Source organism: Kluyvera genomosp. 1 (assembly GCF_001266615.1).
In the GTDB taxonomy this organism is placed as follows: Bacteria; Pseudomonadota; Gammaproteobacteria; order Enterobacterales; family Enterobacteriaceae; genus Kluyvera; species Kluyvera cryocrescens_A.
In genome coordinates this window covers 1-44,049 of the sequence record NZ_LGHZ01000020.1, presented here as the reverse complement: position 1 = coordinate 44,049, position 44,049 = coordinate 1, and the positions used below count along the sequence as shown (strand labels likewise).

At 52.7% G+C, this 44,049-nt stretch carries 40 protein-coding genes; 21 read left to right on the top strand and 19 right to left on the bottom strand.

Going from position 1 to position 44,049, the window contains the following annotated elements; translation table 11 throughout:
- Positions 1-60 precede the first annotated feature (60 nt).
- From rpsI to zapE, 3 genes are all read right to left on the bottom strand, one after another.
- Positions 61-453 (bottom strand): 30S ribosomal protein S9, encoded by a 393-nt coding sequence (rpsI, locus tag KP80_RS12710; protein ID WP_000829815.1) that lies wholly within the window; start codon positions 451-453, stop codon positions 61-63.
- A gap of 15 nt (positions 454-468) precedes the next feature.
- A complete protein-coding gene (rplM, locus tag KP80_RS12705) occupies positions 469-897 on the bottom strand; it encodes a 50S ribosomal protein L13 (protein ID WP_052284015.1) in 429 nt (142 codons plus the stop codon).
- Between the two features lie 235 nt (positions 898-1,132).
- Positions 1,133-2,257, bottom strand: a complete 1,125-nt coding sequence (zapE, locus tag KP80_RS12700; protein ID WP_052284014.1) for a cell division protein ZapE — start codon at positions 2,255-2,257, stop codon at positions 1,133-1,135.
- 198 nt (positions 2,258-2,455) lie between these two features.
- On the opposite strand from zapE, the gene zapG reads away from it, so the two are divergent.
- The 3 genes from zapG to degS all read left to right on the top strand — a co-directional run bounded on the left by zapG (position 2,456) and on the right by degS (position 5,524).
- Entirely contained in the window at positions 2,456-2,854 is a 399-nt protein-coding gene (gene zapG, locus KP80_RS12695; protein ID WP_052284013.1) for a Z-ring associated protein ZapG, read from the top strand.
- 138 nt (positions 2,855-2,992) lie between these two features.
- Positions 2,993-4,369, top strand: a complete 1,377-nt coding sequence (gene degQ, locus KP80_RS12690; RefSeq protein ID WP_052284012.1) for a serine endoprotease DegQ — start codon at positions 2,993-2,995, stop codon at positions 4,367-4,369.
- 90 nt (positions 4,370-4,459) lie between these two features.
- Positions 4,460-5,524 (top strand): outer membrane-stress sensor serine endopeptidase DegS, encoded by a 1,065-nt coding sequence (gene degS, locus KP80_RS12685; RefSeq protein WP_052284011.1) that lies wholly within the window; start codon positions 4,460-4,462, stop codon positions 5,522-5,524.
- Positions 5,525-5,580: 56 nt separating this feature from the next.
- Here the strand turns inward: degS and mdh are convergent, their stop codons facing one another.
- Entirely contained in the window at positions 5,581-6,519 is a 939-nt protein-coding gene (gene mdh, locus KP80_RS12680; protein WP_052284010.1) for a malate dehydrogenase, read from the bottom strand.
- A gap of 454 nt (positions 6,520-6,973) precedes the next feature.
- On the opposite strand from mdh, the gene argR reads away from it, so the two are divergent.
- The 3 genes from argR to yhcN-B all read left to right on the top strand — a co-directional run bounded on the left by argR (position 6,974) and on the right by yhcN-B (position 8,459).
- A complete protein-coding gene (gene argR / locus KP80_RS12675) occupies positions 6,974-7,444 on the top strand; it encodes a transcriptional regulator ArgR (protein WP_052284009.1) in 471 nt (156 codons plus the stop codon).
- 377 nt (positions 7,445-7,821) lie between these two features.
- The gene (yhcN, locus tag KP80_RS12670) at positions 7,822-8,085 is read left to right on the top strand and encodes a peroxide/acid stress response protein YhcN (RefSeq protein ID WP_052284008.1); all 264 of its coding nucleotides are present in this window, start codon (positions 7,822-7,824) and stop codon (positions 8,083-8,085) included.
- A gap of 107 nt (positions 8,086-8,192) precedes the next feature.
- Positions 8,193-8,459 carry a DUF1471 family stress response protein YhcN-B gene (gene yhcN-B / locus KP80_RS12665; protein WP_052284007.1) on the top strand — a complete coding sequence of 89 codons (267 nt, stop codon included), beginning with the start codon at positions 8,193-8,195 and terminating at the stop codon, positions 8,457-8,459.
- Positions 8,460-8,513: 54 nt separating this feature from the next.
- Here the strand turns inward: yhcN-B and KP80_RS12660 are convergent, their stop codons facing one another.
- The 5 genes from KP80_RS12660 to aaeX all read right to left on the bottom strand — a co-directional run bounded on the left by KP80_RS12660 (position 8,514) and on the right by aaeX (position 13,492).
- Positions 8,514-8,789, bottom strand: coding sequence for a barstar family protein (locus KP80_RS12660; RefSeq protein WP_052284006.1), 276 nt, complete (start codon positions 8,787-8,789; stop codon positions 8,514-8,516).
- Between the two features lie 27 nt (positions 8,790-8,816).
- The gene (locus KP80_RS12655) at positions 8,817-10,271 is read right to left on the bottom strand and encodes an NAD-dependent succinate-semialdehyde dehydrogenase (RefSeq protein WP_052284005.1); all 1,455 of its coding nucleotides are present in this window, start codon (positions 10,269-10,271) and stop codon (positions 8,817-8,819) included.
- 104 nt (positions 10,272-10,375) lie between these two features.
- Positions 10,376-12,343, bottom strand: a complete 1,968-nt coding sequence (aaeB, locus tag KP80_RS12650; RefSeq protein WP_052284004.1) for a p-hydroxybenzoic acid efflux pump subunit AaeB — start codon at positions 12,341-12,343, stop codon at positions 10,376-10,378.
- 5 nt (positions 12,344-12,348) lie between these two features.
- Positions 12,349-13,281: a p-hydroxybenzoic acid efflux pump subunit AaeA gene (gene aaeA / locus KP80_RS12645; RefSeq protein WP_052284003.1), complete on the bottom strand. Its 933-nt coding sequence runs from the start codon at positions 13,279-13,281 to the stop codon at positions 12,349-12,351.
- A 7-nt stretch (positions 13,282-13,288) separates the two neighbouring features.
- On the bottom strand, positions 13,289-13,492 hold the full coding sequence (aaeX, locus tag KP80_RS12640) for a p-hydroxybenzoic acid efflux pump operon protein AaeX (protein WP_035891204.1): 204 nt from the start codon (positions 13,490-13,492) through the stop codon (positions 13,289-13,291).
- A 253-nt stretch (positions 13,493-13,745) separates the two neighbouring features.
- Between aaeX and aaeR the strand changes: the two genes are divergently transcribed.
- Positions 13,746-14,687 (top strand): HTH-type transcriptional activator AaeR, encoded by a 942-nt coding sequence (gene aaeR, locus KP80_RS12635; protein ID WP_052284002.1) that lies wholly within the window; start codon positions 13,746-13,748, stop codon positions 14,685-14,687.
- A 35-nt stretch (positions 14,688-14,722) separates the two neighbouring features.
- Here aaeR and tldD read toward each other — a convergent pair whose 3' ends face one another.
- The 8 genes from tldD to csrD form a co-directional block, all read right to left on the bottom strand.
- A complete protein-coding gene (tldD, locus tag KP80_RS12630) occupies positions 14,723-16,168 on the bottom strand; it encodes a metalloprotease TldD (RefSeq protein ID WP_052284001.1) in 1,446 nt (481 codons plus the stop codon).
- A gap of 100 nt (positions 16,169-16,268) precedes the next feature.
- Positions 16,269-20,072, bottom strand: a complete 3,804-nt coding sequence (yhdP, locus tag KP80_RS12625) for an AsmA2 domain-containing protein YhdP (protein WP_052284000.1) — start codon at positions 20,070-20,072, stop codon at positions 16,269-16,271.
- Positions 20,073-20,105: 33 nt separating this feature from the next.
- Positions 20,106-21,575 carry a ribonuclease G gene (rng, locus tag KP80_RS12620; RefSeq protein WP_052283999.1) on the bottom strand — a complete coding sequence of 490 codons (1,470 nt, stop codon included), beginning with the start codon at positions 21,573-21,575 and terminating at the stop codon, positions 20,106-20,108.
- Entirely contained in the window at positions 21,565-22,158 is a 594-nt protein-coding gene (locus KP80_RS12615; protein WP_052283998.1) for a Maf family protein, read from the bottom strand. The genes rng and KP80_RS12615 overlap by 11 nt, the downstream gene beginning before the upstream one ends.
- Before the next feature lie 7 nt (positions 22,159-22,165).
- A complete protein-coding gene (mreD, locus tag KP80_RS12610) occupies positions 22,166-22,654 on the bottom strand; it encodes a rod shape-determining protein MreD (RefSeq protein WP_052283997.1) in 489 nt (162 codons plus the stop codon).
- Complete coding sequence (gene mreC, locus KP80_RS12605; protein ID WP_052283996.1) at positions 22,654-23,661, bottom strand: rod shape-determining protein MreC; 1,008 nt, start codon at positions 23,659-23,661, stop codon at positions 22,654-22,656. The genes mreD and mreC overlap by 1 nt, the downstream gene beginning before the upstream one ends.
- Before the next feature lie 68 nt (positions 23,662-23,729).
- Entirely contained in the window at positions 23,730-24,773 is a 1,044-nt protein-coding gene (gene mreB, locus KP80_RS12600; protein ID WP_000913396.1) for a rod shape-determining protein MreB, read from the bottom strand.
- A gap of 305 nt (positions 24,774-25,078) precedes the next feature.
- On the bottom strand, positions 25,079-27,019 hold the full coding sequence (csrD, locus tag KP80_RS12595; protein ID WP_052283995.1) for an RNase E specificity factor CsrD: 1,941 nt from the start codon (positions 27,017-27,019) through the stop codon (positions 25,079-25,081).
- A gap of 218 nt (positions 27,020-27,237) precedes the next feature.
- On the opposite strand from csrD, the gene KP80_RS12590 reads away from it, so the two are divergent.
- The 11 genes from KP80_RS12590 (at position 27,238) to fis (ending at position 36,756) form a co-directional block, all read left to right on the top strand.
- Positions 27,238-28,212: an MDR family oxidoreductase gene (locus KP80_RS12590; protein ID WP_052283994.1), complete on the top strand. Its 975-nt coding sequence runs from the start codon at positions 27,238-27,240 to the stop codon at positions 28,210-28,212.
- A gap of 77 nt (positions 28,213-28,289) precedes the next feature.
- Positions 28,290-29,288 carry a protein-methionine-sulfoxide reductase catalytic subunit MsrP gene (gene msrP, locus KP80_RS12585; RefSeq protein ID WP_052283993.1) on the top strand — a complete coding sequence of 333 codons (999 nt, stop codon included), beginning with the start codon at positions 28,290-28,292 and terminating at the stop codon, positions 29,286-29,288.
- A complete protein-coding gene (gene msrQ / locus KP80_RS12580) occupies positions 29,288-29,887 on the top strand; it encodes a protein-methionine-sulfoxide reductase heme-binding subunit MsrQ (protein ID WP_052283992.1) in 600 nt (199 codons plus the stop codon). Before msrP ends, msrQ begins: the two co-directional genes overlap by 1 nt.
- A gap of 234 nt (positions 29,888-30,121) precedes the next feature.
- Entirely contained in the window at positions 30,122-30,574 is a 453-nt protein-coding gene (aroQ, locus tag KP80_RS12575) for a type II 3-dehydroquinate dehydratase (protein WP_052283991.1), read from the top strand.
- 22 nt (positions 30,575-30,596) lie between these two features.
- A complete protein-coding gene (gene accB / locus KP80_RS12570; protein WP_052283990.1) occupies positions 30,597-31,061 on the top strand; it encodes an acetyl-CoA carboxylase biotin carboxyl carrier protein in 465 nt (154 codons plus the stop codon).
- Positions 31,062-31,071: 10 nt separating this feature from the next.
- Positions 31,072-32,421, top strand: a complete 1,350-nt coding sequence (gene accC, locus KP80_RS12565; RefSeq protein WP_052283989.1) for an acetyl-CoA carboxylase biotin carboxylase subunit — start codon at positions 31,072-31,074, stop codon at positions 32,419-32,421.
- 110 nt (positions 32,422-32,531) lie between these two features.
- A complete protein-coding gene (locus KP80_RS12560; RefSeq protein WP_052283988.1) occupies positions 32,532-32,774 on the top strand; it encodes a YhdT family protein in 243 nt (80 codons plus the stop codon).
- On the top strand, positions 32,764-34,215 hold the full coding sequence (gene panF, locus KP80_RS12555; RefSeq protein ID WP_052283987.1) for a sodium/pantothenate symporter: 1,452 nt from the start codon (positions 32,764-32,766) through the stop codon (positions 34,213-34,215). Before KP80_RS12560 ends, panF begins: the two co-directional genes overlap by 11 nt.
- Before the next feature lie 11 nt (positions 34,216-34,226).
- On the top strand, positions 34,227-35,108 hold the full coding sequence (gene prmA / locus KP80_RS12550) for a 50S ribosomal protein L11 methyltransferase (protein WP_052283986.1): 882 nt from the start codon (positions 34,227-34,229) through the stop codon (positions 35,106-35,108).
- 360 nt (positions 35,109-35,468) lie between these two features.
- The gene (dusB, locus tag KP80_RS12545; protein WP_052283985.1) at positions 35,469-36,434 is read left to right on the top strand and encodes a tRNA dihydrouridine synthase DusB; all 966 of its coding nucleotides are present in this window, start codon (positions 35,469-35,471) and stop codon (positions 36,432-36,434) included.
- 25 nt (positions 36,435-36,459) lie between these two features.
- Entirely contained in the window at positions 36,460-36,756 is a 297-nt protein-coding gene (fis, locus tag KP80_RS12540) for a DNA-binding transcriptional regulator Fis (RefSeq protein ID WP_000462905.1), read from the top strand.
- A 71-nt stretch (positions 36,757-36,827) separates the two neighbouring features.
- On the opposite strand, the gene KP80_RS12535 is transcribed toward fis, so the two are convergent.
- Complete coding sequence (locus KP80_RS12535) at positions 36,828-37,661, bottom strand: MBL fold metallo-hydrolase (RefSeq protein ID WP_052283984.1); 834 nt, start codon at positions 37,659-37,661, stop codon at positions 36,828-36,830.
- A 120-nt stretch (positions 37,662-37,781) separates the two neighbouring features.
- On the bottom strand, positions 37,782-38,411 hold the full coding sequence (gene envR, locus KP80_RS12530) for an acrEF/envCD operon transcriptional regulator (protein WP_052283983.1): 630 nt from the start codon (positions 38,409-38,411) through the stop codon (positions 37,782-37,784).
- A 357-nt stretch (positions 38,412-38,768) separates the two neighbouring features.
- Here envR and KP80_RS12525 point away from each other — a divergent pair, with 357 nt between their 5' ends.
- From KP80_RS12525 to KP80_RS12515, 3 genes are all read left to right on the top strand, one after another.
- Positions 38,769-39,908 carry an efflux RND transporter periplasmic adaptor subunit gene (locus KP80_RS12525; protein ID WP_052283982.1) on the top strand — a complete coding sequence of 380 codons (1,140 nt, stop codon included), beginning with the start codon at positions 38,769-38,771 and terminating at the stop codon, positions 39,906-39,908.
- Positions 39,909-39,920: 12 nt separating this feature from the next.
- Positions 39,921-43,031, top strand: a complete 3,111-nt coding sequence (locus KP80_RS12520) for an efflux RND transporter permease subunit (protein WP_052283981.1) — start codon at positions 39,921-39,923, stop codon at positions 43,029-43,031.
- Positions 43,032-43,351: 320 nt separating this feature from the next.
- Positions 43,352-43,573: a lipoprotein gene (locus tag KP80_RS12515; RefSeq protein ID WP_035891258.1), complete on the top strand. Its 222-nt coding sequence runs from the start codon at positions 43,352-43,354 to the stop codon at positions 43,571-43,573.
- The last annotated feature ends 476 nt before the right edge of the window (positions 43,574-44,049 follow it).

Here is a 44,049-nt window from a genome sequence, read left to right as displayed (position 1 = left end):
TAAAAAAACCCGCCGAGGCGGGTTTTTTCGCAAATTGCCGTCTGCCGAAGCAGAAACCAATTAACGTTTGGAGAACTGAGGACGACGACGTGCTTTACGCAGGCCGACTTTCTTACGTTCAACCTGACGAGCATCACGGGTAACGAAGCCAGCTTTACGCAGTTCGCCACGCAGGGACTCATCGTACTCCATCAGAGCGCGGGTGATACCGTGACGGATCGCACCAGCCTGACCAGAGATACCACCACCTTTAACGGTGATGTACAGATCCAGTTTCTCAACCATGTCGACCAGTTCCAGCGGCTGACGAACTACCATGCGGGCAGTTTCACGACCGAAGTACTGTTCCAGAGAACGTTGGTTGATAACGATTTTGCCGTTGCCCGGTTTGATGAAAACGCGAGCTGCGGAACTTTTGCGGCGACCAGTGCCGTAGTATTGATTTTCAGCCATTGCCTATAATCCCGATTAGATGTCAAGAACTTGCGGTTGCTGTGCCGCGTGGTTGTGCTCGTTACCTGCGTAAACTTTCAGTTTACGGTACATTGCACGACCCAGCGGGCCTTTTGGCAGCATGCCTTTAACCGCGATTTCAATCACACGCTCAGGATGGCGAGCAATCATCTCTTCAAAGGTCGCTTCTTTAAGACCACCGACGTAGCCAGTGTGACGATAGTATACTTTGTCAGTACGCTTGTTGCCGGTTACAGCAACTTTGTCAGCGTTCAGAACGATGATGTAATCGCCAGTATCTACGTGCGGAGTGTATTCCGCTTTATGCTTACCGCGCAGGCGCAGAGCCAGTTCGGAAGCCAGACGGCCCAGAGTTTTACCGGTCGCGTCAACAACATACCAGTCGCGTTTTACGGTTTCTGGTTTAGCTGTAAAAGTTTTCATTAAAAGCTTACCCAAATAAATTAGTTACACGTTGGTGAACACCCAAACGTTTAGTCAGATGAGGTTCACACGACATTGTCCAGCAAACCTACCCCTTCGAATAGCCTATGCCGGCGCATAGAAAGTTTTGGGAAAAAAACTCTCTCGTAACGTGGGGTCGCAAGAGTATAGAGAAGTCGGGGTCAAAGATCGACCCCTTTATGTGATTTACGCAGGGTTTTATGCCGGTTGGGTCTCACGGCATATGCGGACGCTTTAAATACTCCTCGCTCTGCATCTCCTGCAGACGCGACAGACAGCGCTGGAACTCAAATTTCAGCCGCTCCCCTTGATAGATGTTGTAGAGCTCGACCTCTGCGCTCACCACCAGTTTCACGTGGCGTTCATAAAATTCATCAACCAATGCAATGAAGCGCCGCGCCTCGCTCTCCAGAAGCGGGGTCATCACCGGGACATCAAACAGCATCACCGTATGGAACAATCGCGAGAGCGCAATGTAGTCGTGCTGACTGCGCGCATCGACGCACAGGGTGGTAAAGGAAACCGCCAGCGTTTGGTTTTCAACGCCAAGTGTCGGTAATGGGCGATGATTGATTTCCAGCGTTGTTTTATTCTGCTGCGAGGTGCCCGCCAACGCGAGCCACAGTTTATCCATCTGCTGGCGCGTATCGTTATTGAGCGGAGACAGCCACAGATGCGCCTGAGTAAGCGTACGCAGGCGATAGTCGATGCCAGCATCAACATTCATGATATCGCAGTGTTCTTTGATGGCCTCAATCGCTGGCACAAAACGTGCCCGCTGCAGGCCATTCCGGTACAGCTCATCCGGTGGAATATTTGACGTTGCCACCAGCGTAATGCCGCGGGCAAACAGCGCTTTCATCAGCCCGCCAAGCAACATCGCATCCGTGATATCAGAGACAAAAAACTCATCGAAACAGAGCACGTCGGTTTCCGCTTTAAACCGCTCGGCGACGATTTCGAGCGGATCGCTATGGCCCTGCAATGCCGCCAGCTCTTCGTGCACGCGCAGCATAAACCGGTGAAAGTGCAGGCGCTGCTTACGTGTACCGGGCAGGCTTTGGTAGAACATATCCATTAGCCAGGTTTTACCTCGCCCCACGCCGCCCCACATATAAAGGCCGCGAACCGCCGTTGGCGTGTCGGTCTCTTTTTTACCCAACAGCTTGCCGAAGCGCGCCTTCAGTCCGCCGCCTGAAGCGGGGGCTGCGGGTTTGTTTTGGAGTTCCTGATAAATAGTGTCGAGACGGCTTACCGCCTCACGCTGAACATCATCGGGTTGATGACTACCCTGCTCGAGGGCCTGAAGATAGCGCGATGTGGGGGACAGGCTTTGCATGATCTAATTGTTATTCCTTTGAAAACCGGTATGTCTTACTTCACGATTGACCAAAAAAAGTCCGTTCTACACTACGCGATGATGCGTCAGGATTCCACTTCTACGGGATTAGCGGTTATAGTGGCACTATCGGGCGTAGGCATGGAGTTGCCGAAGCCGCCAAGACCCTACGGAACAACAAAACAACGGGAGATGTTCATGACCTGGGAATACGCGCTAATTGGGTTAGTTGTCGGTATCATTATTGGTGCCGTGGCCATGCGTTTTGGTAATAGCAAGCTACGCCAGCAGCAAGCGTTGCAGTACGAACTGGAGAAAAACAAAGCCGAGCTGGAAGAGTACCGCGAAGAGCTGGTCAGCCATTTCGCCCGCAGCGCCGAGCTGCTTGATAACATGGCGGACGATTATCGCCAGATTTACCAGCATATGGCGAAAAGCTCCAGCAACCTGCTGCCGGGTATGTCGCCGGAAGCCAACCCGTTCCGCAACCGTCTGGCAGAATCCGAAGCCGGCAACGACCAGGCTCCGGTTCAGATGCCACGCGACTATTCTGACGGCGCTTCTGGCCTGCTGCGTAGCGGCGCTAAACGCGATTAATCTGCATTTCAGTTATTTTTTACGGGCGCATGACATGCGCCCGTCCTCTTCTGCGCACGCCGACTATATTTACTTCAATAACATCAGTTTTTTCGGGAAGCATTGTCCTTATATCCAGGGTCATGAGGGCCAGCATCAATGAGCAAATCGACTTTACTGTTAAGTGCGTTAGCGTTAAGCATTGGATTATCTCTTGCCGTACCGGCACCGGTACTGGCCTCACTGCCAACACAGGTTCCCGGCCAGGGTGCTGTGCCAAGCCTGGCCCCCATGCTGGAGAAAGTTCTGCCGGCAGTCGTTAGCGTGCAGGTTGAAGGCACCGCACCGGTTAACCAGCAGGTACCCGACGAATTAAAGAAATTTTTTGGTGACGATGGCAGCAATGGACCCAATGAACCGACACAGCAGTTTGAAGGGCTGGGTTCTGGCGTCATCATCGATGCGATTAAAGGCTACGTGCTCACCAACAATCACGTGATCAGCGATGCACAAAAGATCAGCGTGCAATTAAATGACGGCCGCGAGTTCGACGCCAAACTTATCGGTAGCGATGACCAAAGTGATATCGCCCTGCTGCAAATTCAGAAAGCCAGCCACCTGACGCAGATCGCTATCGCCGACTCCGACAAACTGCGCGTCGGCGACTTTGCCGTGGCCGTGGGTAATCCGTTCGGCCTCGGTCAGACCGTCACCTCAGGTATCGTTTCTGCGCTAGGACGCAGCGGCCTGAATCTCGAAGGATTGGAAAACTTTATTCAGACCGATGCCGCCATTAACCGCGGCAACTCCGGTGGCGCACTGCTTAACCTCAACGGTGAACTGATTGGTATCAACACCGCCATTCTGGCACCCGGCGGTGGCAGCGTAGGGATAGGCTTCGCCATCCCGAGCAATATGGCGCAAACCCTGGCACAACAGCTGATTCAATTTGGTGAAATCAAGCGTGGTCTGCTTGGCATTCGCGGGATGGAAATGACTGCGGATATCGCGAAAGCCTTTAACCTCAACGTACAGCGCGGTGCCTTCGTCAGCGAAGTCCTGCCAGGCTCAGGTTCGGCAAAAGCCGGTATCAAGTCAGGTGATGTGATTACCAGCCTGAACGGTAAACCGCTCAATAGCTTTGCGGAGCTGCGTTCACGCATTGCCACCACCGAACCGGGCTCCAAGGTTAAACTGGGCCTGCTGCGTGACGGTAAACCGATGGATGTCGAAGTTACGCTGGATAAGAGCACTTCGTCGACCGCCAGCGCACAGCTGATTATCCCGGCCCTGGAAGGCGCATCGCTGAGCGATGGCCAGGCGAAAAACGGGACGAAAGGCGTTGTCATCTCGAACGTTGAGAAAGGCAGTCCGGCCGCCCAGGTCGGTCTACATAAAGACGATGTCATCATTGGCGTGAACCGCCAGCCTACACAGTCGATAGCAGAGCTGCGCAAAGTACTGGAAGCCAAACCGGCAGTTATTGCGGTGAATGTGCTGCGTGGCGAAGAGAGTATCTATCTGCTGATGCGTTAATCCACGAAAAAACCGGACGTAGCATGGAATGTATGTCCGGTTAACTCGTGGTATGCTTCGTCCAGTTTCCTTATCAATGATGCCGGTATCATGCTTGTAAAGCTCTTACGTTCGGTCGCACTCGGTTTACTGGTCGGTGGCATACTGATTGCTACCGTTCCCTCTTTACGCCAGTGGAATCCATTATCTTCCCAGCGCTTTAGCAGCATGGATGAATCCCCGGCGAGCTACAACTCGGCGGTGCGTCGCGCAGCGCCAGCGGTAGTCAACGTCTACAATCGCAGCTTAAACAGCAGCACCCATAGCCAGCTTGAGATTAAAACGCTCGGCTCCGGGGTGATCATGGATGAGCGCGGCTACATTATTACCAACAAACACGTCATCAACGACGCCGACCAAATCATCGTCGCGCTCCAGGATGGCCGCGTGTTTGAAGCGCTGCTGGTAGGCTCCGATAGCCTGACCGATCTGGCAGTGCTTAAGATTAACGCAACTGCCGGTCTACCGGTTATCCCGATTAATCCAGCCCGCGTGCCACACATCGGCGACGTCGTTCTGGCGATTGGCAACCCTTACAACCTCGGGCAGACCATCACCCAGGGGATAATCAGCGCCACCGGTCGTATTGGCCTCAACCCAAGCGGACGCCAGAACTTCCTGCAAACCGATGCCTCTATCAACCACGGGAACTCCGGCGGTGCGCTGGTGAACTCGCTTGGCGAACTGATGGGGATCAACACCCTCTCGTTCGATAAGAGCAACGATGGCGAAACGCCAGAAGGGCTGAGCTTTGCTATCCCCTTCCAGCTGGCGACCAAAATTATGGACAAGCTGATTCGCGATGGTCGCGTGATCCGTGGCTTTATCGGCATTAGCGGTCGCGAGATTGCCCCGGTTCATGCACAGGGCGGCATCGATCCACTCCAGGGCATTGTGGTTAACGATATTTCTCCAGACGGCCCAGCCGCGCAGGCGGGGATCCAGAACAACGACGTGATCATCTCGGTGAATGGCAAGCAGGCCGTTTCCGCGCTGGAAACTATGGACCAGGTGGCAGAAATTCGCCCTGGTTCGGTGATTCCGATTGTGGTGATGCGTGACGATAAGAAAATGACGATGCAGGTGACGGTTCAGGAATATCCGGCGTCAAACTAACGCAAAAAAAGCAAAGGGGCCATTGGCCCCTTTGTGATCTTCTCAACGCATTGCGCTTATTTATTGACGAATTCTTCGCCCAACTGAATATCTTTGCGCAGCGTCTCCAGCATACCGTCCAGCGCCTGCTGTTCGTAGGCACTCAGTTTGCCAATTGACTGACGCTCTTCAATACCGTTTTTACCCAGCAGCAGCGGCTGTGAGAAGAAACGGGCATATTCGCCGTCGCCTTCAACATACGCACATTCCACAACCCCTTTCTCGCCCTGCAGTGCACGAACTAAAGAGAGGCCGAAACGCGCCGCAGCCTGGCCCATTGACAGGGTTGCAGACCCGCCACCCGCCTTCGCTTCCACCACTTCAGTGCCCGCGTTCTGGATGCGTTTAGTGAGATCATTCACTTCTTGATCGGAGAAGCTGATGCCAGGGATTTGGGATAATAAAGGCAGAATCGTGACGCCAGAGTGGCCGCCAATCACCGGGACTTCAACGTCACCGCAGTTTTTGCCTTTCAGTTCCGCCACAAAAGTATTGGAACGGATGATGTCCAGCGTGGTCACGCCGAACAGCTTGTTCTTATCGTACACGCCCGCCTTTTTCAGCACTTCAGCGGCAATAGCTACCGTGGTGTTGACCGGGTTGGTAATAATACCAATGCAGGCTTTAGGCGCAGTTTTGGCAATTTGCTGGACCAGGTTTTTCACAATCCCAGCGTTAACATTAAACAGATCGGAGCGATCCATGCCGGGTTTACGTGCGACACCCGCCGAGATCAGGACAACATCAGCCCCAACCAGCGCAGGCGTTGCATCTTCACCCGAGAAACCTTTGATTTTAACATCAGTCGGAATATGGCTCAGATCAACTGCCACTCCGGGCGTGACGGGGGCAATATCATACAGAGAGAGTTCTGAACCTGAAGGAAGTTGGGTCTTTAGTAGTAGGGCAAGCGCCTGGCCAATACCGCCGGCGGCACCAAGGACTGCGACTTTCATCCTAAACTCCTTATTATGGTTAATGACATTCAGGTAGCAACCTGTCGTGGACCGCATAACCAACGCAGGAGAGACCTGTAGTTACTCCGTTGCGGCGACCTTAATTCACAAGGTAAATAATTACAATATAATTGCTTACAGAATGCGGCGTTTCCAACAGCATTGCTGGATCCACTGCATCACTCCCAGAAAAAGGCCTATCTACGAAACCAAATTTTCATCAACTATCGATTACAATATACGCAGCATGTTGTGTAAAACAACAGCAATTTAATAACAATTCATTTACTTTTATCTTATTTGGATCCCGTGATATAGGCATGTTTCTTAGGTCTAATTTTTGCTAAAATCCCGCCTTTCTCTATTCGAATTAGCCTCTTCAGGCAAATTGTTTGCATAAAAATTCACCTATATGCATAATAATGTTAATTTCACCACCATACTCGGGTGACTTATGCGAAGTTCAACCAAACAAGAAGAATTAGTAAAAGCCTTTAAAGCCTTACTGAAGGAAGAAAAATTTAGCTCTCAGGGCGAAATTGTTCAGGCCTTACAAGAAGAAGGCTTCGATAATATCAACCAATCCAAAGTCTCTCGTATGCTGACAAAGTTTGGTGCCGTGCGTACGCGCAACGCCAAAATGGAGATGGTTTATTGCCTGCCAGCCGAGCTGGGCGTGCCGACCACCACCAGCCCGCTTAAGAATCTGGTATTGGATATCGATTACAACGATTCCGTTGTCGTCATTCATACCAGCCCGGGAGCTGCGCAGCTCATTGCACGTCTGCTGGACTCGCTGGGCAAAGCGGAAGGCATCCTCGGCAGCATCGCTGGTGATGACACCATCTTTACCACGCCGGCCAGAGGCTTTACCGTGAAAGACCTCTTCGAAGCGATTCAGGTTCTGTTCGAGCAGGAACTGTAATTCCCTTCCCTACTCCTCTGGATCTTCCAGAGGAGACATCTTCCCCCTCGCTATCCCCACATCTTCATCTGCCGTTTCGTTAGCATTTAGTGCGATTCATTGGCTGAATATATAGATGCAGTGAATATATCCTGACTTAATCGCACAAAATATCAAATTCTTCTATCTTTTTGATTTTCCGCATTATTACAGCCTAACTTTGCCAAAATATGCGTTTTTTTATACGTATATGTTCTAAAAATGACGTTTATTGACATGTAATTACACGCGAAACCATTAGGAGGGTATTAATATTTTGTGTGATTAGTGTATACTTAATTTCGTGATGAGGGTCACAAAACAAAGGCCCTCCAAAAAAATTCGACGAGGTGAGTATCATGAAAATCAAAACTACCGTTGCTGCTCTGAGCATCCTTTCCGTTATCTCGTTTGGTGCTTTCGCCGCTGATTCCATCAACAGCGATCAGGCCCAAAATCGTCAGCCAATCGGCACCGTTTCTATCGGTTCCGTCGGTTCATCTCCGATGGATATGCATGAAATGCTGAACAAAAAAGCGGAAGAACAAGGTGCTTCATCCTATCGCATCATTGAAGCGCGTACCGGTGACCACTGGCACGCAACGGCTGAACTGTACAAATAAGTCAGTGTGAAGCAATACGTCGGCAATCAGTAAATTAAAATATCCCAGCGGTCCAGGACACAAAGCATATCCTCTCACCGCTGAAGAATAAGGTGAGGAGTAACACTATGAAAAGCGCAATGATTATCGCATCCCTTGGTCTGGCATCTGTTCTGTCTTTCGGCGCAAGCGCCGCAGTACACCAGGTGAACGCAGAACAAGCTCAGAACCTGCAGCCAATGGGCACCATCTCCGTATCACAGGTTGGTAGTGCACCAATGGACATGCGTAGTGAGTTAGCCGCAAAAGCTGAAAAAGAAGGCGCTAGCAGCTACCGCGTAATTGAAGCCCGTACCGGCGACCATTGGCACGCTACGGCTGAGCTGTACAAATAAACCCTCGTCGTCTTGTCCGACGACTTGCCCTCGCCCTTATGCGAGGGCTTTTTTTTATCCACGCTGAACGTTAAAACGCAGCATCCCTTCCAGTTCCTCTTCCGCCTCATCAAACAGCAGAATCAGCGCACCGTAGCGCCGACGCTGCTTATCATCCAGGTGGATGAATTCAATCTCCAGTGGCGTCGGCATTTGCGGGCTAATGACCGCATCCCATAACGCATCAAGATTGCGAATCTGGTCGCTGTCGAGGGCAAAGAGTCGAGCGAATTCCCGATAAAAATCGCCCTGGTTTTCTATTTCATCAAAATCAAAAGTATAGATTTCCATCTTACGCCCTCTCCCCATCCATCAGGACTAGAGTCCCCCGATGTGTAACGTTTTTACCTCAAGGTACTCTTCCAATCCCAGCACCGAGCCTTCACGCCCGAGCCCAGACTCTTTCACGCCGCCAAAAGGCCCCAGCTCAGTCGACACCGCACATTCGTTAATGCCGATCATACCGCTTTCCAGCGCCTGTGAGACGCGGAACACACGAGAGAGATTCTGAGTATAGAAATACGCCGCCAGGCCGTAGGGGGTATTATTCGCGCGATGAATGACATCGTCTTCGTCGCTAAAGCGGAAGCAGGCAGCAAGCGGACCAAACGTCTCTTCCTGCGCCAACAGCATCTGCTCATGGCACTCTCCCAGCACCGTCGGCTGCCAGAAGTTGCCACCCAGCGCATGAGCCTCACCGCCGGCGAGCACTTCGGCTCCTTTTGCTAGCGCATCTTCGACATGCTCACGCACTTTTTTAACCGCAGAAGCTTCAATCAGCGGCCCAACAACCACACCATCTTCCAGCCCATCACCCACTTTTAGTGCCTTAACCGCCGTTGCTAACTGGCTGACAAAACGCGCGTAGACGCCGTCATGAATATAAAAACGGTTCACGCTGACGCACACCTGCCCGGCGTTGCGGAATTTGTTGGCGATAGCCCCCTGTACGGCGACATCAATATCGGCATCCTCAAACACGATATAAGGCGCATTGCCACCGAGCTCCATGGAGACTTTCTTCATGGTTTCAGCTGCATTGCGAACCAGCGTTTTCCCAACCGACGTTGAGCCGGTGAAGGAGATTTTACGCACTTCATGGCTGGCCATAATCGCGTCGCTGATCTCCTGCGTATTGCCTGCTACCGCGTTCAATACGCCATCCGGTATCCCGGCTTTCTTCGCCAGCGCCAGCAGTGCAAAGGCGCAAAGCGGTGTGTTATTGGCGGGCTTAATCACCCCGGTGCAGCCTGCCGCCAGCGCGGGGCCGAGCTTGCGGGTGAGCATCGCCATGGGGAAGTTCCACGGTGTAATCGCAGCAACCACGCCTATCGGTTCTCGCGTTGCCAGGATGCGCGAGCCGGGTTTTGCTGGCGGAATAATTTCGCCGTTCGCCCGTTTACCTTGCTCGGCAAACCATTGGATAAAGCTCGCTGCGTAATCCACTTCGCCTTCGGCTTCTTTCAGTGGCTTGCCCTGTTCTATGGTCATTAGCCGCGCCAGCCAGCTTTTATTGTCGATAATCAACTGATACCAGCGATAAAGCAGCTCTGAACGCGCTTTCGCCGTTTTCGCACGCCATAGCGGAAACGCCTTCGCAGCGGCGGCTATCGCCTGTTCGGTCTCTTTTTTACCGGCTTTGGCTACCTTCGCCACGACGTCACCCGTTGCCGGGTTGAGTACGTCAAAGGTGGAATTGAGTTGCTGCCATTCGCCGTTGACCAGATATCCGGTCTGGAAAAGGTCATTATCCTGCAGTGCTTGCGTGGTCATTACACCCTCCTGAGAAATGGTTCTCTCTAAGTATAGGGCGGGATAGGGAATGTGGGGTTTGGGAAGGAGGCCTGGCGTGGCGGTACACGCCAGGGGAAAGCAACTTAACTACTGGTCAGCGCGCCCTGATATTTATGCAGCATTAGTACCAGACGCTCAACGGGCTCCGTGACCTGTGCCGGGGCTTCCCAGGTGCGCAGCTTCTGCTGATATACCTCGAGCTCACCCAGCAATCGCGTGAAGTAATAGCGACGTTTATCATCGCTGCTGGCTGAAATCACCCGGTCAGCGGTACGGCGCAGCTGGCGGTGAAATTCAGACAGATCGTCATTCACCGGAATCGGCGCATCTCGCAGGCGCTGGTGAGCGATGATCAGCGTCAACGCCAGACGGAACTTGGCAATATCACCGGGGAATTTGTTCAGCAATAAAAAGAGCTGCTGATAGAGCCCCGGCAGATGGTTCTCTTTACGTCGCGCCATGTTAGTGGTCATTGCCGATACGGCAGCAAATACAAACTGGTTTAACAACACACGCCCCGTGCGCAGACGGGAATTATCGCGGATAAGCAGGATAACGATGAATGCCATAAAGCAGCCGACGATTTGCCCTAATGCACTGTCGAGGAACTGGCTGAAATGGAAGGTCATCGGGTTATCCAGCACCAGAATGTTGATGGTACTGGCCAACGCGCCGAGCGAACCCAGTCGCCTTTTCTGTACTTCAATCCCGATAAAGAAGCACATCACTGCAAGACTTAGGCACAGCAGCAGCATGCTTTGCTGGGTAGCTGGAATGATAATCAGGAAGTAGAACGCCCCAATGGGGAGGGCCGCAATGGTGCCGTAAAGGAAATCGATCGCTACCATGCGCGGGTTCGGTAAACGCATCGCCAGCGAGGTCACCACGGCGATCATCACCATCGCACCGCTACCGGAAGTCCAGCCGGTCCACAGCCAGAATAAAATGCCCAGCGCACACGAGACGGTGGTGCGCCAGAAGTTGATCATCGCATGATGCCGCTCGGCGGAGTCCGGTCGCACGACCACTTCACTTTGCAGGATCTCTTCTTCACGGGCGCTGATTTTGGCGTTGCCAATCACCCCACGTTTGAGCAGCAAATAGCGCGTTGCCGCCCCTACCCAGCTGTAAATAGTCACCGGCGTATCGTGTTCGCCCGTCCACGCCAGCACCCGGCGCATACGCTTCAGCTGGCGATGCACATCCTGCACCGTCTCAACCGGTTCGGCAAACAGCTCACGATAGGCGTCGGTGATGATTTCCGGACGTGAGTTTTGCATGATGAAGGTTTCACAGGCCTGAGTAATCATGGTCAGCGAAACGGTATTCAGCGCTTTTAGACGACGGTTGGCCCGTGCCCAGCGCGAAGATTCCATATTCAGGTTACTACGCATGCCTTCCAGCGCGGCGGTGCGACGCCCCAACGCCAACCACGCGCGGTCCATCTCATCGCTATCGCCGTGCTTGATGCACAGCTGCATCAGGCGGTATTGATCGATAAGCATGGCGTCGAGTTCGTTATCGATCTCTTTTTTGATCGAGCGCGGGGAGAACAACAGGTCGGCAACGATCGCGCAAATGATCCCGAGCACAATCTCGCTGCAGCGCTCGACGGCAAACTGCGGCGTCAGCAGCGGTTCTGTCTGAATCGTAACCACAATAATCAATGCCGTGTAGCCGGACAGCCCCCAGGCGTAGGAGTTCTCGACCCGCACCAGCGACGATACCCAGGTACAAAATCCAGCCCAGATGCTGCAAACCAGCAGCATTAATAGCGGAGCACGGATCATGGTGATGATAATCACCAGCGCAGCGATACAGCCGATAAAGGTGCCGACAATACGCAGCATCCCACGATAGCGAATCGCCCCAGCGTAGGGTTCACCGCCCGCTGCAAACGCAGGACCAGCCGCAACAATCGCAGCGGTCAGAACAGCCCAGCGGGGGGTTTCAAGCTGAAAGTGGAAGCCAACAAACAGCGCCAGCACCACCGCACAGGCCAGTTTGATGGCAAAGCGGATGTGCTGGTTGGCAATACTGAAAATGCCCATGACGATTAACCGAATTCACGCAGGCGCAGCGCCAGTTTCTGGAAGAACGTCATCTGGCTAGCGTCACGATCTTTTTTGCCGGTAATCACTACCGTAGCAGTAGTGCCTGCTGGCCAGAGATTACCCGGCTCTTTATCAAGGCGAATACGCACCGGCACACGCTGGGCCAAACGAACCCACTCGAGGTTGGAATCAACGGTCGCCATGCCTTTACTGTCCACGCTACTGCTGGCGTTTGTGACGCCAGCAGCGACGCTATCGACGGTGCCCCTCAATACGTGGTTACTGCCCAGCGGTGTGACTTCTGCGCGGTAGCCTGGGCGAACACCCTCAAGTTTGGTCTCTTCAAGATAGGCCATGACGTAGAATGAGTGCTGTTTCACCAGCGCCACCGCTGTGGAACCACGGGTAATAAACTCACCGGCATAGACGTTGAGGTTGGTGACCCAGCCATCTGCCGGGGCACGAATAACGGTACGGTCGAGGTCAAGACGCGCCAGATCGCGCGTGGCCTGTGCTTTTGCCATCTGATGCAGCACGGTTTGCAGCACGTTATTGGATTGATCGATCTCTTCTCGCGACATCGCGCTCACGCCAAGCTTGTTACGACGCCCGGCTTCACGGCTTTTCTCTTCGGCCAGCGCCTTGTAATAAGAAACGTCCGCTTCCGCTTCGGCAAGTGCCTTTTGATAACGCGGTTGATCGATTACAAACAGAACCTGATTTTTAGCAACCAGTTGGTTATCCTTAACCGCAACCTGAGTAATCAGACCTGAAACATCCGGGGCGATCGCCACCACATCCGCACTAAAGCGGGCATCACGCGTCCACGGCGATTCGGTGTAATAGACCCAGGCGCGGAAAATCGCGATGAACGCCAGGATAACCAGTATCACCGTAATGGCGGTACGAGAGATTTTTCTTGTTAGTGTTTTCACTTCCACCTCAAACGAACAAACGTGATATCAAATAAAACAGACAGCAGTACAGTGCGGTGTTGAACAACGCGGGATGCCAGACGAAATCGTAGATCCCGGTTGGCGTCAGCACGCGACGCACCAACCAAAAAATGGCGAGCGATAACAGCAGCTCAAAGAAGATCGGTGGAAAAGAGAGACCGAAAATCACGATGACAGGGAACAGGCTCATGTTGACCTTACTAGACTAGCGTGCAGATGAGATTGAAACGTTACACTTCATCATTCGGGTATCTCTATATTGGCGACACTCGTTCGTCCCGGCGGTTTACTTGCGTAGACGCCAGGGGATTCAGGCTGTTGCCACTGGGATACTGCTAGAATGGTTTTGTGTATTTAGTTATTCAGCTAACAGTATTTTAACGTAACAGTCATAGCCTTATCTACATAGTGTGATGCAAATCACTTTTAAGCCAGAGTGAACAATGGAACGATTAAAACGGATGTCGGTGTTTGCCAAAGTTGTCGAGCAAGGCTCCTTTACCGCCGCGGCACGACAGCTTCAGATGAGCGTTTCATCGATTAGCCAGACCGTCTCTAAACTGGAAGATGAACTCCAGGTCAAGCTACTCAACCGCAGTACGCGCAGCATTGGCCTCACCGAAGCAGGCAAAATTTACTACCAGGGCTGCCGCCGGATGCTCTATGAGGTGCAGGAAGTTCACGAGCAGCTCTACGCCTTTAACAACACGCCCATCGGCACGCTGCGCATCGGTTGTTCATCAACTATGGCACAAAATGTCCTCGCCCGGATCACTGCGGATATGCTGAAAGAGTATCCGGGGCTGACGGTTAACCTGGTCACCGGGATCCCGGCGCCAGACTTGATTGCCGACGGGCTGGACGTGGTGATCCGCGTGGGTGCGCTTCAGGATTCAAGCCTGTTTTCGCGCCGGTTGGGCTCAATGCCGATGGTGGTGTGCGCCGCGAAAAGCTACCTCCAGCATGCGGGCATCCCCGAAAAACCGGCAGACCTTGCGAATCACTCGTGGCTGGAGTACAGCGTCCGGCCGGATAATGAATTTGAGCTGATCGCGCCGGAAGGGATCTCCACCCGCTTAATTCCGCAGGGGCGGTTTGTGACCAACGATCCGATGACCCTCACCCGCTGGCTCTCCGCCGGAGCCGGGCTTGCCTACGTCCCGCTGATGTGGGCGATCGATGAGATCAACCGAGGTGAAGTAGAGATCATTATGCCGCGCTATCAATCCGATCCGCGCCCGGTGTACGCGCTGTATACCGAAAAGGACAAGCTACCGCTGAAAGTGCAGGTGTGTATTAATTATCTGACGGATTACTTCGTGGATGTCGCCCGGCTTTACCAGGGAATGCGTGGGCACGGAGATGAAAACGATTTGGTAAGATAAGCATGCGCCCGATTATACCGGGCGCACACAAATTATCAGGCGGTACCGCCAACGGTCAGGCTGTCGACTTTCAGCGTCGGCTGGCCTACGCCAACCGGCAGGCTCTGGCCTTCTTTACCGCATACGCCAACACCGTTATCCAGCTTGAGATCGTTCCCCACCATCGAGACCTGCTGCATGGTTTCGATACCGGAACCAATCAGGGTCGCCCCTTTCACCGGCTTGGTCACCTTACCGTTCTCAATCAGGTAAGCTTCTGACGTTGAGAAGACGAACTTACCGGAGGTGATATCCACCTGGCCACCGCCAAAGTTCGGCGCGTACAGGCCGTACTCCACAGATTCAATGATTTCCTGCGGCGTCGATTTGCCCGCCAGCATATACGTGTTGGTCATACGCGGCATGGGTAAATGCGCATAGGATTCACGACGACCGTTGCCGGTTGGCGCCACACCCATCAGGCGTGCATTGAGCTTGTCCTGCATGTAACCTTTGAGAATGCCGTTTTCGATCAGCACATTGTACTGGCCCGGTGTACCTTCATCATCGATAGCCACGGAACCACGGCGATCGGTCATCGTGCCGTCATCAACAATCGTGCACAGCTCAGAAGCCACCAGCTGTCCCATCTGGCCGCTAAAGACCGAGGTACCGCGACGGTTAAAGTCGCCTTCCAGACCATGGCCTACCGCTTCATGCAACAGCACGCCCGGCCAGCCCGCGCCGAGTACCACCGGCAGGGTTCCCGCCGGTGCTGCTACCGCAGACAGATTGACCAGCGCCATACGCACGGCTTCTTTCGCCCAAGCATCGGCACGCACATCGCCATCGAGATCGGCGAGGAAATAGTCATAGCCAAAACGTCCGCCGCCGCCGCTGGCGCCGCGCTCACGTTTGCCATCGTCTTCAACCTGCACGCTCACCGACAGGCGCACCAGTGGGCGAACGTCCGCCGCCAGCGTACCGTCGGTTGCCGCGACCAGAATCAGCTCATAGACACCGGTCAGGCTGGCCGTCACTTCCTGCACACGCTTATCGGCAGCGCGCGCTACGCTGTCGACCCGACGCAGAATGTCCAGCTTCTCCTCGCGGGTCATGCTTTGCAGCGGATCGAGCGTGGTATACAGCGGAGAGTATTCGACAGCACCGAGCGTTTGAACTTTGCCATTACCGCTATCGCGCACGATAGTCCGCGCCGCCTGGGCGCTTTGCTCCAGCGCCAGCAGGCTAATCTGGTCGGCGTAGGCGAAACCGGTTTTTTCACCGCTCACCGCACGTACCCCAACGCCCTGGTCGATATTGTAAGAACCATCTTTAATGATGCGATCTTCTAAAACCCAGGATTCGTGATAGCTGGACTGAAAATAGAGATCGCCATAATCCAGACGGCGCTCCGTGAGTTGACCAAGAATAGCAAACAGGTCCTGATGATTCAGGCCGTTCGCCGCCAGCAATTGTTCACTTACCAGATTTAGACTCATTATTTCGCTACTCGTTAATGCCCGCGCGCTTGACGCATTTCAGGCCTGTATTCCGGGTGTTTGTGTTATGAGATTGAGGCAATTCAAGGCTTGCGTCAAATCATGGCTTTTTCTCGCTGCGCGCCTGACGCAGCACTTCATTAATTTGTGGCTTATCGATAGGGCCAGTAATGCGATAGCGCAGTATCGACACTTTGTTCCACAGCGGCCCCAGCACTTTGGTGGCGGCAAATACCGCCGCACCGATAATCGGGTTCACCGCAAAGGCGGTCGCCACGCTGACCGTCGCCGAGATTTCTGGCGCCACGATCGCTTCCATGTCCAGTTCACGGCGCACAAGGTTAACCGACCCTTTCATGGCGATATCCGCTTCCAGGCCATCCACCAGCGTATCGTCGGTATTCAGCACGCCGTCTTTAATCCACGCGGTACTGCGGATGGAGTCAAAATAGAAGCCTTCGCTAAAGGTATCGCTGAAGTCAAAGCGCAGCTTACGCAGTAGCGCATCCACACTCAGAAGACGCAGCAGCTGCCCGGCATGCCCGGTGGACAAATCGGTAAACTGTCCCTTGCCGATGTGCGCTTTCAGGATACCGTTGAGCGATGCCATGTCCGGCTGCCACGGTTTATCGCGCCAATGTAAATCGTAGTCCACATCAACAGAAGAATCGCGAATCGGCGTGGAAACACCAAAGAAAGTCACCGCGTCGTCAATCTTATTGCCGTGGATCTTCCCTTTCAGTGAAGTGCGCTGACCGGAAAGCGAATTCACCCACACACCGTCGGCGGTCAGGCGCCCAAATCCGGTATCTACCAAACCATTTGCCAGCGATAAGGTGTCGCCTTTAATACTGAAATCACCGTCGATACGACCGTACTTCTGCCCCCATAGCCAACACTCCGCGCAGCGCAGCTGAAGATTCGGCCAGCCGTGGAAATCAATCGGGCTGCTTACCGGCTGGCGGTTTGCGGTCACCGCAGAAGCCGTTGCCAGCGGGTTAGCCGATGGGTTGTAATAAAGATAACGCACCGCGGCCTGCCACGGCTGGGCGTCTTTCATCGTCAGGCTGGCGTTAATTTCTCGTCCCTGCGCCTCAACCCGCGAGCCGCCCGCCGTTGGTTGCGACACGATGCTGAGATTGTTCCATTGCTGCCCGGCGAAGGTCAGCGATGGCGTACGTAGCGTAATATTCTGCGGATAGGCGGCGGCAGTACTCACACCGTCTGCCGCGCCGTGTTGGAACAGGGCCAGCCATTGCGCACCATCCATCGGTGGCAAATTAAGCTCAATACCCGAAGTTTGCGGCAGCGGCGGAATTGTCCGGCTGTCCGACGCCCAAATAGCGCTCTCCAGTCTGAGCTTATTGCCTAACAGCCAGCGGCTGTTGAGGTGGTTCGTCGGCCCAACGTTACCGGTCAGGTCAAAGCTGTGCAGGTTACCATCGACATTAATTTTCAGCGGCAGCGCCTGCCCGGCACGTTTATCCGCCGGCGGCGGTAAGTCACTGCTCACATTTTGCAGATCGCCGGTAATCCCAACTTTATAGGTCGCACTCCCGCTATACGGCAAGTCAATCGCAACATTGCCTTTCCACGGTACGTTGCCTTTAAGCGCATCATTAAGCTGTTTCGGCAGCACGCCGGTGCGGGCGGGCTGCCAGTCAGCCTGCAGATTCACACCCACCTGATAGGCTTTCGCTCCTTCGGTCGTGGTGAAATCGACGCTGAGCGGTTGATTAAACCAGGTCGCAGTCAGCGGTTCGCTGGTCAAATTGCCGTTGTTAAAGCTGAATTTACCTTTCAGGTTGTGCAGCGTGCTGTCCAGCGGTTTGATAAACAGGCTGTTATTGTTCAACGCCACGTTACCGGTCGCGGTCACCAGTTCACCGTCCAGCGGAATGTTTAAATGTAAGCGAGCACTCACATCCCCATCAAGCTGAAGCTCGTCGAGCGTGGCACCTAAGGATTTGCTCAGCGGAGTGTCCTTGAAATACGGGCCAACCGCTTTACCCGGGCCGTTGATATCGGCATCAATCAGCAACTTCTCTTTGGCATAATCGGGAATCGAGGCATCCAGGTTACGGGCAGTTACGCCGCCCAGCATCGCTTTGTCGGCCTTCATCCACAGGCCGCTGTTAACGAAGTTGAGCTCAATATTCAGGTCGGTCAGCGCAGGCCAGTCAGGCTGGAAAGCGAAAGTGGCGTCATGCAGCGGCACGTAGACCTGGAACTGACCTTCGTTATGCGGATACGGGAACAGGTGCGGGTTACCGCCGTATACCAGCGTGGCGTTCTCAGCCTTACCGGCCTTTATTGCGCCGCTGAGGTAGTCAACCAGCTTGCTGCCCATCAGGTTTTCAGGGAAATAGCGCCATGCCTGGCCGCCGTCGTTGGTGCTGATCCCCGCCAGAATGCCCAGCCACGGCTGATCGTCTTTCGGCTGGAGATAACGGAAACCACCGGCGGCACGAACGCCCGTCGCCTGCACGTCAATGTTGCGGCCATCCAGCATGAAACCTTTGTCGTTATTCACCCAGTTCAGGGTGGCCACGCCATTGGCAATTTCCAGCGGTGCGCGGAATACGTGCTCATATGGCATCAATGCCTTTTGCATTGCCACCTTCAGCGAGCCATTTTCAACGCTGCCTACGACGCTGCCAGATACATTCTCCGCCCCCGGTAGCAGCTTCCACTGCTTCCAGGCCAGGTTATCCCAACTGGCGTTAAAGCGCGTTTTCGCCGAGTCCTGCAGAGGAATATCAATCGCAAACGCGTCAACTGAGCCGGTGGGCTGAGCGGTGCGCCAGACGTCAGCCAGCTCTGGTGACAATTTTTCGGCAATCGGCATCAGGCCGTTCAGGCCAGCCAGAGACAGGTGACTGGCGCGAATACGCAGTTCATCGCTGCGCTGATGGTTTGGTCCACCCACTTCCTGCGCCGGGATCCACGCCAGCGCCAGCGCACCGCGTGGCCAAGCCGTATCATCAATAGTGATACGGGTGTCAGGTATACGGAATTCCCACCCTTCTTTTTCACGCGATAGATGGGCGGTGAGATTATCCACCACCAGATGGTGCTGCTGTTGGTCGCCTTGCCAGCTCGCTCCACCTTGCTTTAACCAAACGTCGCCGCTGGAGATTTCCCCCTTATCCAGCGATGCCCAGCCTTCAAGGCTAAAGCGGGCGCTGGTCAACGCAATGTTGTCCTGCATCCAACGACCCAGCCATGGCTTAACGTCAATGTCATCAGCTTGTAGCCACAGACGGCCTTTGTTCAGCAAGCCATTTTCATCGCGCAAATCCATCCGCACTTTCATCACGCCGTGCTGGCCGGTGAGGCTGGAAAGACTTAACTCTCCCTCAGCGCGGTGGCGATTTTTATCGTTTAGCCAGGTCAGCTGTGGAATGGCCAGCTCAGCGCGCTGGCCGGAGAGCGTCAGGAAACTGAGCTGGCTGTCGCGGAGCGTAAAGTGGTCAAACTGACGCAGAAACAGGTCGGCTACGCGATCGCCTTTAATGCCATCGCCGCCGTCGTTATTCTGCAGTGGGGTATTCGTGCGGATTTGCAACTGCCAGAAAGTCAGTTCACGGAACTGCCAGCGCATATGCAGCAGGCTTTGCCAGACATCCAGCGCCATCGAGGCGCGCTTGATGGACAGCTCGCCGCCGTCTTTAAGACCGGCTTTAATATCGCGGACATCCAGCGTCGGGCCGAAATTTTGCCAACTCGCCGTTATCTGCGAGGCGTCAACCGGTAATCCCGTTGCCGCCTCGATTTTCCCCAGCAGCGCCGGACGCATGGAGTCCAGATGTGGCAAGGCGAGACGCAGGCCACTCACCAGCAGCGCGATAATCACTATCAGTGTGGCAACGGTGAGCAGTAAAATCCCCGGCAATCGCCTCACGCATCTCTCCTTGGGTCGCAGCAGGCTGCGTAATTACATCATGACCACGTCGAACTGCTCCGGGTTATAGAGCGGTTCAATCTGGACTTTAACCTGCTTACCAACAAAAATTTCCACTTCCGCCAGCGCGTGGGACTCTTCCCCCTTCAGCGTTTCAACCACGGAAGGTGACGCGTAGACCAGGAAGCGGTCAGAATCATAAGCGTGATGTACCCGGACGATCTCACGCATGATTTCATAGCAAACCGTCTCGACGGTCTTCACCGTACCACGGCCGTGACAGGTCGGACACTCATTGCAAAGCACGTGCTCAACGCTCTCACGGGTGCGCTTACGGGTCATTTCCACCAGCCCCAGCGCGGAGAAACCATTCACGCTGGTCTTCACGCGATCTTTACTCAACGCTTGTTCCAACGAGTGCAGCACCCGACGGCGATGATCTTCATTATTCATATCGATAAAATCGATGATGATAATGCCGCCGAGGTTACGCAGACGCAGCTGACGCGCAATCGCCTGAGTCGCTTCAATATTAGTATTGAAAATGGTGTCGTCGAGATTACGGTGACCAACAAAAGCCCCGGTGTTGATATCAACGGTGGTCATCGCTTCGGTTTGGTCGATGACCAGATAGCCACCTGACTTGAGTTCAACTTTACGCTCCAGCGCCCGCTGGATTTCATTCTCAACATCGAAGAGATCGAAAATAGGCTGGCGACCACTGTAGTGTTCAAGTTTACTGGTCATCTCCGGCATGTATTCCGCCGTGAATTCCATCAGCGCTTCATAGGTCAGACGGGAATCGACGCGGATTTTATCCAGCTGAGCGTCGGCAAAATCGCGCAGTACACGCTGTGCCAGCGCCAGTTCGCCGTACATCTGGTAACGGGTCTGGTTACGTTTTTTACGCTCCATCACCTTGGTCCAGACGCGTTTTAAGTAGGCGGCATCGGAGGCTAAATCCTCTTCACACACCCCTTCGGCAGCGGTACGAATGATAAAACCGCCCTGTTCATCACAGTAATCAGCTACCACCTTCTTTAAGCGATCGCGCTCGACTTCACTTTCAATGCGCTGTGAAACACCGACGTGAGAGGCTCCCGGCATAAAGACCAGGTAACGGGACGGTAAGGTGATATCGGTGGTCAGGCGTGCGCCTTTGGTGCCCAGAGGATCTTTTACCACCTGCACCATCAGGTCTTGCCCCTGGCGAACCAGTTCGGAGATATCGCGGACGGTAAACTGTTTTTGTTCTTCGCCGGCGACACATTCAGTGTGCGGCATGATATCGGAGGCATGAAGGAATGCCGCTTTATCGAGGCCAATATCTACAAAAGCCGCCTGCATTCCCGGCAAAACTCGACTGACGCGACCTTTGTAGATATTGCCTACTATTCCGCGTCGCGCTTCACGCTCAATATGAATTTCCTGCAAAATGCCGCCATCGATATACGCCACCCGCGTCTCCGATGGCGTCACGTTTACTAATAGTTCAGCCGTCATGTTTATCCCTTTTTTCACGTAGCGAGTTAAAGTTACTCAGCAACTCATACGTTTCCACCAGCGGTAAGCCGACTACGGCGTGATAGCTGCCATTGATCTTCCTGACGAAACAGCCACCCAGCCCTTGAATACCGTATGCACCTGCTTTATCTAAAGGTTCTCCGCTCGCGACATAGTGTGTAATGTCTTCATCCGACAGCGTCCGGAAAGTCACCTCAGTCACCACCAGACAGTCGAGCGTATGCTGGCTATCAGCCAGCGCCACGGCGGTCATCACCTGATGGGTATTTCCTGAGAGCTTCCGCAGCATGGCTGCTGCATGCGCAGCATCGCGCGGCTTCTCCAGCACTTCGCCGTTGAGAATGACAATGGTATCTGCCCCAAGCACCGGGAGATCGTGGGCAGTTAATGCCACGCCTGCCTCAGCTTTCTCGCGCGCCAGACGCCCGACGTACTGCTGAGCCGACTCCTGCGGGCGGCGCAGTTCTTCAATACCGGGAACCACTTTCTCAAACGAAATACCCAACTGTGTGAGAAGTTCCTGGCGACGTGGGGAACCTGAAGCAAGATAGAGAGATACCATAACGACCTTATTGAACGGCAAATTGCTGGCGAACTTTACGCATCAGAAGAAAGATCCACGGCCAGAGCACGCCGTTTACTACACTACTCCAGAACACTTCAGGTCGGAAAGAGACGTTGATCACTAAAAACTCTGCCCAGAAAACAATAATATCCGTGGCAAGCGAGAGCAACATGACCACCAGCGCCTGTTGCCAGAGCGCAAGGTTGCGGAACAGCTGATATTTAAGCGCGACCAGATAAGCCACGATGCTTAATGACATCGCACGCACGCCAAGCGTTGAACCACTGATTAAATCCAGTATGGCACCCATCACGAAGCCCGTGCCAACATTCACCCGGTGCGGCAGTGCCAGCGCCCAATAAAGCAGAATGAGCAGAACCCAGTTTGGCCGGAAAACCGTCAGATCTTCCGGCCATGGCATAACCTGGAGCAGCAGTGCGATAAGGAACGAGAGCCAGATGACCCAGCGTCCCTGGCTGCGGTAACTTGCCACTATTGCCCCCTTGTTGAGGGTTGTGGCGGCGTCACCGCTGGCGGCGTGGTAGTCAGACCGGTCGCAGGAGCAGGCAACTGTGGCCCCATCGTTTCAGGCGATGGCAGAACCTGAGGCATCATCTGCATCAGGCGTTCGTTAGCAACACGGTGCACTTCTTCCGGCGTCATTGGGTTGCTCCCGTTACGGTCAGCTCCCCACAACAGCAGAAGATAGCGCAGACGCTGCAGACCCGCCGTTGGACGCGCCTGAATCACAGTGTACGCGCGCTGCGTATCCAGCTTCACAGAAGAGACCACGCCCACCGGATAGCCTTCCGGGAAACGACCACCCAGACCTGACGTCACCAGCACATCACCGACACGAATATCGGTATTGGCCGGCAAATGTTCAAGCTGCAGATCGTCGGTGCAGCCGTTACCGGCCGCAATCACGCGGATATCGTTACGTAATACCTGAATCGGCAATGCATGCGTCGCATCGCAAATCAGCAGCACGCGGCTGGTCAGTTTGGCAACCGCCACAACCTGACCGACAACGCCTTTGTCGCTGATAATCGGTTGGCCTTCGTAGACACCGTTAACGCTGCCTTTGTCGATAACCACCTGATCGCTGTACGGATCGTTAACCGTTGAGATCACCTGCGTCACCATTTTCTGTTCGTCCTGGCGCAGCGGTGAACCTAACAGTTCACGTAAACGGGCATTTTCTTGCTTGTACTGACCCAGCATCAGCAGGTCGCTGTTTTTTAACAACAGTTCCTGGCGTAATGCGCGGTTTTCAAGTTCTAGCTGATCGCGAGAAGCCAGCGTTTGCGAAACGCTGTCCAGCAGTTCACGAGGACCATTGGAAACAAAGTAGAAAGGACTGACGGCAGTATCCATGTACGTTCGGATTTGACTGAACATACCAAGGCGGCTGTCGGCGATAATGACACCCAGCGCCACCAGCACCGCCAGAATAAGGCGAATCTGCAGCGACGGGCCACGGCTAAAAATGGGCTTCATAGGCTATGCGTATTCTCGTGTCAGTGAAATTGAGGGTAGCCTGCTGGCTACCCCGAACTTCATGCTGACTACTCTTCGCTAAACAAATCGCCGCCGTGCATGTCGATCATTTCCAGCGCCTTGCCGCCGCCACGCGCTACGCAGGTCAGCGGATCTTCAGCAACGACGACTGGAATACCGGTTTCTTCCATCAGCAGACGGTCGAGGTTACGCAGCAGCGCACCACCACCGGTCAGCACCATGCCGCGCTCGGAAATGTCGGACGCCAGTTCTGGCGGACACTGTTCCAGCGCTACCATCACCGCGCTCACGATACCGGTCAGCGGTTCCTGCAGGGCTTCAAGAATTTCGTTGGAGTTCAGCGTGAAGCCACGCGGAACACCTTCAGCCAGGTTACGGCCGCGTACTTCGATTTCACGCACTTCATCGCCCGGATAGGCAGAGCCGATTTCGTGTTTGATACGTTCTGCGGTCGCTTCACCAATCAGGGAGCCGTAGTTACGACGCACATAATTAATGATAGCTTCGTCGAAACGGTCGCCGCCGATACGCACGGAAGAGGAGTAAACCACGCCGTTCAGGGAGATAACGGCAACTTCTGTGGTACCACCACCGATATCCACAACCATAGAACCGGTTGCTTCAGAAACTGGCAGACCCGCACCGATTGCAGCAGCCATCGGCTCTTCAATCAGGAAGACTTCACGCGCACCTGCGCCCTGAGCGGACTCGCGGATCGCACGACGTTCAACCTGAGTTGCGCCAACCGGCACACAAACCAGCACGCGTGGGCTCGGACGCATGAAGCTGTTGCTGTGAACCTGTTTGATAAAGTGCTGGAGCATTTTTTCGGTCACGAAGAAGTCAGCGATAACGCCGTCTTTCATCGGGCGGATAGCCGCAATGTTGCCCGGCGTACGGCCCAGCATCTGTTTTGCATCATGACCAACGGCAGCAACGCTTTTCGGAGAACCAGCACGGTCCTGACGAATGGCAACCACGGAAGGCTCATTCAATACGATGCCTTGTCCTTTCACGTAAATCAGGGTATTCGCGGTACCCAGGTCAATGGACAGGTCATTGGAAAACATGCCACGAAATTTTTTCAACATACTAAGGGATAATCCTGAAAGCTGGGGCGGAAAAATAAAATCCGCTTACTTTACCAACCACACGTGGCAGCGACAAGGCGCAAAAATCATCTGCAACGGTGAAAATTAGTGCAGTTCGTTACCTTTGTTACAAATCCAACCTGACTCCTTCAGTGCAGGGAGACTCACTGCAGCTCCTTCCTGGATTTGTACCTGTCAAAGGTCGTCACATGCGTGATGCGTTATTTTATCTGGCAAGCGGACATGCACACTCCCAGAAAAAACCGCGCGCGTCATTCTACGTGATAAACACGTTAAACAGCAGGTCAAACCGAATATCTTTGCGAATATTTTTTCACATTTGAGTCAAGTGGCTGTGAGGCGGCAAAAAAATCGCCCTGACCGCCGAAAACTCCGCATTCGGTCAGTACCTGCCACTCACTCCGGCTGCGGACTCCGGCGGCGAAAACCTGTATCGATGTCCCCTTACAGGCCTCCACTAAACTTTGCACCAGCAGCTGGTTTTGACTCCGCTTTTCAATATTCCGCACCAGAACGGGATCGATCTTAATCAGTTCAATCTCCAACTGCTTAATCCAGCTGGTACTGACCAGAGCTAACCCCGCCTGTGTTACCGCCACTCGAACGCCCAGAGCATGAATTAAACGCACGATCGGCTGTAAACGCGTGATATGTTGACAGACATCTACCTCTGCAAGTTCAAAAATAATGCGTCGGCGCTGCGATTTCTCGCATTGCATTAACGTATCGCGCAGCCAGCGCTGAAAACGCGGTCGAATCAACGATTCTACTGTGACCTGGATCGCCAGGTTTTCCTCCGGCCAAAAACCGAGGAATGGAATCAGACGGCCAATTTGCTGACGGTCGTAGGTTTCACCCAGACCAAATTCCAGAACCATCGGCAGATATTCGGCGGCGATCACCTCTTCTTTACCATCGAAAATACGACACATCAGCTCCCGGTGATGGACTTTGCCATCCAAAGTTACCGCCGGTTTTTGGTAAATCCGCGGGCCACCACGGCTGAGCATTTGTTCAATTAAAGTACGCCAACGGACATTTCCACGCCCTTTCTCGGGCAGTGAATCATCATAGATAGCCCAGCTATTGCTTCCTTGCAGCACGGCATTACGCACTGCAGCCTCGGCATGCTCCATCACCTGTTCGGTGGTCTGCCCACTGCGCCAGGCGCAGATGCCGATATGCATCATGTCATCGCGATCGAGAATTTTCGCCAGCGGTAGCCCATCAATCGCTTTCAGCAATTGCCCGGCAATACTGTCCGCCTCTTTTAAGGTGCGATGCGGTAACAAAACCGTGAAATCGCTGCGACGATAGCGCGCCAACAGCGCCCCTGGGTAACGCATAATAAAAGTAGAAAGCAGGTTAATCAGCGTAAAAACATGCTCCTCTGCCGCTGCTCGCCCCCAGTTGTCGCGCAGGAAATCAAAGTCAGGCAGGCGAATCATCATCACGATACCGTGTGACCCGACGTTCTCCTGATCATCCAGCAGCGTCGCCAGCTGGTTATCAAAGAACAGGCGGTTGCTGAGGCCGGTTTTAGAATCCTGGGCGGCATAAGAGCGAATAAGCGTATCAAGGCGGCTTCGCTGTTCACCGGCAAATTGAATCTCGGAAAGTAAAGTATCCAGCGCGCTACTGGTACGCGTCGGCCATTCATGAATATTGCCTTTCGCCTTTGCGCCGCGATCGCCATTAAGGATACGAATCGCGCGCAGCTCCAGCAGCTCTTCCCCCGCCAACTGACGACGCAGCCAGCGCACGGCGATAAACACCACCAGCACCATAAAGGCTATCGTGACGGTCAGCGGCGCCGTCGTCATCAGCGAGCGGAAGTAGTTCGCCATCGGGTCCTGATAGACCAGATGAATCATCATTCCCGGGTGTTTGAGCGAGGGCACCGCCATTTCACGATATTGGTAATGGCTGCCAACCGGCAGGTAGCTGCTGCTACGGGTGTGATGGAACAGCGATTTGCCGTTGAGCGTAAAGTCGATCCGCACGATATCCAGCGGCACCATGATTTCATCAAGTTGGTTATCGAGCTTATCAAACGAGGTGTTGACCAGGCGGTTATCCAGCACGGTAGCCACGGCCTGAACACGATTGGCTATCTTATACTGTATGCCGTTATAGAAACTCAGTGAGGAGCCGATTAACGTCACAAAGATGGTCAGCCCGGTTAAGAGCGTGAAAAAAGCGGAAAACTTCGTCGTTAATCGCATCCCTGAGTTAACTCCGTAGATTAATCGTACCCGACAGAATATCGGGACCCAGCGTCCGTGTCTTACCAGAAGTAAGCACTAACATATCGTACCAGGTCGGCATACTACCAAACCTGGCGGATCTGGCAATTTATTGCGCCAAATCGCCATCGAATGATGATAAACGAGTATAGTCCTGGGTAAATTTTTTCACTATACAGTCCATGTAAGGAAGGGTTATGCAGGCTCTCATCTTAGAACAGCAGGATGGCAAAACCGTTGCCGCAGTAAAGGCCGTTGACGACAGTCTGCTGCCGCAGGGGAATGTAACCGTTGATGTCCAGTGGTCCAGCCTGAACTACAAAGACGCGCTGGCGATAACTGGCAAAGGGAAGATTATCCGTAACTTCCCGATGGTACCGGGGATTGATTTTGCCGGGACGGTTCACGCCAGTGAAGACGCGCGTTTTACACCCGGCCAGCAGGTGCTGCTAACCGGCTGGGGCGTGGGTGAAAACCATTGGGGTGGGCTGTCTAATCGCGCTCGCGTTAACGGTGACTGGCTGGTCCCCCAACCTGCAGGTCTGGATGCTCGTAAAGCGATGATCATCGGCACCGCAGGTTTTACCGCCATGCTGTGCGTGATGGCGCTGGAAGAGGCCGGTATTCGCCCTGATGACGGTGAAATTGTGGTTACCGGTGCCAGCGGCGGCGTAGGCAGTACCGCTATCGCCCTGCTGCATAAGCTTGGCTATCAGGTGGTGGCCGTTTCCGGACGAGAAAGCACCCATGAATATCTGCGGGCACTGGGCGCAAACCGCATTCTTGATCGCGCAGAGTTTGCCGAAACCCGTCCGCTGGAAAAACAGATCTGGGCTGGTGCTGTTGATACCGTGGGCGACAAAGTGCTGGCAAAAGTACTGGCGCAGATGAACTACGGCGGCTGCGTCGCGGCGTGTGGTTTGGCCGGGGGCTTCGCGCTGCCAACCACCGTAATGCCGTTTATTCTGCGTAATGTCCGCCTGCAGGGCGTGGACTCAGTGATGACGCCAGCGGAACGTCGCGCACAAGCCTGGAAACGTTTGGTGCGTGATTTACCGGGGTCGTTCTTTGAACAGAGCGCGACGGAGATTACTTTAGCGCAGGCGCCGGAGTTTGCCGATAAGATTATTAACAACCAGATTCAGGGCCGTACGCTGGTCAAAATCGGCTAATCTGCAATTTTTCGTGATAAATTCGCAATAACAGATGGCCTCCGTCATGCTTAACAAAAAGCATGACGGAGAGCCCAATGAGCCCTAAAAAATTAACCGAATCGGACGTCACCGCCGAGTCCGTATTTATGCTAAAACGCCGCCAGGTTTTGAAGATGCTGGGCATCGGTACCGCGGCCGCCTCCCTTCCGCTGCATGCCTCCAGCCTCACTGACTGGTTTAAAGGCAACGATCGGCCTCCTGCCCCTTCCGGCCCTGCGCTGACGTTCGATAAACCCGCCCAGTGGCAGAGTAAACTCGCGCTCACGCCGGAAAATAAAGTCACCGGCTACAACAACTTTTATGAGTTTGGCCTTGATAAAGCCGATCCTGCCGCCAACGCAGGTAGCTTACCCACCAACCCGTGGAAACTGACCATCGGTGGCGAAGTCGCGAAGCCACTGACGCTCGATCATGACGACCTGACCAAACGCTTTCCATTGGAGGAGCGAATTTACCGTATGCGCTGCGTGGAAGCCTGGTCCATGGTGGTACCGTGGATTGGTTTCCCACTGCACAAATTGCTTGCCGCCGTCGAGCCCACCAGCAACGCCAAATACGTGGCATTTAAAACGCTTTACTCCCCGGAACACATGCCGGGGCAGAAAGACAGATTTATCGGCGGTGGGCTTGCTTATCCTTATATAGAAGGATTGCGACTTGACGAAGCCATGAACCCGCTCACTTTGCTGACCGTTGGCGTATATGGCAAAGCGCTACCACCGCAAAATGGTGCGCCGATTCGCCTGACCGTACCGTGGAAGTATGGCTTTAAGGGCATTAAGTCGATCGTCAGCATTATGCTCACCCGTGACCGTCCGGATTCCACCTGGAATCTTGCTGCGCCGAACGAATATGGTTTTTACGCCAACGTGAATCCACACGTCGACCATCCGCGCTGGTCGCAAGCAACGGAGCGCTTTATCGGCTCGGGTGGGATTCTGGACGTCAAGCGTCAGCCGACGCTGCTGTTTAACGGCTACGCTGACGAAGTTGCCTCGCTGTATCGCGGCATGGATCTGCGGGAGAATTTTTAATGCGCTTGACGTTAAAACAGGTTACCTGGCTGAAAGTTTTCCTGCATCTGGCAGCCTTTCTGCCCTTTGTCTGGCTGTTTTGGGCGGTGTCACAAGGACAGCTCAGTGCCGATCCGGTGAAAGATATTCAACACTTTACCGGTAGGATGGCTCTGAAATTGCTGCTGGCAACCTTGTTGATTTCCCCCCTGGCGCGCTACGCTAAACAACCGTTGTTAATTCGCACCCGCCGCATGCTGGGGCTTTGGTGCTTTGCGTGGGCGTCAATTCACCTCACCAGCTACAGTTTACTGGAATTAGGTATTCAGAATCTTTCGCTGCTGGGACAAGAAATTGTGACCCGCCCTTACCTACTACTGGGATTCGCTTGCTGGTTAATTTTACTGGCGCTGGCGGTGACATCCACGCAGGCGATGCAACGTAAATTGGGGCGACGCTGGCAATTTTTACATAACTTCGTCTATCTTGCCGCGATCCTCGCACCGATACATTTTCTCTGGTCGGTGAAGATAATTTCACCCCAACCGGTGATTTATGCCGTGTGCGCAATCGTACTATTAGCGTGCCGATACAAGAAGTTTCGCCAATGGTGGCGATAGCGCCACGATGTGTGCGTTTTCCCGCATTTCTTTTATCGTTCGGTGTTCTTTACACGATAGCGGTTGATAATCTTCCCTGATAAGACCAGTATTTAGCTGCCAAATGCTACGAAATAGTTATAATGTGCGACCTTGGTTTACCTGACAGTGGTTTTAGGCCTCTGAAAAGGTGACAATCGCGCATCGAAGGTATATTTTGTTTTTTACCCGAGAATTGCAGGAGATAGCAGCACAATGACTGACAAGTTTCGCATTTTGCTTTTGAACGGCCCGAACCTGAATATGTTAGGCACCCGTGAGCCAGAGAAGTACGGCACGCTGACGCTTTCCCAGATCGTTAGCCGCTTAAACGCGGAAGCTGAAACGCTGAACGTCACGCTAGACAGTCTGCAATCTAACGCCGAGTACGTCATCATCGACCGTATTCATCAGGCTAAAGACAACATTGACTATATCCTGATTAATCCGGCCGCGTTCACGCACACGAGCGTTGCCATTCGCGATGCGCTGCTGGCGGTGAGTATTCCGTTTATCGAGATTCACCTGAGCAACGTGCATGCGCGCGAACCATTCCGCCACCACTCATATCTGTCCGATATCGCCTCCGGCGTTATCTGCGGACTTGGGGCTGACGGCTATTCATACGCTTTACAGACGGCAGTAAAACGCCTGTCACAATCACACTAAACAAAGAGTACGGAACCCACTCATGGATATTCGTAAGATTAAAAAACTGATCGAGCTGGTCGAAGAGTCTGGCATCAACGAACTGGAAATTTCTGAAGGCGAAGAGTCTGTACGCATCAGTCGTTCAGCACCTGGCACCGGCTATCCAGTGATGCAGCAGGCCTACGCAGCGCCTGTTATGCAACCGCAGGCACCAGTTGCAGCAGCCGCTGCACCGGCAGCTGCTGAAGCTCCGGCTAAAGCTGAAATCAGTGGTCACATCGTACGTTCCCCGATGGTTGGTACTTTCTATCGCACTCCAGGCCCGGATGCTAAAGCATTCGTGGAAGTTGGTCAGAAAGTTAACGTGGGCGACACCCTGTGCATCGTTGAAGCGATGAAAATGATGAACCAGATCGAAGCTGACAAAGCTGGGACTGTGAAAGCAATCCTGGTAGAAAGCGGTCAACCGGTTGAATTTGACGAGCCTCTGGTCGTCATCGAGTAACGAGGCGAAGATGCTGGATAAAATTGTCATCGCTAACCGCGGCGAGATCGCACTGCGTATTCTTCGTGCCTGTAAAGAACTGGGCATCAAGACCGTTGCTGTGCACTCCACTGCGGATCGCGATTTAAAACACGTATTACTGGCGGATGAGACGGTTTGTATTGGCCCGGCTCCTTCCGTAAAAAGCTACCTGAACATCCCGGCTATTATCAGCGCAGCTGAGATCACCGGCGCTGTTGCGATTCACCCAGGCTATGGCTTCCTCTCTGAGAATGCCAACTTTGCCGAACAGGTTGAACGTTCCGGCTTTATCTTCATCGGCCCGAAAGCTGACACCATCCGTCTGATGGGTGACAAAGTGTCCGCCATCACCGCGATGAAGAAAGCGGGTGTACCTACCGTTCCAGGCTCCGACGGCCCGCTGGGCGATGACATGGACGCTAACCGCGCTCATGCGAAACGCATCGGCTATCCGGTCATCATCAAAGCTTCTGGCGGCGGCGGTGGTCGTGGTATGCGCGTTGTCCGCAGCGACACTGACCTGGCTCAATCCATTGCCATGACTAAAGCGGAAGCCAAAGCGGCTTTCAACAACGACATGGTCTACATGGAGAAATACCTGGAAAATCCTCGCCACGTCGAGATCCAGGTACTGGCTGATGGCCAGGGTAACGCTATCTATCTGGCAGAACGTGACTGCTCCATGCAGCGCCGTCACCAGAAAGTGGTCGAAGAAGCACCAGCACCGGGTATCACCCCAGAACTGCGTCGCTACATCGGCGAGCGTTGCTCTAAAGCCTGCGTGGATATCGGCTACCGCGGCGCGGGTACTTTCGAGTTCCTGTTCGAAAACGGCGAGTTCTACTTCATTGAAATGAACACCCGTATCCAGGTAGAGCACCCGGTTACCGAGATGATCACCGGCGTTGACCTTATTAAAGAGCAGCTGCGTATCGCTGCTGGTCAGCCGCTGTCCATCAAACAAGAAGAAGTTCAGGTTCGCGGCCATGCGGTAGAATGCCGTATCAACGCCGAAGACCCGAACACCTTCCTGCCAAGCCCGGGTAAAATCACCCGTTTCCACGCGCCTGGCGGCTTTGGCGTTCGTTGGGAATCTCATATCTACGCTGGCTACACTGTACCACCGTACTATGACTCAATGATCGGCAAACTCATCTGCTACGGTGAGACCCGTGACGTGGCAATTTCTCGCATGAAGAATGCGCTGCAAGAACTGATCATCGATGGCATCAAAACCAACGTTGATCTGCAGATGCGTATTATGAGCGACGAGCACTTCCAGCATGGTGGAACCAACATCCACTATCTGGAGAAAAAACTCGGATTACAGGAAAAATAATCCTGTTATCGCAGCAAAAGGCCGGAATTTCCGGCCTTTTTTCTTTTTATCTCCCCTCATCTTTTCCTTGCGGTACAATCCCCGCTTTCTTCATCCACAAGGGACAAAAAATGGACAAGCGTTTTGTTCAGGCCCATAAAGAGGCGCGATGGGCGCTGTGGCTAACCCTTCTCTATCTTGCTGCATGGTTAGCGAGTGCTTACCTACCAGATTCGATGCAGGGCTTTACCGGCCTGCCGCACTGGTTTGAAATGGCCTGCCTGCTGATGCCGCTGATTTTTATACTGCTGTGCTGGGCGATGGTGCGTTTTATCTTCCGTGATATCCCGCTGGAGGATAACGATGCAAACTGAAATTATCATCGTACTGGTTCTGTATCTGATGGTGGTGTTCGGCCTGTCGCTGTACGCCATGCGTAAGCGCAGCACCGGGTCATTCCTCAGCGAGTATTTCCTTGGCAGCCGCTCTATGGGGGGCTTAGTGCTCGCCATGACGCTGACCACCACCTATATCAGCGCCAGTTCGTTCATTGGCGGACCTGGTGCCGCCTATAAATATGGTCTTGGCTGGGTACTGCTGGCGATGATTCAAGTGCCGACCATCTGGCTGTCGCTGGGTGTACTGGGTAAGAAATTCGCTATTTTAGCTCGTCGCTACAACGCGATTACTCTGAACGACATGCTACAGGCCCGCTACCAGAACCGCGCGGTGGTTTGGATTGCCAGTATCAGCCTGTTGGTGGCTTTTGTCGGCGCAATTGCGGTTCAGTTCATCGGTGGTGCGCGCCTGCTGGAAACCGCTGCGGGCATTAAATACGAAAATGGCTTGCTGATTTTCGGCATCACCATCGCACTGTACACTGCGTTTGGCGGTTTCCGTGCCAGCGTACTCAACGACACGATGCAGGGCATGGTGATGTTGATTGGCACCATCGTACTGCTGGTTGGCGTGGTTCACGCGGCGGGTGGGTTGCATAACGCGGTCGAAACGCTGGAGCAGATCGATCCGAAGCTGGTGTCACCGCAGGGCGCTGACGATATTCTGACACCGACCTTTATGACCTCATTCTGGGTACTGGTCTGCTTCGGGGTTATCGGCCTGCCGCACACTGCCGTACGCTGCATTTCGTATAAAGACAGTAAGGCGGTGCATCGCGGTATTATCATCGGCACGATCGTGGTGGCACTACTGATGCTGGGAATGCACCTGGCGGGCGCGCTTGGCCGCGCGGTGCTACCGCATCTGACCGTACCGGATCTGGTCATCCCGACGCTGATGGTACAGGTATTACCGCCGTGGGCTGCCGGCCTGTTCCTTGCCGCACCGATGGCCGCTATCATGTCGAACGTTAATGCCCACTTGCTGCAGGCATCCGCAACCATCGTGAAAGATCTGTGGCTCAGCGCGCGTCCGACTAAAATACACAATGAGCACCGCCTGAAGCGCATCTCCACCAGGACGACGCTGGTGCTGGGTATTTTGATGATGCTGGCCGCCTGGCGTCCGCCAGAAATGATTATCTGGCTAAACCTGCTGGCCTTCGGTGGGCTGGAAGCCGTGTTCCTGTGGCCATTGGTCTTAGGTCTCTACTGGGAGCGAGCCAACGCGGCCGGTGCGCTGAGTGCAATGATCGTCGGTGGCGTACTGTATGCCGTACTGGCTACGTTTAAAATTCAGTACCTGGGCTTCCATCCGATTGTGCCTTCGTTACTGCTAAGCTTGCTGGCGTTTGTGGTGGGTAACCGTTTCGGTCAACCCGTGCCGCAAAGTGCCGTAATTTCTACTGATAAATAAAGAGTTTTGCCATGCCGTGGATCCAATTAAAACTGAACACAACCGGTGCAAATGCCGAAGACCTTAGCGATGCGCTGATGGAAGCCGGTTCGGTCTCCATCACCTTCCAGGATACGCATGACACACCGGTATTTGAGCCGCTGCCGGGCGAAACTCGCCTGTGGGGTGATACCGACGTTATCGGCCTGTTCGATGCAGAAACCGACATGAAAGAGGTGGTTGCCATTCTTGAGCAGCATCCTCTGTTGGGGGCGGGCTTTGTCCACAAAATCGAACAGCTGGAAGATAAAGATTGGGAACGTGAATGGATGGATAACTTCCACCCAATGCGTTTCGGCGAACGTCTATGGATTTGTCCAAGCTGGCGCGATGTGCCAGACGTCAATGCGGTCAACGTGATGCTCGATCCGGGCCTGGCGTTTGGTACCGGTACCCATCCGACAACCTCCCTGTGCTTACAGTGGCTGGACGGGTTGGATTTAGAGGGTAAAACGGTTATCGATTTCGGCTGTGGATCCGGGATCCTTGCGATCGCTGCCCTGAAACTGGGTGCGGCCAAAGCTATCGGGATCGATATCGATCCGCAGGCCATTCAGGCCAGCCGTGATAATGCGCAGCGTAACGGTGTTTCTGAACGTCTGGAACTCTATCTGCCGCAGGACCAGCCAGAGGCCATGAAAGCCGATGTGGTGGTCGCTAACATCCTGGCCGGCCCATTACGCGAGCTCGCCCCATTAATCAGCGTGCTGCCGGTTACAGGCGGTCTGTTGGGCCTTTCTGGTATTCTGGCAAGCCAGGCGGAAAGCGTTTGTGAAGCTTACGCCGACCTCTTTAACCTCGACCCGGTGGTGGAGAAAGAAGAGTGGTGCCGCATTACCGGGTGCAAAAAATAATCGTTTTTCAATGCGGCCTTCGGGCCGCATTTTCCCCTGTTATATCCACCATCAGCCCCATAAATGAGAAGCAGATCTCATTTATTGTTCCTTTTTCGTTCATAAAATCATCTCTTTATCGTCTACATCATCCCCATTACGTAAGAAATCGAGAGAAGTTTTACGATTTTATTAATGAGCACAAATCATCCAGTTTCATTTAATCCGATGATTAATATAGATATTTATTAACAATCCATTCCCAGCGCTGAGATTCATTGATCTACAACATCGGATTGCTCAAAGTTTGGCCTTTCATCTCGTGCAAAAAATGCGTAATATACGCCGCCTTGCAGTCACAGTATGGTCATTTCTTAACTCATGCGCATCGGACACTATCAGCTCAGAAATCGCCTGATCGCAGCACCTATGGCTGGCATCACTGACAGACCATTCAGGACGCTGTGCTACGAGATGGGAGCAGGTTTGACAGTATCCGAGATGATGTCCTCCAACCCGCAGGTCTGGGAGAGCGACAAATCTCGTCTACGAATGGTGCACATTGATGAACCAGGTATTCGTACCGTGCAAATTGCCGGTAGCGATCCTGAAGAGATGGCCGGAGCCGCCCGCATTAACGTGGAAAGCGGTGCCCAGATTATTGATATCAATATGGGCTGTCCGGCAAAAAAGGTGAATCGCAAGCTCGCAGGCTCAGCCCTACTGCAATACCCTGATCAGGTGAAGGCTATCCTGAACGCGGTTGTTAAGGCGGTGGACGTTCCTGTCACACTCAAGATTCGCACTGGCTGGGCTCCAGAACACCGTAACTGTGTAGAAATTGCCAAACTGGCTGAAGACTGTGGCATTCAAGCTCTGACTATTCACGGACGCACCCGCGCCTGCTTGTTTAACGGAGACGCTGAGTACGACAGCATTCGGGTAGTTAAGCAGAACGTTTCCATTCCGATTATCGCGAATGGTGACATTACTGACCCGCTTAAAGCCAGGGCTGTACTCGACTATACGGGGGCTGATGCCCTTATGATAGGCCGTGCGGCTCAGGGAAGACCCTGGATCTTTCGGGAAATCCAGCATTATCTGGACACTGGGGAGTTGCTCCCACCACTGCCTCTGGCAGAGGTGAAGCGCTTGCTTTGTACGCATATTCGGGAACTGCACGACTTTTATGGTCAGGCAAAAGGGTACCGAATTGCGCGGAAACACGTATCCTGGTATCTCCAGGAACACGCTCCAAATGACCAGTTTCGGCGCACATTCAACGCCATTGAAGATGCCGGCGAACAGCTGGCGGCGTTGGAGGCATACTTCGAAAATTTTGCGTAATTAGAAATAAAGAGCTGACAGAACTATGTTCGAACAACGCGTAAATTCTGACGTACTGACCGTTTCTACCGTTAACTCTCAGGACCAGGTAACTCAAAAGCCCCTGCGTGACTCGGTTAAACAGGCACTGAAGAACTATTTTGCTCAACTGAATGGTCAGGATGTTAATGATCTGTATGAGCTGGTACTGGCTGAAGTAGAACAGCCCCTGTTGGACATGGTGATGCAATACACCCGTGGTAACCAGACCCGCGCTGCCCTGATGATGGGCATCAACCGCGGTACTCTGCGTAAAAAACTGAAAAAATACGGCATGAACTGATACTAATCAGTTAAGTTGCTGTTTAAGAAGGCGCTACTCGGCATGGGGACGCGCCTTTTTTATTGCTCGTTTTACGCTTCAGAATAGACCAGCCGATAACCGCTTTCTACCGGGATCAGCTGAGCAAATCCCGTCCCACCAAAGTGCATACCCGCCACCAGCAGCCTTTCTTCTGCCACCAGTGCCATGATCTCTTTACGCGACGCCTGTGCCAATGCAGGGTTAATATCAAAAGCCACCGTCACTTCCGGATGCGCCGTCTGGATATAGGGGAAATGAACGATGTCTCCCCAGATAAGCAAGCTCATATCATCGGCGTCTATTCGATAGCCTGTATGCCCTGGCGTATGACCCGGCAACGGGATAGCAGAAATACCGTTAACGATAGGCTTGTCATCAAGGAGATGAACGCGAGAGCCATACACAGCCAGCGTTTTACGCGCTTGAGCAAAGTTACGCTGCGCTCGCTCGTTGGCCTGCGTAAAGCGTTCATCGTCTTGCCAATAGGCTAATTCATGTGGATGCAGATAAAGTTGGGCATGCGGATAAACTGCCTCATCATTGTCGTCCAACAGCCCACCAATGTGATCAGGATGGGCATGCGTCAGTAAAATAGTATCCACATCATCAGGCATCACTCCTGCCGCCAGAAGGTTAGACTTCAGCTGCCCGCCGATGTTGTTCACCCCACCGGTCCCGGAATCAATCAGAACGGTGTGACCGCGCCCACGAACCAGGTAACCATAGATGTGGAGATTTCCGGGTTCGTCAATTCCAGCTCGGCGCTGTATCTCACCGGCGTCCGTAATTTCAATTCCTGAGAGTAGATCCAGGCTAGCCGCCATATTACCGTCACTCAGTGCCGTAACCTGAAAATCCCCTACCTGATGGAAAACATCATGCATAAAAACCTCATTATAAGCAGGATCAGTAGGGAACAAGATGACAGATAGCGAATACGGAGGACAGCACGAGTACGGCTAAATGAATTAATTTCAGGCTCGGTGACGCTGATCACATACGAGCTAGGTTGAACAGCGAAGGGATGGGCAGAAAGTGGCCATGACGTTATCCACCAGCAGAGGAGCCTGCTGGTAGAGATCGAACTGCTGCGGATCCATCAACCAGTTTTTGATAATTCCGCTAAATGCGCTGTGCAATATAATCAAGATAATTTCGATATTGCTATCAACAGGCAATACACCGTTACGGATACACAGCTGTAGATTATCTCGCATATATTCATAATTAAATCCTATCTTTCGCCGGATTTCTGCCTCTGAAATCATTTCGCTGCTGAATTCACATTTGTGATATAGAATTTGCATCAATGCGCGCTGCCTGGGGTTTTCAGCAATGTATTGCAAACCAACAATAAATTTGTTTCTTAAATTTTCTAATGGATTCTCACCTTCCAATGGCTTCACCTGGTGATGTAATAATTCACGTAACGGTTGTTGCTCCTGCCACATGGCATTAAACAACTCGCTTTTGCTCGCGAAATGCCAATAAACCGCGCCACGCGTTACACCCGCAGCATCAGCAATGTCGGTTAGCGTAGTGCTACTAACACCATGTAAAGCAAACTGTTCAACTGCCGCATTCAGTAGCATCTGCCGGGTCCTGAGCGCTTCTTCTTTTGTTTTTCTTGCCATAAAAGGTTTTGCTCACCGATAAATTCAGCGATTTAAATGTTTCGTTAATTAAAACTATCACTCAAATCAAGCGTAGTATTTAGCAAAAAGTTTTATACCGTAATAAAACGATCAAATACATGAGGTGAATAATTTCATGGAAATATATTATGACAATGAATACCAAGTAACACCACACTGAAAAATTAAATAACCAGATACAGCTATTTTGTGTTTTCGTGCCTTTAGTGAGCGGCTAAAAATAACTAAGCCTTACATCCACCGATGTTTATTTGTAGGATAGCGAACTGCTTTTTATTCATTATTTCTTTCACAGATTATTAGCCTAAACAGGTTATCAATCTATAAGGAACCGCAATGCCGAGTTACGCCAGGGTTACACTTCTATCAAGCTTAATGATCACAACCCTACTCCTGAGCGGTTGCGATAATTCAGGTGATCAGCAAATGCATGCACCCATTCCCCAGGTTACTGTGCATGTCGTCAGCAACGCGCCATTGTCCATCACCACGGAGCTGCCAGGCCGCACAACCGCATTTCGCGTCGCAGAAGTTCGCCCGCAGGTAAGTGGCATCATCCTGAAACGCAACTTCACCGAGGGTGCCGATGTACTGGCGGGTCAATCGCTGTATCAAATTGATCCAGCAACCTACCAGGCAGCCTATAGCAGCGCAAAAAGCGATGAATCAAAAGCGCAGGCAGCCGCCTCAATCGCTCATCTGACGGTAAAACGCTACGTTCCATTGCTGGGTACGAAATACATCAGCCAGCAGGATTATGACCAGGCTGTTGCCACCGCTCACCAGGCCGATGCTGACGTCATGGCAGCCAAGGCTGCCGTTGAGAGCGCTCGCATAAATTTGGCCTATACGAAAGTGACCTCGCCTATTTCCGGGCGTATTGGGAAATCCAGCGTGACGGAAGGCGCCCTGGTCACCAATGGCCAGTCCGATGCGATGGCCACCGTACAGCAGCTTGATCCTATTTACGTCGATGTCACGCAATCCAGCAGCGATTTTATGCGCCTGAAGCAGGAAAGCTTACAACAAGGTAACGACGCAAAAAGCGTTCAGTTGCTCATGGAAAATGACCAGCCGTATGCCTTAAAAGGCTCGCTACAGTTCTCTGACGTCACCGTTGATGAAAGTACAGGGTCTATTACTCTGCGCGCCATTTTCCCCAACCCACAGCACGTCCTGCTACCAGGCATGTTTGTACGCGCTCGTATTGATGAGGGTGTAAACCCCAGTGCGATGCTGGTTCCTCAACAGGGTCTGACCCGCACACCGAGAGGTGATGCAACGGTTCTAGTGGTTAACGACAAAAATCAGGTCGAAACGCGTAGCGTAGTGGCGACACAAGCCATTGGCGACCAGTGGTTGATTACCAGCGGTTTGAAAGCTGGCGAGAAGGTCATTATCAGCGGTCTGCAGAAAATACGTCCCGGCGTCACTGTAAAGGCCGAAGAAGATACGCCAGCTCCAGTCGCGCAATAAGGTACCGCTTTTATGTCTAAGTTTTTTATCCATCGACCGGTTTTCGCCTGGGTGTTGGCCATCATTATGATGATTGCCGGCGGCTTAGCTATTTTGCAGTTGCCTATCGCTCAGTACCCTACGATTGCCCCACCCGCTGTCGCCGTTTCTGCCAATTATCCCGGTGCCGATGCACAGACCGTGCAGGATACCGTAACTCAGGTTATCGAACAGAACATGAACGGTATCGATAATCTGATGTATATGTCATCAACCAGCGACTCTGCAGGTTCCGTGACCATTACGCTGACCTTTAAGTCAGGTACCGATCCCGACATCGCTCAGGTTCAGGTTCAAAATAAGCTGCAGTTGGCCACACCACTGCTACCGCAGGAAGTGCAGCAACAGGGGATCAGCGTCGAGAAATCGAGTAGTAGTTTCCTGATGGTCGCCGGTTTTATCTCTGATAATCCGAATACAGTACAAGACGATATCTCCGACTACATCGCATCCAACGTCAAAGATCCTATCAGCCGATTGAACGGCGTTGGTGATGTGCAATTATTCGGGGCCCAATACGCAATGCGTATCTGGCTCGATAACAACCTGCTGAATAAATACAATATGACGCCGGTGGACGTTATCAATCAGTTGAAGGTACAGAACGACCAGATTGCAGCCGGTCAGTTGGGGGGAACGCCTGCGGTGAAAGGGCAGCAGCTCAACGCATCGATTATTGCCCAAACGCGTCTGAAAGATCCGGAAGAATTCGGTAAAGTCACTCTACGCGTTAACGCAGATGGCTCGGTTGTACATCTCAGTGATGTGGCCCGTATTGAACTCGGCGGCGAAAACTACAACGTCATTGCCCGCATTAATGGTAAACCCGCTTCAGGATTAGGGATCAAGCTAGCGACAGGTGCCAATGCGCTGGATACTGCAAACGCGATTAAAGCGAAACTCGCAGAACTACAGCCCTTTTTCCCACAGGGCATGAAGGTTGTGTACCCTTATGACACCACGCCGTTTGTTACCTTATCCATTCACGAAGTCGTCAAAACGTTATTTGAAGCCATCATCCTTGTCTTCCTTGTGATGTATTTATTCCTGCAGAACATCCGTGCGACGCTTATCCCAACGATTGCAGTGCCTGTCGTGTTACTGGGAACCTTTGCGGTGTTGGCAATCTTTGGCTACTCAATTAACACATTAACCATGTTTGGCATGGTGCTTGCGATTGGTTTACTGGTTGATGACGCTATCGTGGTGGTCGAAAACGTCGAGCGCGTGATGGTTGAAGAAAAGCTATCGCCTGTTGAAGCGACGGATAAATCCATGTCGCAGATTCAGGGAGCGCTCGTCGGTATCGCGATGGTGCTCTCAGCGGTCTTCGTGCCAATGGCTTTCTTTGGTGGCTCAACCGGTGCTATCTACCGCCAATTTTCTATCACCATCGTCTCAGCGATGGCGCTGTCTGTCCTGGTCGCCTTAATCCTGACGCCTGCGCTATGCGCTACTCTGCTAAAACCCGCCGTCAGTGAACATGCTGAAAAGAAAGGCTTCTTCGGCTGGTTCAATGCGAAATTCGATAGCAGCGTAAACCACTACACTAATAGCGTAAGCGGTATTCTCCGTGGGACGGGACGCTATCTGATCGTGTATTTGTTGATTGTGGTCGGCATGGCTGTGCTCTTCATTCGCTTACCGACCTCATTCCTACCGGAGGAAGATCAGGGCGTATTCCTGACCATGGTTCAGCTCCCCGCCGGAGCCACTCAAGAGCGTACGCAAAAAGTGCTGGATACAGTCACGGATTATTACCTGAATAATGAAAAGACGAACGTTGCGAGCGTCTTCACCGTTAACGGCTTTAGCTTTGGTGGCCAAGGACAGAACTCAGGTATGGCCTTTGTCAGCCTGAAACCCTGGGATGATCGAAGCGGGGAAGAGAATGGTGCAGAATCCATCATCAAACGCGCCACTATAGCCTTTAGTCATATTAAAGATGCCATGGTGTTCCCTTTTAATATGCCCGCAATCATTGAACTGGGGACCGCCACAGGTTTCGATTTTGAGTTAATTGATCAAGGTAACCTTGGCCACACGTCACTGACCCAGGCGCGTAATCAGCTGTTGGGCATGGTACAGCAACATCCTGACCAGCTCGTCCGCGTTCGTCCAAACGGGCTTGAAGACACAGCACAGTTCAAGCTTGATGTTGACCAGGAAAAGGCGCAGGCGCTAGGCGTTTCCTTGTCAGACATCAACGAAACCATCTCCGCGGCATTGGGTGGATATTACGTTAATGACTTTATAGACCACGGTCGAGTGAAGAAGGTCTATCTACAGGCGGATGCCAAATTCCGTATGCTACCTACCGACGTCAATAATATGTATGTACGCAGTGCCAACGGTAAAATGGTTCCATTCTCCGCTTTTGTCACTTCAAGGTGGGTCTACGGTTCCCCACGCCTTGAACGTTTCAACGGTCTACCATCTATGGAGATTCTGGGAGAAGCCGCACCGGGTAAAAGTACAGGCGAAGCGATGGCCTTAATGGAACAACTAGCGACTAAGCTACCTGCTGGGATTGGTTTTGACTGGACGGGAATGTCTTACCAGGAACGGTTATCCGGTAATCAGGCACCTGCACTCTACGCGATCTCATTGATCGTTGTTTTTCTGTGCCTGGCTGCACTTTACGAAAGCTGGTCCATTCCTTTCTCTGTCATGCTCGTTGTCCCATTAGGCGTCGTCGGTGCGTTGTTGGCCGCCTCGCTGCGTGGCATGAATAATGACGTTTACTTCCAGGTAGGATTACTTACCACGATCGGCCTTGCAGCAAAAAACGCCATTTTGATCGTCGAGTTTGCCAAGGACCTGATGGATAAAGAAGGTAAAGGGATCATTGAGGCGACGCTAGAAGCATCACGTATGCGTTTACGCCCAATTCTGATGACCTCTCTGGCCTTTATCCTCGGTGTAATGCCACTGGTTATCAGCCATGGAGCGGGTAGTGGTGCACAAAATGCCGTAGGGACTGGCGTTATGGGGGGAATGTTAACGGCTACACTGCTAGCCATCTTCTTTGTGCCTGTATTCTTCGTTGTTGTCCGGCGTCGATTCGGTAAACACAGCGAATAATTACTGTTCCATATCCATAAAGGCGCCCATGGCGCCTTTTTTATGTGTCGCATATTGTTCATTCATAAGTCTTTAGCACTCAATATGTTAGCTAGAGCCGCACCGTATTATCCTGCTTGTTGCCTGTATTTATGATTTTCTCCTGCATTTTTTCTTCACGATCCCACCCATTCTAACGGTTGTTCTCCATGATATTTACGTAGCACATAAATTGAGATTATTTCCCCTATCAAGCCAATATAGTGAAGGTGATAAAATAAGCCATTCCGTAATGCGCCATCTTTCTGTCGCATTGAAACGGGCTCTTTAGAGGCTATATCATGAAAAAATTTATTCTGGTGACCCTGCTGGCAACATTGCTGGCTGGCTGCGCACATGACTCACCATGCGTACCCGTTTACGATGATCAAGGGCGGCTGGTTCATACCAATACCTGCATGAAAGGTACGACTCAGGATAACTGGGAAACCGCAGGAGCCATCGCGGGTGGTGCAGCTGCACTGGCAGGTTTGACGTTAGGTATTGTCGCTCTGACTAAGTAGTCAGATCAGCAGTCTGTCTTCCGCGCTTATTGGTATTAATCTAAATAGCATAAGCGCGGAATAATGATTTTCAATTTTATATCTCACACCATCATTTAAAAAAAATTATAATAGTAGGCCATCATAAAGAGTTACCGAATACTATCTCCCACCTTGTAAAACTCACTACATAAATAGCCCTATAGCAAAAGGTCTTCATCGTTCGTTTTATCGCACAGGGCGACCAACTGACGATCTAAAATATAAGATGGAATTTTTCTAGCAATGCCGGATATATCCTTAGGGCATGAAGCTCGATAAATTTATGCTAATCAGTCACTAAGATGTAATGGACGTAAGAATAACGACAGACATGCGAACTATAAATGTAAAAAGGCCCATCCGTTAGGATGGGCCTTTTTATTATCTAATAAACAAAAGGCCCAATCTTTCGATTGGGCCTTTTGTTCTAATTGATGTCTGGCAGTTCCCTACTC

What these genes read in the sequence shown, in the direction of transcription:
- rpsI (WP_000829815.1), bottom strand. Translation starts at nt 453, where the DNA reads ATGGCTGAAAATCAATACTACGGCACTGGTCGCCGCAAAAGTTCCGCA.
- rplM (WP_052284015.1), bottom strand. Translation starts at nt 897, where the DNA reads ATGAAAACTTTTACAGCTAAACCAGAAACCGTAAAACGCGACTGGTAT.
- zapE (WP_052284014.1), bottom strand. Translation starts at nt 2,257, where the DNA reads ATGCAAAGCCTGTCCCCCACATCGCGCTATCTTCAGGCCCTCGAGCAG.
- zapG (WP_052284013.1), top strand. Translation starts at nt 2,456, where the DNA reads ATGACCTGGGAATACGCGCTAATTGGGTTAGTTGTCGGTATCATTATT.
- degQ (WP_052284012.1), top strand. Translation starts at nt 2,993, where the DNA reads ATGAGCAAATCGACTTTACTGTTAAGTGCGTTAGCGTTAAGCATTGGA.
- degS (WP_052284011.1), top strand. Translation starts at nt 4,460, where the DNA reads ATGCTTGTAAAGCTCTTACGTTCGGTCGCACTCGGTTTACTGGTCGGT.
- mdh (WP_052284010.1), bottom strand. Translation starts at nt 6,519, where the DNA reads ATGAAAGTCGCAGTCCTTGGTGCCGCCGGCGGTATTGGCCAGGCGCTT.
- argR (WP_052284009.1), top strand. Translation starts at nt 6,974, where the DNA reads ATGCGAAGTTCAACCAAACAAGAAGAATTAGTAAAAGCCTTTAAAGCC.
- yhcN (WP_052284008.1), top strand. Translation starts at nt 7,822, where the DNA reads ATGAAAATCAAAACTACCGTTGCTGCTCTGAGCATCCTTTCCGTTATC.
- yhcN-B (WP_052284007.1), top strand. Translation starts at nt 8,193, where the DNA reads ATGAAAAGCGCAATGATTATCGCATCCCTTGGTCTGGCATCTGTTCTG.
- KP80_RS12660 (WP_052284006.1), bottom strand. Translation starts at nt 8,789, where the DNA reads ATGGAAATCTATACTTTTGATTTTGATGAAATAGAAAACCAGGGCGAT.
- KP80_RS12655 (WP_052284005.1), bottom strand. Translation starts at nt 10,271, where the DNA reads ATGACCACGCAAGCACTGCAGGATAATGACCTTTTCCAGACCGGATAT.
- aaeB (WP_052284004.1), bottom strand. Translation starts at nt 12,343, where the DNA reads ATGGGCATTTTCAGTATTGCCAACCAGCACATCCGCTTTGCCATCAAA.
- aaeX (WP_035891204.1), bottom strand. Translation starts at nt 13,492, where the DNA reads ATGAGCCTGTTCCCTGTCATCGTGATTTTCGGTCTCTCTTTTCCACCG.
- aaeR (WP_052284002.1), top strand. Translation starts at nt 13,746, where the DNA reads ATGGAACGATTAAAACGGATGTCGGTGTTTGCCAAAGTTGTCGAGCAA.
- tldD (WP_052284001.1), bottom strand. Translation starts at nt 16,168, where the DNA reads ATGAGTCTAAATCTGGTAAGTGAACAATTGCTGGCGGCGAACGGCCTG.
- rng (WP_052283999.1), bottom strand. Translation starts at nt 21,575, where the DNA reads ATGACGGCTGAACTATTAGTAAACGTGACGCCATCGGAGACGCGGGTG.
- KP80_RS12615 (WP_052283998.1), bottom strand. Translation starts at nt 22,158, where the DNA reads ATGGTATCTCTCTATCTTGCTTCAGGTTCCCCACGTCGCCAGGAACTT.
- mreC (WP_052283996.1), bottom strand. Translation starts at nt 23,661, where the DNA reads ATGAAGCCCATTTTTAGCCGTGGCCCGTCGCTGCAGATTCGCCTTATT.
- mreB (WP_000913396.1), bottom strand. Translation starts at nt 24,773, where the DNA reads ATGTTGAAAAAATTTCGTGGCATGTTTTCCAATGACCTGTCCATTGAC.
- csrD (WP_052283995.1), bottom strand. Translation starts at nt 27,019, where the DNA reads ATGCGATTAACGACGAAGTTTTCCGCTTTTTTCACGCTCTTAACCGGG.
- KP80_RS12590 (WP_052283994.1), top strand. Translation starts at nt 27,238, where the DNA reads ATGCAGGCTCTCATCTTAGAACAGCAGGATGGCAAAACCGTTGCCGCA.
- msrP (WP_052283993.1), top strand. Translation starts at nt 28,290, where the DNA reads ATGAGCCCTAAAAAATTAACCGAATCGGACGTCACCGCCGAGTCCGTA.
- msrQ (WP_052283992.1), top strand. Translation starts at nt 29,288, where the DNA reads ATGCGCTTGACGTTAAAACAGGTTACCTGGCTGAAAGTTTTCCTGCAT.
- aroQ (WP_052283991.1), top strand. Translation starts at nt 30,122, where the DNA reads ATGACTGACAAGTTTCGCATTTTGCTTTTGAACGGCCCGAACCTGAAT.
- accB (WP_052283990.1), top strand. Translation starts at nt 30,597, where the DNA reads ATGGATATTCGTAAGATTAAAAAACTGATCGAGCTGGTCGAAGAGTCT.
- accC (WP_052283989.1), top strand. Translation starts at nt 31,072, where the DNA reads ATGCTGGATAAAATTGTCATCGCTAACCGCGGCGAGATCGCACTGCGT.
- KP80_RS12560 (WP_052283988.1), top strand. Translation starts at nt 32,532, where the DNA reads ATGGACAAGCGTTTTGTTCAGGCCCATAAAGAGGCGCGATGGGCGCTG.
- panF (WP_052283987.1), top strand. Translation starts at nt 32,764, where the DNA reads ATGCAAACTGAAATTATCATCGTACTGGTTCTGTATCTGATGGTGGTG.
- prmA (WP_052283986.1), top strand. Translation starts at nt 34,227, where the DNA reads ATGCCGTGGATCCAATTAAAACTGAACACAACCGGTGCAAATGCCGAA.
- dusB (WP_052283985.1), top strand. Translation starts at nt 35,469, where the DNA reads ATGCGCATCGGACACTATCAGCTCAGAAATCGCCTGATCGCAGCACCT.
- fis (WP_000462905.1), top strand. Translation starts at nt 36,460, where the DNA reads ATGTTCGAACAACGCGTAAATTCTGACGTACTGACCGTTTCTACCGTT.
- KP80_RS12535 (WP_052283984.1), bottom strand. Translation starts at nt 37,661, where the DNA reads ATGCATGATGTTTTCCATCAGGTAGGGGATTTTCAGGTTACGGCACTG.
- envR (WP_052283983.1), bottom strand. Translation starts at nt 38,411, where the DNA reads ATGGCAAGAAAAACAAAAGAAGAAGCGCTCAGGACCCGGCAGATGCTA.
- KP80_RS12525 (WP_052283982.1), top strand. Translation starts at nt 38,769, where the DNA reads ATGCCGAGTTACGCCAGGGTTACACTTCTATCAAGCTTAATGATCACA.
- KP80_RS12520 (WP_052283981.1), top strand. Translation starts at nt 39,921, where the DNA reads ATGTCTAAGTTTTTTATCCATCGACCGGTTTTCGCCTGGGTGTTGGCC.
- KP80_RS12515 (WP_035891258.1), top strand. Translation starts at nt 43,352, where the DNA reads ATGAAAAAATTTATTCTGGTGACCCTGCTGGCAACATTGCTGGCTGGC.